Origin of the sequence: Arthrobacter sp. NPDC080031 (assembly GCF_040702485.1) — a bacterium.
In the GTDB taxonomy this organism is placed as follows: Bacteria; Actinomycetota; Actinomycetes; order Actinomycetales; family Micrococcaceae; genus Arthrobacter.
In genome coordinates this window covers 56630-114300 of record NZ_JBFBLA010000014.1, presented here as the reverse complement: position 1 = coordinate 114300, position 57671 = coordinate 56630, and the positions used below count along the sequence as shown (strand labels likewise).

Below are 57671 nucleotides of genomic sequence, written 5' to 3'. Positions count from 1 at the left end.
AGAACTGGCGCTTCGAACTCCGCACAGGCGTGAAATTCCATGACGGGACGCCTCTGACGGCCGAGCAAGTGGCAGCATCGTTGACGGCGGCGGCCAACGCAAAGCCCAGGCCCCGGATCCTCGACGGCGTCCAGCTGAGCGTCCGCACGGACGGCGTGAACGCCGTCGTCGTGACCACCCAAACGGACGACCCCCTGGTTCCGCAGCGGCTTTCCAGCCCGCAGCTTTCCATCCTTGCCGCGTCCGCCTACAAGCCCGGCGGGGTCGTGAGCCCCATCAACGCCGGAACGGGCCCCTATGTCCTTGCGTCCGCGGACGGCACCAGCTCGGCAACACTCAACCGCTTCGCTGACTATTGGGGCGAGAAGGCGGCGAGCGGCGGCGTCGACGTCCAATACGTTCCCGACGGTACGGCGCGCGCGGCCGCGCTGAGGACCGGAACTGCCGACGTCGTGGAGGCCATTCCCGTCGGGCAGGTCTCCCAGATCAAGACGGAGCTGATTCATGAAGTCCCCATGCCCCGCACCAATACCCTCTATTTGAACACCAAGGCGGGTCCCTTCGCGGATCCGGCTGTCCGGGCAGCGGCACGCAGCTCGGTGGAACGGGACACCATTGTCGACCGGGTCTACGAGGGACGTGCGGACATCGCCGAAGGCCTTCTGGGTCCGGCTCTCCCCTGGGCCGCCAAGGAGCGGCAAAACACCACATACGTCGAAACCCTGAAGAGGCGCGCGGAAGCAGCCCCCGCCAATGGCCGCCGCATCAAACTCGGCACGTTCACGGACCGGGCAGAATTGCCTGAAGTTGCCGTGCAGCTTGAGCAGCAGCTCGAAGCCGCCGGCTTCATCGTCGAGCAGGAAGTCCGCGAGTACCAGCACATCGAGGCAGACGCCCTTGCCGGCAGGTTCGACGCGTTCATCCTGTCCCGGGCCACGGTCCTCGACTCCGGCGACCCCGTCGCCTACATGTTCAGCGACTTCTCCTGCAAAGGCTCCTTCAATATCTCCCAATTCTGCGATGCAGAGGTGGACGCAGCACTGGGCAAGGCCGCAGCCATTCCGGCAGGCCCGGAGCGCCGGGCGGCCATTGCCGCCGCCGAGGCGCTGATCCTCTCCAAGGATGCGGCCGTGCCGCTGCTGCACGAACGCGTCATCCAAGGCGAATCAGCCAGGATCCGCAATGTGGAACGTGATCCCCGCGAGCGCGCACTGATCACCAGCAAGACAGGAATCGCCGGCTGATGCGGGCCCCGGCGTTCATCAAGACCGCGGCTTCCCGGGCCGTGGCACTCTTCGCCATCGTTGTGCTGATCGGGCTCTTGCCATGGCTTTCGGGGCAAAGGCCGGAATACACCATCCTGCGGGCGCGGTACGCCGACCGGGAAGCGACTGATGAAACGCTGGGCATGATCCGCGCGGAGCTCGGACTCGATCGAGGACCACTGCACATCTTCCTCGACTGGGCCGGAGGCCTTTTGCGTGGGGATATGGGAAATTCCTGGATCACCAATACGCCTGTTGGCCCCGGCACCGTGGAAACCCTCGGAGTCTCCGTCACCCTGATGGCGTGCGCGGTGGCCGTTGCAACGGTGGTGTCCACCGCACTGTGCGTTCCTTCCGTGATGCGCGGGCTGGCCGGGAACCCCGGGCGAGGCTCCGGCATCGTGGCGGCGGCCATGACTGCCCTCCCCGAGTTCCTTTTGGCAGCGATGCTCCTTATCATCGGTGCGGTTTGGCTGGGCTGCTTCCCGCCCTATGGCTGGCAGGGCCTGGACCACGCGGTATTGCCGGCCCTCTCCCTTGGCCTGCCCGCCGGCGGCCTCATCGGGCGGCTGCTTGCCGACGCCATCAGCCTGGCGTTCGCCGAAAAATGGGTGGCCACGTGGGCCATGGCAGGAGCCAGCCGCTCCAGGCTCACCGCGGCGGTGCTCCGCCGGGCCCTGCCATCGGTGACGAGCCAGATCGGGCTTGTCCTCATTGGCCTCACCGGCGGGGCCGTCGCAGTGGAGAAGGTCTTCGCGATTCCAGGTTTGGGCCGTGCGGTCCTGGGCGCGGCAAGCGCCCAGGACATACCGGCGCTGCAGGCGGGAGTACTGGCCCTCCTGATGCTGGCCATCGGGGCAGGTTCCCTGAGCGCCGGGGCCCGATACCTTCTGTTGGGAGCGGCACTGCGCTCGGGGACACTTCCGGTTCCGGACCCGCCGGGAAGTTCACGACGGCGGGATGCCACCGTTCCGCTCGTTGCGGCGGGAGCGTTGCTGCTCATCGTCGTCGCAGGCTTGCTTCGCGATCCATTCACCTCAAAACATGCGCGGCTTGCAGTCCCGGGCTTCGAACTGCCCTTCGGGGCCGATGCCAGCGGACGGGACCTCCTTGCGCGGGTAGGACACGGGGCCGTGTCCACGTTGGGAACGGCTTTGCTCGTGGTGCTGGCGTGCCTTGTGATCGGGATTGTCGTCGGGCTCTTCCCGCTCGCCGCGACCGGTCCCCTTGAAGTAGCCAACGCCGCTCCGCCCATCCTGGCCGGCCTGATCGTTGCCGTGATGACCGGGCCTTCGGCCGAAGGTGCGGCGCTAGCGGTCACCTTGGTCAGTTGGGCACCCCTGGCCGCCCACACGGCGGCCTTGGCGCAGGAAGCCAGGGCGCAGCCCCACGTGAAGATCCTTCCGGTCCTGGGCGTGGGAAGGGTCCGCATCCTCTGGCGCTATATGCTCCCTGCCGTCGTCGGCCCGGTGTTCAGGCATTCCATGCTCCGGATACCGGGGATCGCACTCGCCTTGGCTGCCTTGGGGTTCCTCGGACTCGGCCCCCATCAGCCCTCGCCGGAGTGGGGCCTTATCCTTGCCGAGGGAATCAACTACGTGGAGCGTGCCCCTTGGGCCGTTGCCGCTCCGGCGTCGGCGTTGATCCTCGCCTCGATCCTGGCGGTTTCACTGTCGAGCGTGGCGTGGTCGCGCTCGCAGGGGTCAAGCAGTGAAGGCCGCCCTCAACAACCGACCAGTTTCGCCCCTGAAACTGGCGCGCCCGCCCGGAACCACGCGGCGGGAACCGGGAACCTGCGTCAAAAACAGTAGATCGTTGAGGAGGCCAACCCTCGAGGCGGGATCCCCGGCAATTGACTCATTCGAATATATGTTCGAAAATTGAAGCATGTCACCTCGCCTGTCTTCCGCCTCGCCGGCTTCGCTGCGCGATGACTTACAGGCGCAGATCCACCTCATGCAGGGTAAGCGCGGAAGCGAACGTTCGCTGCCCGTACTCCCCTCGCTCAGCAGGCTCCTCCCGGGAGGACTGCGCCCGGGAGCGGCGTACTCCATACAGGGATCCATGTCGCTGGCCATGGCATTGATGGCAGGTCCGTCACGCAATGGCTCATGGTGCGGGGTAGCAGGGCTGCCTGACTTCGGGGTCGAGGCGGCAGCAGGTTTCGGCATTGCGCTCGACCGGTTGGTGCTGGTGCCTGACCCCGGGAGCAGCTGGACGCCGGTGATCGCCGCCATGGCGGATGTTCTCTCGGTGGTGCTCGCCCGTGCTCCGGAAAGAATCGCACCCGCCGAGGCTGCCCGCTTGGGAGCCAGGCTCCGGGAGCGGAGTTCCGTCCTCCTTGTCCTGGGACCATGGGCGCAAAGTGAAGCCGTCTTGCAAGTGAATGGATACGAGTGGGCAGGGCTCGGACAGGGGCACGGACATCTCGCCAAGCAGGAGCTCGAGCTCGAAGTCGCCCTGCGGGGCAGTTCCCGCCGGGCCTCCGTGGACCTTGCGGACAGCGGTCCGGTAGATCTGTCCCGGCATCGGATGGGAGCATGATGCTGTTTCAACTTGAAACCCCGGTGCGCGCGTTGGTGACCTGGTTCCCGGATTGGCCCCTTGTCGCCGCCCGCTTGGCAGACGCCCTCCCGCCTGATGTACCCGCGGCAGTCATAGGCCAAGGCGTCATAGCTGCTTGCTCCGCGGAAGCCCGGGCAGAGGGAGTGGTCCGGGGCCTGCGGCTGAGGGAGGCGCAGACCCGTTGTCCTGAACTGGTGGTATGTGCCGTTGATCCTGTGCGCGATGCGAGGGAATTCGAGCCTGTGGTCTCCTCCCTCGAGGAACGGACTCCTGGCGTGGAAGTGCTCCGCCCCGGCCTGTGCGCTATCCGGGCCAAGGGTGCCGCCCGATACTACGGCGGAGAAGAAGCGGCCGCAGGTGCCGTGCTGGAATCGGCGGACAGCCTCGGCGTGGAAGCCCGGGTGGGGATCGCCGATTCCGTGTTCGCCGCCGAGCAAGCCGCCCGGAGCACCAGCGAACTCTCTGCCGTTCTTGTCCTCCCGCCGGGTTCTTCCCGGGATTTCCTGGCTCCATTTCCGGTGGGAGTACTAGGCCAGCCAAAGCTGGCTTCCTTGCTCAAACGCCTTGGCATCCTCACCTTGGGGAATTTCGCCAATCTCCCTGCCGCAGATGTCCGGGCCCGTTTCGGGGCTGCCGGAATCACTGCGCACGCCTTGGCAAGCGGACAGGATCCTCGCAAAGTGGTCCCCCGGACTCCACCGCGGAAACTGGATCAACGGGTGGAATTCGAACCCGGCCTGGACCGGGTTGACCAACTCGCCTTCCAGCTCCGGGCCACGGCAGACGCCTTCGTGGCCGGGGTGCAGACGGAAGGCCTGGTCTGCACGGAGCTGAGGGTCCTGATCACCGACGAGGCAGGAAGCCGCTCCGAGCGGACGTGGGGCCACCCCCGCCACTTCACGGCCAGCGACGTCGTGGACAGGGTGCGTTGGCAGCTTCAGTCACAGCCTGTTGCCCAGAGCAGAATGCCCGACGGCGGGACGCACGACGGCGGCATGGCTCGCGGCGGGCTGTCGTCACCTGTCACTCGGGTCGAGTTCGTCCCCGTCCGGGTGGACTCCATCGCCCATCATGGGCGGGCGCTCTTTGGAGACGGAGCCGAGGAACAGATTCATCATGGACTCAGCCGGATCCAAAGCATGCTGGGACATGAAGCCGTAGTAGTGCCTGCGATCTCCGGAGGGCGCTTGCTGGCCGAGCGGCGCCGCCTGGTTCCTTGGGGAGATGCCTTGCCCGCGGGAACGGCCGCCCTGGCCTCCAGGCCGTGGCCCGGCAGGATTCCAGACCCGCAGCCCGCCACGGTGTTCGCTTCCCTCATCCCTGTCCTGCTTCTTGATGCGGACAAGGAAAAAGTCCGCACAGACCATCGAGGCGGATTGATGGCCCCGCCAAAGTGGTTCTGTCCCGGCGGAGACCCTGCACGACGCCGACTCGTAGCTCAGTGGGCAGGACCCTGGCCGCTGAAACAGCGGTGGTGGGACGCCGACCATCGCCTTGAAGCTGACCGGTTTCAGCTTGTGGACGGGAACGGAGAGGCCTGGCTCCTTCTCCTGGACGAGCAGAACTGGTGGGCCGAGGCCCGCTACGACTGAACGCCCGGGTCGAACACCGAACTTTTAGTCAGGAAGACAAAAATGGCTTGGAACAACCCGTCAATCCCATGGTCGGAGTTCGAACGCACGCTGTCGGACCGGCGAGTGCCGGAGATCGGCAAGGCCACAGGAGACGGCGGTGACAGCCCCGCCTGGTCAAGGAAGCGCGGGCCATACCGCCCGGTCCCCCTCGATCCGGCAAGGGTCGCGTCCAGGGCGGGTGCCGCCGTCGTGCCTTATGCCGAACTGCACGCGCATTCGCACTACAGCTTCCTGGACGGCGCCTCCTCACCCGAGAAACTGGTTGAGGAGGCGGTCCGGCTGGGCATCCATGCCCTCGCGCTGACCGATCACGACGGCTTTTACGGGATCGTGCGGATGGCGGAGGCCGCCGAAGCCTACGAGTTGAAGACAGTGTTCGGCGCTGAGCTGTCCCTCGGACTCAGCAAACCCCAGCAAGGGGAAGCCGACCCCGAAGGTGACCATTTGCTCGTCCTCGCCCGCAAGGAAGAGGGCTACCACCGCTTGGCAGGGGCGATGACGTCCGCGCATCTGGCGGCCGATGCCGAGAAAGGCCATCCCATCTACGACCTCGATGCGCTGGCGCATTCCCTGAGGGGCCACTGCCTGGTGCTGACCGGATGCCGCAAAGGCTCGGTCCGGAGGGCCCTCCTTAGCGACGGCGAGCAAGCCGCCGCCCTTGAGGTGGAGGAGTTGATCGAGAGATTCGGGCGGGAAAACGTGGTGGTGGAGCTCTTCGATCACGGGAATCCCCTCGACAGCAGCCACAACGACGCCCTCGTCCGTATTGCCGACCGTGCGGGCATACCTTTCATCGCCAGCAACGCCGTCCACTATGCGTCCCCGGAGGGATACCCGCTGGCCACGGCCATGGCGGCTGTCCGGGCACGCCGCAGCTTGGAGGAACTTGACGGGTGGCTGCCCGCAAGCAGCGGCGCCCATCTGCGGAGCGGTTCCGAGATGGCGGCGCGGTTCGCCCGCTACCCGGGCGCGGTGGAACGGACTGTCGAGATCGCTGACGAGCTGGCGTTCCAGTTACGGGCCGCCCGCCCGAAGCTCCCCAAGCTTGATGTTCCTGCAGGGCACAGCCTTATCACCTGGCTACGGCAGCTTGTTGAAGAAGGCGTCAGGGACAAATACCCGGACGCCGACGAACGGGTCCATCGCCGGATTGAACAGGAACTCGCGGTGATCGAGGCGAAGAACTTCCCCGGTTATTTCCTGATTGTGCACGACATTGTGAAGTTCGCCCGTTCCCGCGGCATCCTCTGCCAAGGCCGGGGTTCCGCGGCGAACTCGGCCGTCTGTTACGCGTTGGGGATCACCGCCGTCGACAGTATCTTCTACAACCTTCCGTTTGAGCGTTTCCTCTCCAGCCTGCGCGAGGAAGAACCGGACATCGACGTCGATTTCGACTCTGACCGGCGGGAAGAAGTCATCCAATACGTCTACCGCAAGTACGGACGGTTTAACGCGGCCCAGGTGGCGAATGTCATCAGTTACAGACCGAAGAACGCCGTCAGGGACATAGCCAAGGCGCTCGGCTACAGCCAGGGCCAGCAGGACGCCTGGTCCAAGCGGCTCGACCACTGGGGAGACCTCAGCGAAGGCAAGACCAATAACATCCCGGGCCCGGTGCTGGACCTTGCTGATCAGATACTCGGCTTCCCCCGGCACCTGGGCATCCACTCGGGTGGCATGGTCCTCACCGAACGGCCTGTTGGCGAGGTGGTACCCATCGAGCGTGCCCGGATGGAAAACCGCACGGTCCTCCAATGGGACAAGGACGATTGCGAATGGATGGGCCTGGTGAAGTTCGACCTTCTCGGCCTCGGCATGCTCGCCGCCCTGCAGTACTCCTTTGATTTGATCGACAAGCACTTCGGTGAGCGCTGGACCATCGAGACCATCCCGCGGGAAGAACCGGCCGTCTACGACATGCTCTGCCGGGCCGACTCGATCGGGGTGTTCCAAGTGGAATCACGGGCCCAGATCAGCACGCTGCCGAGGCTGAAGCCGAGGGAATTCTACGATCTGGTGGTCGAAATCGCGCTGATCCGCCCAGGTCCTGTCCAAGGCGGTGCCGTCCACCCGTACATCCGACGCCGTGCAGGCACGGAAAAGGTCACGTACCTGCATCCATTGCTGGAGCCCGTGCTTAAGCGGACCTTGGGCGTGCCCTTGTTCCAGGAGCAGCTGATGCAGATGGCGGTTGCCGTGGGTGGCTGCACCGCCGAGGATGCGGACCTCCTCCGCCGCGCGATGGGCTCCAAACGGGGCCGGGAGAAGATCGAGTCGCTGGAGGCCAAGCTCTATGCGGGGATGGCGGCCAACGGGATCAGCAAGGACGACGCCGACGCCATCTACGCCAAGATCCAGGCCTTTGCGAACTTCGGTTTCGCGGAGTCCCATTCCTTGAGCTTCGCAGTGTTGGTCTACGCGAGCTCGTGGCTGAAGCTGCACTATCCGGGCGCTTTCCTCGCGTCCCTGCTTCGGGCACAACCCATGGGTTTTTACTCCCCGCAAACCCTCGTGGCGGATGCCCGCAGGCACGGGGTCCACGTACTGCGCCCGGATGTACTGCATTCCCTTGCCGAGGCGACCCTCGAAGTGCTCGGCGAGGCCACAACGGCCGAGGCGGGCCAGGTGGGCGGCATGGATTCCTGCCTGGATTTCCACCAGCCGGAGATCGGCCTCTTCCAGCAGGATCAACCACGCGAGGACCACCTGCACCGGCGGGACGGCTCACATGCGGTGCGGTTGGGGCTCGACGGCGTCACGTCCATCGGGACCGAGGTGGCGAAGCGGATCGTCGCCGAGCGTGAGGAGCATGGTGCCTACCGGGACATGGCGGATCTGTCCCGCCGGGCGAATCTCAGCGCGGACCAGCTCGAGGCACTCGCGTCGGCCGGCGCGCTCGATTCGCTGGGGATGAACCGCCGCGAAGCACTGTGGCAGGCCGGCGATGCCGCGCTTGAGCGGGAAGGACAATTGCCAGGGACCCACGTCGCCGTCCAGCCGCCGTTGCTGCCCGAGCTCTCTCCCCTGGAAAATGTTGCCTACGACATGTGGGCCACAGGAATCAGTACCGATGACCACCCGATGCGCCATGCCCGCGGGGACCTGGATTCCAGAGGGGTGCTGCGGGTGGACCGGCTTTCCCGGGTCGAGTCCGGTACTCGTGTTGAAGTGGCCGGGGTCGTGACCCACCGTCAACGTCCCCAGACCGCGCAAGGGATCACCTTCGTCAATCTGGAGGACGAGAGCGGCATCCTCAACGTCATCTGCAGCGTTGGCCTCTGGAAGAGGCATCGCCGCGTGGCCCGGGAATCATCCGCACTGATCGTCCGGGGTTTCCTTGAACGATCGCCGGAAGGAGTCACCAATCTCGTGGCGGACAAGCTGGAACCCTTGGTCCTGACAGTGAAGTCCAACTCCCGCGATTTCAGGTAGCCGGAAACCAGGCCCGGGCCGGGTTGGTCACTGTCGGGGCGTCCCGGAACTGTTCGGGCTGTGCCACCCAGCCTACGCCGTTGGCGATGACCCTCTGGATCTGCGGTTGGTGGTAGACGGGGTACTCCTGGTCGCCCGGGCTGAAGTAGAAGATCCGCCCCTTGCCACGGGAGAACGTCACGCCGGAGCGGAACACCTCGCCGCCTTCGAAGGAGCTGATGAAGATCAAGTCGTCCGGCTCCGGGATGTCGAAGAGCTCGCCGTACATCTCCTGTTTGGGGATCAGAATGGGGCTTTCGACGCCGGCGGCGATCGGGTGCGATGGCTTGACCGTCCACACGAGCTCGCGTTCGCCGTCGTTGCGCCATTTGAGCGAACACGTTGTACCCAGCAGCCGGGTGAAGATCTTCGCGAAATGCCCCGAGTGCAGCACCACGAGGCCTGCCCATCCCGCCCAAAACATGCCGTTGGACGCGTTCCACCACTTCATCGCCCACCTCGTGGTGCGCGATGTGTCCCCACCAGAGCAGGACGTCGGTGGCAGCCAGGGTTTCCTCGTCCAGCCCGTGTTCGGGGTCGGTGAGGGTCGCCGTCGATATCCCGGCATCCGGGAAGAAGCCCCGCAGGCCGGCGGCAATGGCACCGTGGATGCCGTCCGGGTACATCTCCGCCATGGTGTCCGGTTCGTTGCGCGACTCGTGGACGGCTTCGTTCCATACGACGATCTTCAGTTTCTTGTCAGTCATCAGAGCACCACTTCGCGCTGTTCGAGGGCGGACTTGTAGCAGGCATCAAGGATAAGGGCCCGGCTCAGGGCGAGCGATCCGTCGTGTTGTCCCCAGACCGTCTCCCCGCCGCGGATCGCGGCAATGAAGTCGTCGACGACGGCCTGGTGGGCAAGGCCGGGGAGGGCTTCGGGCTCGTAGTCGGCGTTTTCGCCGTCTTTCTCCGTGAAGATCTTCAAGCTGCCGACCGGCTGCAGCGGCGCCCCGACGGCGCGCAGTTCGGCACCGCCGTCCGTCCCGTAGACCGTGAAGTCGAGGAGGTCGTCCATCTCACGGTAGCTCGCCCAACCCGCTTCGAGGATCAGGGTGCCGCCGCCTTCGAGCCGGATGAAGGCAGAGGCGAAATCCTCTACTTCGAATTTGTGGCTCGCGGGCCCAGCGGTGTACCGGGCGTTGCCGCCACGGCCCTGCGGACCCAGCTCCGAGTGTGTCTGCGCCGAGACGGACAGGACCTTGGGCTCGCCCAACAGGTGGAGCGAGTAGTCCAGCACGTGGACTCCGATGTCGGCCAGCGGACCGCCGCCGGACAGCTCAGGATTGGTGAACCAGCTGCCGAGGGTAGGGATTCCGGCGCGGCGCAGCCAGGAGGCCTTGGCGTAGTACGGACGTCCGAGTCCGCCGACGTCGATGATGCTCTTGAGTTTTTGAATGTCGCCGCGGCGGCGGTGGTTGAACGCAACGTCCAGGACGCGGCCGGCCTTCCGGGCCGCCTCGACCATGGCTCGTCCCTCGTCGCCGTTGCGCGCCAATGGCTTTTCGCTCAGCACATGCAGCCCACGCTCCAGCGCCGCTATGGAAATCGGCGCGTGCAGGAAGGTCGGAACGGCGACGCTGATTGCATCCAGGCCTTCCAGCCCGATCATGTCTTCCCAACGGGCGAAAGCATGCGGAATGCCGTATTCCTGCTTCATCTGGGCGAGGAGGCCTTCTTCCATCCCGGCGACGGAGACGATATCCACGCCTTCGATGCTGCTGTAAGCCTTAAGGTGCTGTTGGCCAGCCCATCCGATGCCCACAACGCCCACTTTGAGGCGAGTTGGCGCTGCTTGCTGCTGAATGCCCACGGAATTCCTGTCTTTTCACGTAACTCGGTTAGGGCCAATAAATACGCTTTCATGGGCCTCAGACAGCGTCAACCGGTTAGGCGCTTCGACTTTTGGAACGCACCCCCGCTGCTTGAGCTGCAGCGGGGGTGCGCACCATCATGCGTTGGCGATGAGCCCCAGTTCGGCCTTCGAGGCGAGGGAGGGGTGCTTCGGGAAGACCCGGACGGTGTAGCCGAAGGATCCGGAGCGGTTGATCAGGATGGAACCGGTGAACAGGTGCCTCCCGTTGCCGAGGTCCTCTGTTTCGGTCAGCTCGACCAGGGCGACATCCTCCAGTTCGTCTCCGTCCTGGGCCCGGCCATATGCCACTTCAACCGACACGTCCTCGGGCGTGAGTTCGTGGAGGGCGATGTAGGCGTTGACCTGGAGGGTGTCCCCGATCTGCGGCTCTTCGGAGACACCGATGGAATCGACGTGTTCCACGCTCAGCTGCGGCCAGGCGCTGCGGACCTTCGTGGTCCAGGCCGCGAGTTCCTTGGCTTCCTTGAAGGATGCCGTTCCCGCCTGCCTGCCGGCGACGGCTGCGGGGCGGTAGAGGGTGTTGACGTAGTCCTGGAGCATGCGGTCGGCCGAGACTGCCGGGCCGAGGTGGGCCAGGGTGTGCTTGATCATCGAGACCCAGTGCGTCGGGATGGTTTCCGGGCCGGACTGCGAGGGCCCGGCGGCACCGGCGTCCGCGGAGACCGTGGAACCGTAGAAGCGCGGGGCCACCTGGGTCTCCAGGAGCTCATACAGGGCGGCGGCTTCGATGTCATCGCGTTCGGTCGGTGACGCGTCGTTGTTCGCGGTCGGGATCGCCCAGCCGTTCTCGCCGTCGTACATCTCATCCCACCAGCCGTCCAGGACCGAGAGGTTCAGGGAACCGTTGATCGCGGCCTTCATCCCGGAGGTCCCGCAGGCCTCAAGGGGCCGGAGCGGGTTGTTCAGCCACACATCGCAGCCCGGGAACAGGGTGCGGGCCATGGCGATGTCGTAGTTGGGCAGGAACACGATCCGGTGCCGGACAGCGGGGTCGTCGGTGAACTTCACCAGGTCCTGGATCATTTTCTTGCCGGCGTCATCCGCGGGGTGGGACTTGCCGGCGATGACCAGCTGGATGGGGTGCTTCGGGTGCAGCAGCAGCGCCTTGAGCCGGGCCGGGTCCCGGAGCATGAGGGTCAGGCGCTTGTAGGTGGGCACACGCCGGGCGAAACCGATCGTCAGGACGTCCGGGTCCAGCACGGTGTCCGTCCAGCCCAGCTCGGCATCGGCCGCCCCGCGCTTCTTCCACGAAGATCGCAGGCGTCTGCGCACGTCATCGACCAAAGCAGAACGCAACTCGCCCCGCAGGCCCCACAGCTCGGCATCATCCACGTCGTAGATCTTGTCCCAACCGGTGGCATCGACGTCGGTGCTGCCAAAGTGCTTTGCAGCGAGCCGGCTCATCTTGGGATCGATCCAGGTGGGTACGTGGACGCCGTTGGTGACGGAGGTGATGGGGATTTCGGAGTGGTCAAAGCCTGGCCAGAGCCCGGAGAACATCTCGCGGGAGACCACGCCGTGGAGTTTGGCCACGCCATTGGCCCGCTGTGCCAGGCGCAGGCCCATGACGGCCATGTTGAAGACCGCGGGGTTGCCGCCCTCGTAGTTTTCCCGGCCGAGTTCCAGGACCTTCTCCACCGGCACGTCCGGGGCCAGGCCGGCGTCGAAGAAGTGCCTGATCTGCACGGCCTCGAAGCGGTCGATGCCGGCAGGCACGGGGGTGTGGGTGGTGAACACCGTGGACGCCCGGCCCGCGGCCAGGGCCTCGGACCAGCTCAGCGGGGCCTCGGAGGACATGAGTTCCTGGATGCGTTCGATGCCCAGGAACCCGGCGTGGCCTTCGTTGGTGTGGAACACTTCCGGGGCCGGGCTGCCGGTGAGGCGCTGGTAGACGCGCAGCGCCTTCACCCCGCCCATGCCCAGCAGCAGTTCCTGCTGCAGGCGGTGGTCACCGCCGCCGCCGTAGAGGCGGTCCGTGATCCCGCGCGCGGCGTCGTCGTTGGCCGGAACATTCGAGTCGAGCAGCAGCAGCGGCACGCGCCCGACGTCGGCCCGCCAGATGTGCGCCCGCAGCGTCCGGTCACCAGGCAGGGGAAGTGTGACCAGAGCCGGCGAACCGTCTTCCTCACGCAGCATTGTCAGGGGCAGGCCGTCCGGGTCAAGGACCGGGTAGGTTTCCTGCTGCCAGGCGTCCCGGGATAGGGACTGCTTGAAGTAACCCGCCTGGTACAGCAGCCCGACGCCGATCAGCGGCACCCCCAGGTCCGAAGCGGCCTTCAAATGGTCCCCGGCCAGGATCCCCAGGCCGCCGGAATACTGCGGAAGCACCTCGGTGATCCCGAACTCCGGGGAAAAGTACGCGATGCACGCCGGAGCGTCGGGACCCAGGCCCTGGTACCACCGCGGCTCGCTCAGGTACCGGTCCAGGTCCGCAGCCGCGTGCTGGACACGCTCAATGACTGCGCCATCCTCAGCGAGTTCATGCAGTTCCTCGCGGCTGACCAGGCCCAGGAAGGTCATGGGGTCGTGATTGCTTTGCTCCCAGGCCTCGGGATTCAGCGCGGAAAACAGTTCACGTGTCGGCAAATGCCACGACCAACGCAAGTTCTTCGCCAATCGTGCCAGCGGGGCGATTGCTTCCGGCAGAACCGTTCGGACCGTGAACCGTCGAATCGCTTTCACTTCCGGCCGCCTTCGAACGCGGACAGGGCCGGTTGGGTCAACGTTTCCATGCGGTGTACCTCCATGAGGTTGTTGTGATGATTGGGGAGATGTTGGCTAGGGGCGGGACCACCGGGGCACCGGGTGAGGAGGCTTCGCCGGGCGCCACCATTGCTGGGCAAGCGCTTACATTCTTTCTTTGAGCGGCATCATTGGCTTCACAGGCGCACGGGTTCCTGAAACTCTGATCGGCGACTATCCGCCCTGTTGTATAGGAAGAATCTCATCGCCGTTCGTCGACGCGCCTTGTCGACGCGGGTCGATGGCTCGACAGTAGTTGGCGGCGCAACGGTGTGTCAAATGTCACAATCACGTGGGCTCGGACCGCGTAATGATTGGGTCGAATTGGCGGATTACACCCGAACGGCGCGGTTATTTAGGGCTCGACGGCGCGCGCCACGGTGGTGCTTCCGCGCAACGTCAGCACCGGTTCAGCGAGCCATTGCAGGGCATCTGCGCTCTCGCTCCTGAGGCGCCGGGAAAGGAATTGCGCAGCTTCGCGCCCCATCACCCTGGGTTCGGCGGACGCTGTAGTCAGGGCGGGCATGAAGCGCTCCGCGGAGCCGGCACTGGTGTTGATCGCGACAATGGACAGGGACTCCGGGACCCGCCAACCATGGCTCGCCGCAGCACCCAGAAGGCCTGCAGTAGCCGCTTCGTTGATCACCACGAGCCCGGTGGTTTCCGGGGATTCTTCCAGGATCTGTCCGAACACCGCGCGACCGCCGGCAAGTGAGCTCGCGGTCGGGAACAGCCGGGCACTGACCCCGTGCCGTGACGCGGCGGCTGCCACGGCATCCCAGGATCGGACCATCGGGCCGTAGCCGGTGTCCAGGGACTCACGCGAATGCGTCACGAGGCCGATTTCCTTGTGCCCCAGGCTAACGAGGTGCGACACAGCCAGCTCGCCCATCGCTTCAAAATCCGCGTCCACGAATGCCAGGCCAGCGGCATCCCTTGGCCGTCCAATGGTGACGAATGGAACCCCCGTTTCAAGGAGGACGGGAATCCTTTCGTCGAATGACCTGACTTCCATAAGGAGGATTCCATCCACCAGGCCCTGGGCAACGATCCGCTGCATCTCGCCCAGGTCGTCTGGGTCCATCGGCCACAGGAGAAGATGGTACCCGTCGACACGCGCTTGTTCGGCAGCGCCTTGAACGTATTCGAATTCCGTGGTGTTCATGCCTTGCTCCCCGACCGGGAAGATCAGGGAGAGGATGCCGGTCCGCTTGCCGGCCAAACCCTGGGCGAGCAGGTTCGGCGTATAGCCAAGGTCGGCCATGGCCTTCAGGATGCGCTCGCGCGTTTCGGGTGCAATCGGCCGGACACCGCTGAGGGCATAGGACACAGTGCTCCTGGAAACGCGGGCTACCCGCGCAACATCGGCCATGGTTACCAAGGACTATCCCCTCGTATTGTCGGTGGCTGGCCGGCGATGGACCCGCAAATGACTGCGGTCCGCCGGACGCTAGTCCCTCATAGTAAACCGTAATCGGTTGGCAAAGTGTTGCAGGCGTGCTGAGCCCACTGTTGCATACACTCGACGGCTAAGCGAGGGGGCAACCGGAGCTTCCGCGTCTACGGCACGAAAAAGGGAACCACCCGCTAAGGTGATTCCCTTGCCACACAGCCGAGGCCTTGCCCTGGAACATGAACCACATTCATGTTCCAGGCAAGGCCTCCATGGTGGAGCTGAGGGGACTCGAACCCCTGACCCCCTGCATGCCATGCAGGTGCGCTACCAGCTGCGCCACAGCCCCATATTTTCGCTGCTCCGCGAACCGTGAACTGGCTTGAAAACCTCGTCCGCTTTTCGGATTCCTCCGGAGCAACTCAAATATCTTAGAACAGCAATTCCGAAAATTCCAAATCGGGCATATTCAGTTGGTTTGCGCCTTTAAGCCTAGGATTCCTCGACGGCAGGAGCCTTCGCCGAGGTGTCGTCACCGAGATCCAGATCCACCACCGGGCAGTCTTTCCAAAGGCGTTCCAAGGCGTAGAAGACCCTGTCCTCGGAGTGCTGGACGTGGACCACGATGTCGGCGTAGTCCAACAGGACCCAGCGGCCCTCCGAACGTCCTTCGCGGCGGACCGGGCGCAGATCCTGCTTGAGCAGCTCTTCCTCGATGCCGTCGACGATGGCGTTGACCTGGCGTTCGGTCGGGGCCGAAGCGATGAGGAAAACGTCAGTCAGGGCCAAGCGTTCGCTGACATCCAGGGCGATGATGTCCTCGGCCAGCTTGTCCGCTGCCGCGCGGGCGGCGTGGCGGGCCAAGAGGACGGATTGTTCATGTGCAGTCACGGGACTCCTTGTATGCGACTTCGAGAATAGACGAAGCCTGTTTGGTGGCAAAAGCCTTTATGGTCAGCGGGAAAGTCCGCTGGTGATCATGATGATGCCCGCAATCAGGGCGATGGCTCCGAGGCCAACGAGTCCCAGGACCAGAAGCCGGGTACGCTGGGCCCGCCCAAGTCCCGCCGTCGCGGCGTCGAGCGGTTCAAGTCCGTACGCCGAACTTGCCGAAATGGGCGGATGTTCGGCCGCTTCCGCGAACGCCTCGCCATCCGGTTCGGAGGCCGGCGCCGGGCGTCGACCTGCCGCTTTCGCAGCGGCTTCCGCGCGCGCCAGCACTCCTGCCCGGCCGCGCTGGCTGCGTGGCTTGCCCGGCGCCGACTGCCCCGGTTTCAGTTTCGGCGCAGGGGACGTCACGAGAGGAACAAAGGTGGTGCCGGGCGGCTTCATGACGGGACGATCCAGCCCCGGAACCTTCACGAATTCAAGGGGCGTCACCATGGCGAGGTTGCTGGCCACGGAAGGTTCGGCACGGACCGGACCTGAAGGCCGGCTGTTCTGCTCGGCAAGCTTCTGCTTGGCCATGGCCCTCTTGTTGAGGATCGCTTCGCGTTCAGCCTGGGCGATTTGTTCAGCCAAGGCCTCTGGATCCGCCGGCTCAACATCGTTGCCGGGAACCCCGGATTCAACGGCCGGGACTTTCTGCACCGCCGATTCCATCGCCGCGATGTGCTCAAGCTTGTTGGACTGATTGTTCGCTTGGGCGGCCAAAAGCTCACGGGCCATCAAGGCCTGCTCCACCGTCATTTCCGGTGCACCGGGAGGAGGGCCCGCGGTGACACGGACACGGCCACCAGGCGATACGCCAGGGCGATCCGAACCAGGCTGCTGCTTGCCGGAAGTCTGGACCGGGATGCCGGTTGTCCTCGGGCCCGATCCCGGTGCCCCCACAACGGGGATGGCCGAGGTGCCCGGGGCAACTTCTTCCTGCAATTGCTGCAGGCGCAATTGACGGCGCGTAGGCGGGCCGCCGCGGGAAAGTTGCTGTTCCTTATCCGCGAGTTCCTTGATGGCGCGGAGGGCGGCGCGGTCTCGCGCACGCGCCTGGGAAGAGCGTTCCGAGGCTGGTTTGGCGTCCAGCGGAGCATCGGCCACCCGGCGCACCCGATTGACCGAAGCGCCACCGGACGCGTGGTTGGCGTCGTCGGAGGCAGCGGCCTCGGCTGCCGCGGGCCGTGCGCCGGTTTCTTCCAGGCGCGCGTCCCGGGCTCGTCGAAGCTCGCGCCGGCTAGGGATGGGGGGCTGTTCCTGGCTCATTCAAAACTCACTCGGTACGGGCTTGGTGTTCTGGTCCGGTCATAGCATGCAGGGGCTCCCCCATGCCGGGTTTGCCCGAGTACAGCTTGTATTTGGCGATGTACTGCACTACTCCATCAGGTACGAGGTACCAGACCGGATTGCCTGCACCCACGCGGGCGCGGCAATCCGTCGAAGAAATCGCCATGGCGGGCACTTCCAACAGACTGACGTCCTCCCTGCCCATGCCATCAAGAACATGACCTGGCCGGGTGACACCGACAAAATGCGCCAAGGACCAAAGCTCGTCGACATCTTTCCACGACAGGATCTGCGCCAGGGCGTCAGCGCCCGTGATGAAGAACAGGTCCGCGTCCGGCCGCTGGGTCCGGAGGTCCCGCAGGGTGTCGATCGTGAACGTGGGACCGGGGCGGTCGACGTCCACGCGGCTCACCGTGAAGTTGGGGTTGGAAGCCGTGGCAATGACCGTCATCAAGTACCGGTGCTCGGCTTCGCTGACCTGCTTGTGCGTTTTCTGCCAGGGTTGGCCGGTGGGCACGAACACCACCTCGTCCAAGCGGAACTTGGCGGCAACCTCACTGGCAGCAACCAAGTGGCCGTGGTGAATGGGATCGAAGGTCCCACCCATCACGCCCAAGCGAAGTCGACGCCCCGTTTCCTCGAAGGGTTTTGCGGCGGAAATGTTAGTGACCCAGCCCTGGGTGCTTGGCCGGGTGCTGGCGGTGCGGATCCGAGTGCTCTTCGACGGCGTCGTGACGGTTGCCGAGGTTCGTGTAGGAAACGGCGATGAACAGCAGGACCAGCAGGACGGAGAACATCGTGATGCCGATGACGAAAGGAGGCGCAAACAACGGTGCCGGCGCCTCGGTTTCGCCCCCTTGCGTGAGAATTGAGATGGCGATCTGCTGAAACTGCATTTTCTCCCCTAGCGGTTCAAAGGATTTCGACGGCGGATCCTCCCACCGTTCAGGACTTCTGTTCTATGTTACAGCGTCGCTAGCTGCGGACCTGGCCTTCACCCTGGACGATCCACTTCGTGGTGGTCAACTCCGTGAGGCCCATCGGACCGCGGGCGTGGAGCTTCTGGGTCGAGATTCCTACCTCGGCACCGAGGCCGAACTCGCCTCCGTCGGTGAAACGCGTGGAAGCGTTCACGATGACAGCCGCAGAGTCGATGTCCGTGATGAACTTCTCCGCGTTCGCCAGGTTGTTCGTAAGGATGGCTTCCGTGTGGCCCGTCGACCATTTGCGGATGTGCGCGACCGCCTCGTCGAGGTTGTCCACCATGGCAACGGCGAGGTCAAGGTCCATGTATTCCGTGGCCCAATCGACGTCGTCGGCAGGGACTGTATCCACGGAGCCGGACAGCGCCGCTTCAATCCGGGAATCCACATGCAGGGTGACACCGGCCGAGCGCAAGGCCGCTGCGACGGCGGGCAGCACAGTGGATTTCGAGTGCACCAGAAGAGTCTCCACGGTGTTGCAGACGCTGGGACGCTGGGTCTTGGCGTTAAGCAGGATATCGACGGCCATCTCTTCGCTGGCAGACTCGTCGAGGAAGATGTGCACATTTCCTTCGCCGGTCTCGATGACGGGCACGGAAGAGTTGTTGACCACCGTCTGGATCAGCTCCCGTCCACCACGGGGAATCAGCACGTCCACCCGGCCGCGGGCACGCATCAGGACGTTTCCGCCCTCGCGGCCGAACTGGTCCACGCTCTGTACGGCGTCGGCGGGAAGGCCAACGGATTCCAGCGCATCGCGGAGGATGCCCACAAGGGCTGCGTTGGTGTGGGCAGCAGCCGATCCGCCGCGCAGGATCACCGCATTGCCGCTCTTCAAGGCGAGCCCGGCGATGTCGACCGTGACGTTGGGGCGGGCCTCGTAGATCGCCGCGACTACTCCCATGGGCACGTTGACCTGGCGCAAGCGCAGTCCGTTGGGGAGGGTCTGGCCCCGGACGACGTTGCCTACGGGATCCGGCAGGGCCGCCAGGTTTTCAAGGGCCGCCACAAGGCCGTCGATGCGGGCAGGAGTCAGGGTCAGTCGGTCCAGCATGGCAGCGGAGGTTCCGTTGTTTCGGCCAGACTCAACATCCTTGGCGTTGGCGGCAAGGATGGACCCCTGCTGTTCCCGGAGAGCCGCGCCGATAGCGTGCAGGGCGCGGTCCTTCCAGGCACGGTTCGCCTGGGCCATGTGCCGCGCGGCCTGCCGTGAGCGGTCCGCGATCGAATGCACGGCCGCCTCCACTTGCTCAGGGGTGAGCGGCGCGGTTCCCAGCTCCGGAGTTTCCGGCACCTGGGCGGCATTGCCGGCAGCCGGGGCGTCAGTCATCACAGGAGAATCGGGGGTAAGGGCCTCAGTCATTCTCCAAGTTTAGTGGAGCGGGACCCCTGAACCAGTACGAGGTCGTCAACATGAACAATTACGCGGTCATACCCGCGGCCAAGGTCCTTGGCGAGCTCCTTGGTTGAACGGCCAAGCATGCGGGGAAGCTCTTCCGCCGAGTAGTTCACCAGTCCCCTGGCAATCACGGCGCCCTCGGCAGAAACCATCTCCACGGGATCGCCAGGCTCGAAGTCTCCCTGCACCGACGATATCCCGGCGGGCAACAGCGAGGTGTGTCGGTCGCGCACGGCCTTGACTGCGCCGTCGTCGAGCACCAAACGGCCCCGAACCGAAGCAAGGTGGGCCAGCCACAGCAGGCGGACGGGTTTGCGGTTGCCGTTGATGGCGAACCACGTTCCCACGTCCTCGCCCGCCAGTGCGGCGGCGGCATTGGCCGTGGAGGTGACGAGGGCGTGGATGCCGGAGCCTGCGGCGATCGACGCCGCCTCCACCTTGGTGGTCATGCCCCCGGTTCCGACCCCGGCCTTGCCGGCCTTGCCGATAGTCACCCCAACGAGGTCAGCGGGACCGGTGACCAGCGGAATACGCTTTGCACCCAACGACGGCGGACCGTCGTACAGCGCGTCGACGTCGGAAAGCAGGACCAGCGCATCCGCCCGCACAAGGTGCGCCACCAAAGCGGCCAGGCGATCGTTGTCACCGAAGCGGATTTCGTGGGTTGCCACGGTGTCGTTTTCGTTCACGACGGGTACGACGCCGAGGTTCAGCAAACGGTCCAGCGCCCGGTATGCGTTGCTGTGCTGCGTGCGCCGCATCAAGTCATCCGCAGTCAACAGGACCTGGCTGACCGTGACCCCGTGCGCAGCGAAAGCCTGCGAATAGCGCGCCATCAAAAGCCCTTGGCCCACGCTGGCCGCGGCCTGCTGCGTGGCGAGGTCCTTGGGACGCTTGGCGAGGCCGAGCGGTGCGAGACCCGCCGCAATGGCACCGGAGGAGACCAGGATGATCTCTGTCCCGGAGTTGCGCTTTTCGGCCAGGGCGTGGACGAGCGCCGTCAACGCCTTTTCCGAGATGCCGCCTTTGATGCTCGTCAGCGAGGACGAACCCACCTTGACCACGATCCGCTTGGCGCCGGCGAGTGCCTGGCGTTCGGCGGCGTCGTCGCCCTCAGCGACTTCAGCGATGCGGGCCGTGCTAGTCGTCATTTTCGGCTTCCAGGCCGCTTTCCTTCAGGGGCTTGGGGAGACGACGGCCGCTGACGGACTCGGTCCAGATGCCCGCCTTGCGCTCGGCTTCGAGCTCGGCGCGTGCTGCAGCCTTTGCTTCGCGGCGTTCGATCTGCTCATCGCGCTTCTGCGAACGGGTGGGGCGGTCACCGATGTCGGCAACACGGATGTCCGTGCCTCGGGGCGTCGCCAGGAGTTCGGCACCCGCCATCATGGTGGGCTCCCAGTCGAACACGACGCCGTCCTCTTCGCCGATCACCACGGTGTCGCCCGGGACGGCACCCATCTTGAACAACTCGTTTTCGATGCCAAGCTTGGCCAGCCGATCGGCGAGGTAGCCGATGGCTTCTTCGTTGGTGAAGTCGGTCTGCTTGACCCAGCGGACCGGCTTCTCCCCCAGCACGCGGAAGAGCGGCTCGAGGTTCTTTTCCTCGCGGCGGATCGTGAAGCCGGACTCGTTGACGGCACGCGGACGCAGGACGGGCGCTGCGACCTTGGGAGGCGCAGCGGCAACGGCTTTGCGGGCGGCCATGACAATCTCGCCCATGGCGAAGCTCAGTTGGCGCAGGCCTTCGTGGCTCGTGGCCGAGACTTCGAAGACGCGGTAGCCGCGCTGTTCCAGTTCGGGACGGACGAACTCGGCCATGTCCCTGCCGTCAGGGAGGTCCACCTTGTTCAGGACAACAAGCTTGGGGCGTTCGTTCAGGGGGACGACTTCGCCGTCAACGCCGGCGTAGCTCATGTCCACGGCGTACTTGTCCAGCTCTTGCTCGATGATCGCAAGATCCGAGAGCGGGTCCCTGTCCGCTTCCAGGGTTCCGCAGTCCAGCACGTGCACCAGCGCCGCGCAACGCTCCACGTGGCGCAGGAAGTTGTGGCCCAGGCCCTTGCCTTCGCTCGCGCCCTCGATCAGCCCGGGAACGTCTGCGATGGTGAAACGGACGTCACCGGCCTGGACCACGCCAAGGTTGGGAATCAGGGTGGTGAACGGGTAGTCGGCGATCTTGGGCCGCGCCGCCGACATTGCCGCGACGAGGCTGGACTTGCCCGCGGAGGGGAAGCCAACCAGCGCGATGTCTGCGATGGACTTCAGCTCCAGGACGATGTCACTGGAGTCGCCTTCAATTCCGAGGAGGGCGAAACCGGGGGCACGGCGCTTCTGCGAAGACAGCGAGGCGTTGCCAAGGCCGCCTTGGCCGCCGGCGGCAGCAATGAACTCGGTGCCCTCACCCACGAGGTCAGCCAGGACGACGCCGTCCTTGGTCTTGACCACAGTGCCGTCCGGCACGGGAAGCACGAGGGTTTCACCGTTCTTGCCGCCGCGCCAGTCGCCCATGCCGGGGCCACCGTTGGTTGCGTGCCGGTGCGGTGCGTGGTGGTAGTCAAGCAAGGTAGTGGTCTGGGCATCGACGCGCAGGATGACGTCGCCGCCGTTGCCGCCGTTGCCGCCGTCGGGTCCGCCGAGGGGCTTGAACTTCTCGCGCTTAACAGAGACACAGCCGTGGCCGCCTGTCCCGCCGGATACGTGAAGTACTACCCGGTCTACGAAGGTCGCCACGTGTTTCTCCTCTATGTGGAAATTACTGCTTGAAATGCGCGTTGCGGGCTGATGCGCCGCCGCCCGCCCTACTAAATTCTAGTGCGGTTAAAAAGACAGATGGAGCGGGCCATACGGCCCGCTCCACCCCTTTCAGAACGTGTTATTACTCTGCAGCTGCAGCAGCAACGATGTTCACTACGCGACGGCCGCGGCGAGTACCGAACTCAACCGCACCTGCCTGCAGGGCGAACAGGGTGTCGTCGCCTCCGCGGCCGACACCAGCGCCCGGGTGGAAGTGGGTGCCGCGCTGGCGGACGATGATCTCGCCTGCGGAAACGACCTGGCCACCGAAGCGCTTTACGCCGAGGTACTGGGCGTTGGAGTCACGACCGTTGCGAGTGGAGCTCGCGCCTTTTTTATGTGCCATTTGAAATGCCTGCCTTTAAATTCTGGGGAATCTGTTGAAAACCTGAACAGCAACCAGTGGTTACTTGATACCGGTGATCTTGATCTTGGTCAGTTCTTGACGGTGACCCTGGCGCTTCTTGTAGCCGGTCTTGTTCTTGAACTTCTGGATGACGATCTTCGGACCACGGAGGTCTTCGAGGATCTCAGCCGTAACCTTGACCTTGGCCAGATCCGCAGCAGCGGAGGTGACCTTGTCACCGTCCACCAGGAGCAGTGCGGGCAGCTCAAGGGTGCTGCCGGCTCCACCGGGGACGCGGTTCAGGGTTACGTAGTCTCCAACGGAAACCTTTTCTTGGCGGCCGCCTGCGCGGACAATCGCGTACACCACTTGGGCACTCACTTCTCTCGACGTTTATTACTAAATTTGCGTGCGGAACCCCGATCCGAAAACGGGCCTGGTTCACGCTGTGCCTCAACGCCGTGGACTCCGGTACGGAATCCATGAGTCATCCCTCGAATAGTTCCAAATGAAAGGTCAGTTCCAAATGAACGGTTTCTGGGGGCATAACCCAAGTGTTGGCGTAAGCACCGAAGATCTAGATTACGCTAGTTTCGCCTTCGGCTGCAAATGAGGCCAGGTCCGGAGGCTGCCACGTGATGGCTGCCACAGACTGGCTATGCCGCCATCCGGTACCGTGCCCGTCCACCTTACCCTGCCGGGCGGGAAAAGCCCGGATCCCCACTCCGACACGCTGCAGCGCCCTCCGGCACAGGCCTTGCTCCCATCCTTCCGCGACAGGAATCCGGGTTCAGCCGTGCAACCTTGGAGCATCGAAGAACGCCGTTTCATAGCGGCAGGACTGGGTGAATGCCTCCAGCATTTCGGTGCGCTCCGCAGGCGTTGCGGCCTGCGCGGCGGCATCCGTGATGTCGATCGCCTTGCGGGTGGCCTCGGCGAACGCCTCGTCTGCGTAGGTGCGCAGCCAGTCCGCGTAAGGGTGCTCGTCCGACGCTCCCGCCTGCATGTAGCCATGGTGGAGCTGCTGTCCTACTTCGGCGTACAACCAGTAGCAGGGAAGTATGGCAGCCAGCAGGACGGCATAGCTGCCCGACGCCGATGCCGCCAGCAAGTGGTCGACGTAGGCTTTGGTGACCGGGCCCAGCCCTCCGCTTACCTGGCGTCCGCTGAGCCAATTCCGATGCAGCTCGGACTCGACTTCAAGGCACATCTGCGAGCCGCGGGCCCAGAACAGCTGTTCGGCTTCGTTTGGAGCGAGGGCGCTTGCCCGCGCCAGGACACGGGAATAGCCGTTGAGATAGATGGCATCCTGCGACAGGTAATAGCTGAACTGCGCTTCGCTGAGGCCGCCGGATTGCAAGTGCCGGATGAAGTCGAGGCCGTAAATGGCCGCGAGTTCCGTTTGGGCGGCTTCCCACATCCGGACGGCAAAATCCCCCGGTTGAAGGGAATGCCGGAGCCCGTGGAAGTGATGGATCGGCCCGTTGCCCTTCCCCACTTCCAGTACCCCGGACTGGGTCAGCGCCTCCTGGAGCCACGGCTTGACCACACGCAGGGCGGACTCCCAATCGCCGGTCCGCGCCTTGGCCGTCGCCATCGCCGACGACAGGGAACATCCCGTGCCGTGGCTATTGCGGGTCTCCACCCGTTGGCCGGCGAATTCCACCACGTCCTGGCTCAGGACTCCCCCGGTGTTGACGAGGGCGTCGGGGCAGCCCGCTCCCTGCAGATGGCCGCCCTTCACCAGGACGGTGTTCCCACAGGCGGCAGCCAGGCGTTTGCCTTGCTCCAATGCCGATGCCCAGTCAGTGGCCTCAGGTTCGCCTAGCAGCATGGCCAGTTCAGGAAGGTTGGGGGTCACCAAGTCAGCCAGGGGCAGAAGTTCCCGCAGTGCGGCTTCAGCGGACTCCGCCAGGAGCCGGTCGCCGCTGGTGGCGATCATCACCGGGTCCAGCACGACGACGGCGGGGCGGGCGTCCCCGAGCCAGCGGCGGACTTCGTGGATGACCGCCGCATCCCCGAGCATGCCGATCTTGACGGCATCAACGGTGATGTCGTCGCTAATGGCGTCCAGCTGCTGGCGCAGGAACTCCACGGGTGGCACGTGGACGGCAGTGACTCCCTGGGTGTTTTGTACGGTGAGCGCCGTGATGACGGCCATGCCGTAGCCGCCGTTGGCCGCGATGCTCTTGAGGTCTGCCTGGATCCCGGCGCCACCTGAAGGATCCGAGCCCGCAATGCTCAGGACCCTGGGAATAGGGCGCTGGACGGCCTTGAGCGGGTAGACGGCTGATTGCGCCGTAACAGTCATGCGAGACATCCCTTCGCCGGTGCTAACCGGACAGGTTCAACGGGTCTGGTCTCAGCCGGCTTGGTGCGCGGCACCCCGTGTCAGTCCCCTAGCTTAACCCGGATCACGCCCCGCCCGCTGAAACCGCCCTTTGCAACTCCTGCAGCCGCTGCAGGGAGGTCCGGTCGATTGACCTGCAACGCAGAAGCCCCGGCGGTTTCCACTCGAGCGGGAACAGCCGGGGCTTCGGAGAGGGTATTGCGTTTAGAGTTCGGACTTGGGCACGCCGACTCCGAGGATGATCGGTTCCGCTGCCGCCGTCGGCTTGGCCGGAGCAGCGTCCGCCGCCTTTGCCTCGTGCGCGGCCCCACCGGAGGCGGCCGCGGCAACCTCGTGGTGCTCGACGTTGGTGGCGTTGGCGGCACCCTGGGCGCGGCTGGCACTACGGTTGCGGCGGCCTCGGCGTCCACGCGGACCCGCCTCCGGGGATTCTACGCTTGCAGCGGCTGCCGGGGCCGCTGCGGGCGCTTCCTTGGTTTCTGTCGCGGTCGCCGTGGTGTCCGGGGCTTCTCCGAGGCCAGCGAATGCCTGTGCCAACAGGTCCAGGCTCATGGCAGGCGCACCACTCGCTGGCTCCTCTTCGTGGTGGACGAAGGGCAACGCCACTTCCTCGCCGCCGAACCGCAGCACAGGCGTCGAACGTTCTTCGCCACCCGATGCAGCGGCAGGAGCCTGGACCGGGGCCGCAGGGGCCTGGACCGGGGTCGCTTCCGCTACGTGCCCGTCGGCGAGCAATTCCGCCGCATGGTGGAGCTCGTCGTCGTGCAAGTGGGCAGCGTGGGCGGCAGCCGCAATGGTGGCAAGGGCGGCGCGGGTGGCTGCCTGGCGATTCGGGTCAGTGGATTCCACGGAGTGGACCTGCACAGGAGGGGTCATCGGGAGCTCGGTGGTCCCCTGCCCCGTGCCCCTGCCGCGGCGGCGCTTGCGCTGTTCCGGCCGGACGGCCGGCTGTGACTCCGTACGCGGGTGGTGGTGTTCGGCGGCCACCACGTTGGCCCGACGGTGCTCCACCGGCTCGTCGTGCGTGACGATTCCGCGCCCTCCGCACGTTTCGCACTGCTCGCCGAAGACCTCAAGCAGGCCGGTGCCCATACGCTTGCGGGTCATCTGGACCAAACCGAGCGACGTCACTTCGGCGACCTGGTGCTTGGTGCGGTCCCGGCCGAGGCACTCGACCAACCGGCGCAACACGAGATCGCGGTTGGATTCCAGGACCATGTCGATGAAGTCGATCACGATGATTCCGCCGATGTCGCGCAAGCGCAGCTGGCGGACCACTTCCTCGGCAGCCTCAAGGTTGTTCTTGGTGACGGTTTCCTCGAGGTTGCCACCGCTGCCGGTGAACTTCCCGGTGTTGACGTCAACAACCGTCATGGCCTCGGTACGGTCGATCACGAGCGAACCACCGGAGGGCAGGAAGACCTTGCGCTCCAAGGCTTTGTGGATCTGTTCGTCCACGCGCCAGGCCGAGAAGATGTCCTGATCCGAGGTCCACTTTTCGAGGCGGCCCACCAGGTCCGGCGCCACGTAGGTGACGTAGGCCTCGATGGTGTCCCAGGCCTCATCGCCGGAGACGATGAGCTTGGAGAAGTCCTCGTTGAAGACGTCGCGGACAACCTTGATGGTGAGGTCCGGTTCGCCGTACAGCAGTTCCGGGGCCAGGATCTTGGTGGATGTGGACTGGCTTTCGATGCCTTCCCACTGGGCCCGCAAACGGTTGATATCGTGCGTCAGCTCTTCCTCGGAAGCACCCTCGGCGGCGGTGCGCACAATGACGCCCGCATTCTCCGGGAGGCGATCCTTGAGGATCTTCTTCAGGCGGTTGCGCTCGACGTCGGGCAGCTTGCGGGAAATACCGGTCATTGAACCGCCGGGCACGTACACAAGGTAGCGGCCGGGAAGCGAAATCTGGCTCGTCAGGCGTGCGCCCTTGTGGCCCACGGGGTCCTTAGTGACCTGAACCAGCACGGAATCGCCGGATTTCAGGGCGTTTTCGATGCGGCGCGGCTTGCCTTCCAGAGTGACGGCATCCCAATTGACTTCACCGGCGTACAGCACGGCGTTGCGGCCGCGTCCGATGTCGACGAACGCGGCTTCCATCGACGGCAGCACGTTCTGGACCTTGCCCAGGTACACGTTGCCGATCAGGGAATCCTGCTGTGTCTTGGACACGAAGTGCTCCGCGAGGACGCCGTCTTCCAGGACGCCGATCTGGATCCTGTCGTCGCGCTGGCGGACGATCATCTGGCGGTCCACGGACTCGCGGCGGGCCAGGAATTCGGCCTCGGTGATGACCTGGCGGCGGCGGCCGGTCTCGCGGGACTCGCGGCGGCGCTGCTTCTTGGCTTCAAGGCGGGTGGAGCCCTTGACGCTCGTGACGCGGTCGGAGCCGCTAGTGGACTCAACGTGTGCGCGGGGAGCACGGACACGGGTGACCGTGTTGGGGGGATCGTCGTCTCCGCCGCCGGTCAGCTCCAGGTCCTGGTCGCCACGACGACGACGCCGACGACGGCGGGAAGTCACGCCTTCTTCGAGGGCTTCCTCGGTACCGGCTTCTGCCTCGTCATCGGACTCCGCGGACGTTTCTTCTCCCGCGGCTTCATCACGCTCGTTGCCCCGGCGTCCACGACGCCCACGGCTGCGACGGCGTCGGCGGCTGCCGGCTTCGTCCAGTTCGTTGTCCTCGGAAAGTTCCTCAGCGCCAGCCTGCGGTTTTTCTTCGACGACGGCCGGCCTGGCAACCGCGCTCAAGTCCGGTGCCTGGAAGATCATGGACGTGACGGACGAAGGTTCCAGGAACAGCGATGCGATCGGGCTTGCAGCTTCCGCCTCGACGGCCGGCTCCTCGGTGGTTTCCTCGGGCGCAATCTCCGCAGCCGGCGGTTCCACACTGTTTTCCTCGGGGGCAACCCCGAGAGCGGGCGGTTCAACCGGGGCTTCTTCGGCGACGGGCTCGGCGCTCTTTGCCCTCGTTGTACGACGGCGGCGGACCGGCTTCTCGGGGGCGGCTTCGGCCTCTGCAGCCATTTCAGTTTCGACGACGGCTGGAACCTCCGGCGCCTCGCCACCTTCCGTGGAAGCTTCTTCGGCGAAACCTGGCAGCGGCTCGGAAGTTTCGACCTTCTTTCGAGCCCTGGTGCGCCGGACAGGAGCCTTGGGCGCTTCGATGTCCGTCGACCCGGCGGGGGGCTCAGCGTCGGCTGCGGCAGCTCCGGCGTCGGGGGCTTCATCCGCGGCGACCGTCTTCGGTGCCGCCTTGCGGCGGGTGCGGGTGACCTTTTTGGGTGCTTCAGTGGTCTCGGTGGACGCCGCATCTTCGGCGGCGGCTACAACTTGCTCATTATCCATATGTGGCAACACTCCTGCCCTTGCGCAACCGCCACATCCGGTGCCCAGAGGGGCAATATTGTCAAAACCCGCAGGCGTTGACAGAAGTCAGTAGTAGTCTTTCCGGTTCGCACCAGCATGGGGGTGCGGCATCCACGGAAAGCCGGCTTCGCTCCAAACCCGTTGTTCTAATGCCACAACCAGGTGCCGTCCATTGCCACTGCGGCCCTACCGGGGATCATTGGATCCTGGGCATGCCCTGCATATGGCTGGCGGTCTTGGGAACAAGATACCGGACCGGATTCCGCATGTGGATCGGCTTCCGGCCAAGTTCATTCTCTCACACGCCCGCACCCCCGGCAGGAAACACGCCCTGAAGGCTTCCGCGCCGCCGCCGTCGCTGGACGCGTCATCCAGCCGTCGCGGCTAGAATCCTCCCAAGAGCAGTCCCCGGTCCTGCGCCGGGCCATCCAGAAAAGGACAGCCAACCATGCCGAGCCCTGCCAGCCCGAACCTGGCCAACAACGATGCCCTTCCGGAGGGGAAAACCCCCTACCGGGAAAACGCCGTCGACGCAGCTATGCCACGCATGGTCCGCGACCGCCCCTTTGCGTGGCTGCTCCTCGCCACCGGCGCCATAGCGTGGCTCGCATCAGGGGCGCTCGTGCTGGAAAAGCTGCAGGTTCTCATCGACCCCAACCACGTAACGGCCTGCGACCTCAATCCCTGGGTGTCCTGCGGCAGCGTCATGAAGACACCGCAGAGTTCGGTTTTCGGTTTCCCCAACATGTTCATCGGCATTGTGGCCTTCGCCGTGATCATCACCACCGCGATGGCGATCTTTGCCGGAGCCAAGTTCGCACGCTGGTACTGGATCGGACTGCAGACCGGCGTCACCCTGGGCTTCATCTTCATCGTCTGGCTCTGGTCCCAGGCACTGTATGTCATTCACATCCTGTGCCCGTTCTGCATGGTGGTCTGGGCATGCATGATCCCGCTCTTCGTCTTCGTGACCATCCGGAACGTCGCGCACGGGGTCATTCCAGCGCCCGCCCGCCTTGCCGGGATCCTCAGCGAATCCGGTTGGATCATTTCCGCGTTGCTCTACGTTGCCGTGATCGCAAGCATTTTCTTCGCCTTCATCAATGTCTTCATCGGAACGTCCGGTTACTGAGCACTTGCCCCTTAACTAACGCGGGGTCACTTACGGCCCATTCCGGACCTCCGGATGGACCGTAAGTGACCCCGCGTTGTTCGTTTTTGGCGTGCCTGGAAACTACGCGCCGAACCAGATCTTGATCTCGCGCTCGGCGGAATCCACCGAATCGGAACCGTGGACCAGGTTCTGCTGCACTGCCAGGCCCCAGTCGCGGCCGAAGTCGCCGCGGATGGTGCCCGGCGCCGCCGTCGTGGGGTCCGTGGTTCCTGCGAGGGAGCGGAAGCCTTCGATCACGCGGTGACCCTCGAAGATGGCGGCGACGACGGGGCCGCTGAGCATGAACTCGACCAGCGGCTCGTAGAACGGCTTGCCGAGGTGCTCTTCATAGTGCTGCTCCAGCAGCTCCCGGGTGGCGTTGACCTTCTTCAATTCGATCAGGGAGTATCCCTTGGACTCGATGCGGGCGAGGATGCTGCCGCTCAAGTTGCGGGCGACGCCGTCGGGCTTGATCAGTACAAGGGTGCGCTCAATGCTCACGGTTGCTCCAATGTTGAGTGTGTGGGTTTCCCAGCCAGTTTACGGGGTTTCGCTCAGGCGGACTGCCCGGCAGAGTCTTCCCCATGCGAAGCGTTCCACTCGGCTTGCTCACGATCGCGCTGGGCGTTCTCGCGGTCGATCCTCATGCCGGCACGGATGCCGTACCACCAGCAGGCCGCGAACAGGACTCCCACCACGAACATCGTGGGCTCGACGATGCCGCAAAGAATCAAGACCAGCTGCAATACCCAGCCGACACCGATGCCCCAGGGCTTGCTAAGCACGGCACAAGCCAGGATCAGCACCAGGCTCAGGGTGATCCCGGATGTCAGGATCAGCGCCGGCTGCACCTCGCCACGTTTCAGTCCGAAGACTGCCAAGGTGGCGAAGAACGCGACGAAGGCCTCCAGGAGCAACACGGTCGAAGCGAACATCACCTTGGTTGAGCGGCGCTTCTTGGGCATCCCGGGCCGCCATTCGCGCTGGGCTTTGGTGAGTTTGGCCATGCTCAGGAACCTGCCTTCCCGAGGAGCATGCGGGCTTCGGCCACCACGGTGATGGAACCCGTGACGAGTACCCCGCCGGCCAGGTCATCGTTGGCTTCGGCACGCTCCACGGCCCACTCGATCGCGTCATCCAGCTTCTCGGCAATGTGGACGTTGTCCGCACCAAAGCCAAGGTCGACGGCGAGATCGGCCAGTTGCGCGGCCGGGATGGCCCGCGGCGAGCTGGACTGCGTGAAGCAGAACTCCTCTGCCAGTCCGCCCAGGGATTCCTTGAGCTGCCGCAGGATTTCTTCCGCGTCCTTTTCCTTCAGGACCCCGAGGACCACCACCAGCTTGCTGAAGCTGAAGGCCTCCTCGATTGCCTCGGCTGAGACGCGGATGCCTTCAGGGTTGTGGGCGGCATCCACGATGATCGTGGGAGCGGTGCGCACCACCTCAAGGCGGCCGGGCGAGGTGACATTGCCGAAAGCCTCGCGCACGAGGTCGCCGTCGAGCTCTTTTTCGCCTCCACCGAAGAAGGCCTCCAGGGCAGCGACGGCGACTGCCGCGTTCTCGGCCTGGTGCGCGCCGTGCAAGGGCAGCAGCAGGTCCTCATAGCGGCCCGCGAGCCCCTGGATGGTCAGCACTTGGCCGCCGACGGCCACGCTGCGGGACTCGACCCCGAATTCGACGCCTTCGAAGCGGAACGGCACGCCCACTTCGCGCGCCTTCTCCAGGAGCACCTGGGCGGCGTCCACGGGCTGGGCCGCGCTGATCAGGAAGCCGCCGGGCTTGATGATTCCGGCCTTCTCGTAGGCGATATCCTCGGTGGTGTCGCCGAGGAGGTCCGTATGGTCAAGCGAGATCGGCGTCACCACGGACACCTGCCCGTCGCCCACATTCGTGGCATCGGTAATGCCGCCCAGCCCTACTTCAATCACGGCGACATTGACGGGTTGGTCAGCGAAGATCGCGAAGCCGAGGATGGTCAGGCACTCGAAGTACGTGAGCTTGGGCTGGCCGTCGGCCTCGAGTTCCTTGTCCACGATCTCAAGGTACGGACGGATCTCGTCCCAGATCCGGACAAAGGTCTCATCCGAAACCGGCTCGCCGTCGATGCTGATGCGCTCGGTCACCTTTGACAGGTGCGGACTCGTGTAGCGGCCCGTGCTCAGGCCGTGCGCGCGAAGCCCCGCCTCGATCATGCGGGCGGTGGAGGTCTTGCCGTTGGTGCCGGTGATGTGGATGATCGGGAACGCCTTGTTGGGCTCCCCCAGCACATCCATCGCCCGGTACAGGGGCGCCAGCCGCGGCTCCATTTTGTTTTCCGGGGCGCGGCCCAGGAGTTCGGCGTAGACACTTTCTACGGAGAATTCGTCGCTCATGTACTAGGCCTCGATCTTGGTAACGGTGATCTGCGGCTCGGCGGCGTCGCCGGAGACGACGGGGTCGAGCTTGAGGGACAGGGTTTCGGTCTTGACCAGGTCTTCATTGGCGCGCAAGGCGTCAACAACGTCGGGGACGGCCAGGACCGTGGTGTGGATGCGGTCGCTCACGTTGAGTCCTGCGTCCTTGCGGGCCTGCTGGATGGCACGGACCATGTCGCGCGCCAGGCCTTCGGCAGCCAGCTCCGGAGTGACTTCCGTGTTCAGGACCACGAATCCGCCGCCCGGAAGGACAGCGACAGCCGCGGAGGCTCCGCCTGCAGATTCCGCGACGACGGTCTCGAGCGTGTACTCCTGCGGCTCCAGCTCAAGGCCCCCTGCCGTGACCACTCCACCATCGGAAACGGACCAGTCGCCGGACTTGGAACCCTTGATGGCCTGCTGGACATTCTTGCCCAGTCGGGGACCTGCGGCGCGTGCGTTGACCACGAGTTTCTGCTCGATCCCGAATTCCTCCGGCGACGCCGTAGCGGCATCCAGGAGCCGGACGGAACGCAGGTTCAGTTCATCCGCGACGACGGCGGCGAAGCCTTCCAGCGCGTCCGCGCCGGGTGCGACCACCGTGAGTTCCTGCAGCGGCAGGCGAACGCGAAGGTTGGCGGCCTTGCGCAAGCTGGAACCGGTGGAGCAGATCTGCTGGACCCGGTCCATGGCTTCGACAAGTCCCGGGGTTGCCGGGAACAGGCTTGCCTCTGGCCAATCGGCCAGGTGCACGGAGCGCCCGCCGGTCAGGCCGCGCCAGATCTCCTCGGAAACCAAGGGAAGCAGCGATGCCGAGACACGGCAGACGGCTTCGAGGGCCGTATGGAGTGCGTCGAAGGCGTCGGTGTTCTCGTCGAAGAAGCGCTGACGGCTACGGCGGACGTACCAGTTGGTGAGCATGTCCAGGTAGCTGCGCAGTTCATCGCAGGCTCCGGAAATGTCGTATTCGTCCAGGCTGGAAGTGACGTTGCGGACGAGGTCGCCTGTGTTTGCCAGCAAGTACTGGTCCAGGGTGTCCGTGTAGCCGTCGTAGCGCAGCTTGGCGTCATAGCCGGCGCCGCCATTGGAGGCGTTCGTGTACAGGGTGAAGAAGCTGTAGACGTTCCACAGCGGCAAGATCACCTGGCGGACGCCGTCGCGGATTCCCTGTTCGGTGACCACGAGGTTGCCGCCGCGCAGGATGGGGCTGGACATCAAGAACCACCGCATGGCGTCGGAGCCGTCGCGGTCCAGGACCTCGGAGACGTCCGGGTAGTTGCGCAGGCTCTTGGACATCTTCTGCCCGTCGGAGCCCAGGACGATGCCATGGCTGATCACATTGCGGAACGCCGGCCGGTCGAAGAGTGCCGTGGACAGGATGTGCAGCATGTAGAACCAGCCGCGGGTCTGCCCGATGTACTCGACGATGAAGTCTGCGGGGTTGTGGGTGTCGAACCATTCCTCGTTCTGGAACGGATAGTGCACCTGCCCGTACGGCATGGAGCCCGAGTCGAACCAGACGTCCAGGACGTCCTCGACCCGGCGCATGGTGGACTGGCCCTCTTCAGGGGAGCGCGGGTCGTCCGGGTTGGGCCGGGTGAGTTCGTCGATGAACGGGCGGTGCAGGTCGACCTGGCCGTCGTTGTTCATCGGAAGGCGGCCGAAATCGGCCTCCATTTCGGCGAGCGAGCCATAAACGTCCGTGCGCGGGTACTCGGGGTCATCGGACTGCCATACCGGGATGGGCGAGCCCCAGTAACGGTTGCGGCTGATGGACCAGTCGCGGGCGTTGGCCAGCCACTTGCCGAACTGTCCGTCCTTGACGTTGCCCGGGATCCAGTTGATCTCCTGGTTCAGTTCGGACATCCGGTCCTTGAACTTGGTGACCTCCACATACCAGGAAGACACGGCACGGTAGATCAAAGGGTTGCGGCAGCGCCAGCAGTGCGGGTAGCTGTGCTCGTAGCTGGCTTGGCGGACCAAACGACCGCCGGAACGTAGTGCCTGCGTGATCGGCTTGTTGGCATCGAACACCTGCAGCCCGGAGATTTCGGCGAGGGGTCCGTGCGCGAACAGGTGGAGGAACTTGGCGCCTTCATCGACGGAAAGGACCACGGGGATACCCGCGTCCTCACAGACTTTCTGGTCGTCTTCACCGTACGCCGGCGCCTGGTGGACAATGCCCGTGCCGTCGGTGGTGGTGACGTAGTCCGCCACGAGGAAACGCCAGCCGTTCTGCGTGCCGTACTTCTCGGTGTCGGAAAAATAGTCCCAAAGCGGCTCGTACTCCAGGCCGGCCAACTCGGTGCCGGCGTAGCTGGCTGTGACGGCAGCGGTGGCGGCAGCGCCGTCGTCGTACCCCAGGTCCTTGGCGTAGGTGCCGAGGAGATCGGCAGCCAGCAGGAAGCTGCCCGTCACCGGGGCCTCCGGCGAGGCGGCCTTGATGCCGTTGGGACCGGCGGGAACCACCGCGTAAGCGATATCAGGCCCGACTGCGAGCGCCAGGTTGGTGGGCAGTGTCCAGGGGGTCGTGGTCCATGCGAGCGCCTGCACACCCTCAAGGGACTTGGAGAGTTCCGACTCCCCCGCCTTGATGGGGAAGGTCACGGTGACGGTCTGGTCCTGGCGGTTCTTGTAGACATCGTCGTCCATGCGCAGCTCATGGTTGGACAGCGGCGTCTCGTCCTTCCAGCAGTACGGCAGGACGCGGTACCCGTTGTAGGTGAGGCCCTTCTCGTGAAGCTGCTTGAAGGCCCACAGGACAGACTCCATGTATTCGACGTTGAGGGTCTTGTAGTCGTTGTCGAAGTCCACCCAGCGTGCCTGGCGCGTGACGTAGCTCTTCCATTCGTCTGCGTACTTCATGACCGAGGCACGGCACGCGTCGTTGAACTTGTCGATGCCCATCGCTTCGATCTGGGTCTTGTCCGTCATGCCCAGTTGCTTCATGGCCTCGAGTTCAGCGGGCAGGCCGTGGGTGTCCCAGCCGAAGCGCCGTTCGACGCGCTTGCCGCGCTGGGTCTGGTAACGGCCTACCAGGTCCTTGGCGTACCCCGTGAGCAGGTGGCCGTAGTGGGGCAGGCCATTGGCGAAGGGAGGACCGTCGTAGAAGACGAACTCGTTGCTGCCAGGGTGGCCGCCGGGAAGGTCGGCGCTGCGCTGGTCGATGCTGGCTTGGAAGGTGCCGTCTTCATCCCAGTATTTGAGGATGCGCTCTTCGATCTCCGGGAACTTCACGGAGGCGGACACCCCCGTGGAGGTGCCGGACGGAGCTGTGCCTGACACTGCGGTGGAGGCCTTGGGGTAATACGTCATCTCTTCATCCTGGGTTGAGCCGGTGAACACAAAGTTTCATTCAGGATGCGAGGACGGCGCCAGGCGTTGTTTCCAACAGCTCCGGTACCGCGGTACCACCTCACTTACCGTCGCTGGGGCTGCTCCCCGTGAAGAGGAACTGCTCCGGCGTCGGCCGCTCATTGCTGCTGTGACGGGCTTACCCGTCCGGTTCTACTGACCCCCATGGTGGCGCGGGCGTTCTTCCGGAAGCTCACCGGTGATGTCCGGGTCAAAGCTTGTGCCACAAGTCTAGCGGCAGCGGCGCCGCGAGCTCCACTTGAGGGCATGGGGCGCGCGACACCGCGACCTTAGCCCTTGCGGATCAACTTGTGGGTGGCTGCCTGTGCCACAGGACGGACGATGATCTCGTCGAGGTTGATGTGGTGCGGAACTGAAACCGCGTACTTGACAACGTCGGCGACGTCCTCCGGCGTCAGCGGCTTCTCGACCCCGGCATACACTTTGGCTGCAGCAGTGGCATCGCCGAGGCGGTTGAGCGCGAATTCCTCCGTGCGGACCAGGCCTGGCGCCACCTCGATGACACGGATGTTGTTCTCGGCTTCCTCCAGCCGGAGGGCACCGGTCATGGCGTGCTGGGCGAACTTGGCCGCGTTGTACCCGCCGCCGCCCTCGTAGGCCGTGAGCCCCGCGGTCGATGTCAGGTTCAGCACGGTGCCCTCGCCGTTGGCCCGCAGCATCGGGAGGAAGGCCCGGGTCAGCTTCAGGGTGCCAAGCACGTTGACCTGGTACATCCAGTCCCAGTCTTCGGTCTGCGCATTTGCCAAGGTGTCCGCGCCCCGTGCGCCGCCGGCAATGTTGATGAGCGTGTCCGCTCCCCCTGCCTCGGTGACGGCGGAGAGCAAGGCCGCCACGTCGTCGTCGTTGGTGATATCCGCGGCGAAAGGCACTGCGCCGCTCTCGGCACCGAGTGCCTCGAGCCGTTCCGCACGGCGGGCGACGGCGAATACCTTCCATCCATCGGCGGCGAGGGCGCGCACGGTGGCTTCGCCGATTCCCGTGCTGGCGCCGGTCACTACTGCGGAACGTTGGGACACCGAAGTTTCAGGAGCACTCATGTCACCAGCCTATCGCCGCGTCCCCCTCCCAGTTGTCCCATTCGCTGTTTCCCCTGTGCTGGATGTCAACCCGTCCGGCACCAGCTATCCCTTTCCTCACCAAGACTGGGACGGATGACGCGGACTTCATCGCCGAGAGCGCCCCGGACACAATGGGAAGCACAGAATTCGGATCTCGGAGAACCCAACGCGCCGGAATACGCACCACCGGGATGCCCTGCATGACCAGGGAATTCCAACGGCTGCGGTCGTTCTCGAATTCCTTTGGCCCCGAATGGAACTTCCGACCATCAATTTCGTACACGAGGCCACCATTGACGACGCCATCGACTCTTCCCACTCCGGCAATCTGTACCTGCGTGTCCACATGGAATCCTGCGTCTTCCAGGGCCAGTCGCGCCAACGTCTCCGGCATGGACTGTGAATCGGTGCGGATCCTGCCGATCAGAAGGCGGATCCGCCAGTCGTGGGACCCGGCGAAGTGCGACAAGAGGTCCCGCAGCATGACTCGTCCGCCTGCAACGGCCCCTTCCGCCACCACAAGGGCCTGCCACCCCGGGACGCACCTGAAGGCCTGGCACACGGCGTCGAAATCTGAGACCACAAGCTGCCTGGCTGAACGTTTGCCCCGATGGACCACGCAGCCGGGAACCTCCTTGGCGCTGTCTTTGACTACGTGAGGCTTTGCGGGCGACTTCCAGACCCATAAGCCCCGTGCCGAGGCTGCAGACACGCATGCCAAGGACACGTTTTGCCCGGCTGCTTTGACAATGTCGGGCCTGGCCGACGGAAGGGCATAGGTACCCCGCGCAGTCTTCAGCAGGAGCCCGTGGTCGACGAGGTCCCGGATCTGGAACCGGTCAAGGCCCAGCCGCCGTAAATGGCTGAAGCGGCATACCCCCCAATTGCGCTGCATCATGCGCTGAATCTCGTCCATGGCTCAACCGTGCTTCACGCAGACCAAGCAATTCCAGCTTCAACTGCCGTATGTGGACATCCCCCGGGCTACCTTGTCCCCAGCTGTCCCATCGCCTGTGACGCGTGTGGGCCCTGTCAACACCATGTACTTCATACGCCGCCTGGGACGCAGGGAGTGGGACAACTGGGAACAGAGAGGGGCGGCGGGGCGGGGCGGTGCAAGACCATGAAACAATTGGCGCATGGCTGAATCAACGCAGGGTACAGACACGCCCGCCACCGCCCCCATCAACGTTCCCGACAAGCCGGCCCTTGAAGGCCTTGAGGCTGCCCTGACGCAGCGCTGGCTGGACGAAGGAACCTACAAGTTCAACCCGGACACCACCCGGGAGCAGGTCTACTCGATCGACACTCCCCCGCCTACCGCATCCGGTTCGCTCCACGTGGGCCACATGTTCTCGTTCACGCAGACGGATGTCCAGGCCCGCTACATGCGCATGACCGGCAAGAACGTCTTCTACCCGATGGGCTGGGACGACAACGGGCTTCCCACCGAGCGCCGCGTGCAGAACTATTACGGCGTCCGCTGCGATCCCGCCATTCCCTACAACGCCGACTACCGCCCGCCGGCACAGCCTGCGAAGAACCAGCGCGACTTCGACGTCGTCTCGCGCCAGAACTTCATCGAACTCTGCGAGGAACTCGCCGTCGAGGACGAGAAGGTCTTCGAGAACCTGTTCCAGACCCTCGGCCTGTCCGTTGACTGGGACCTGACGTACCGCACCATCGACGACACGTCCCGGGCAGTGTCCCAGCGTGCCTTCCTCGAGAACCTGAACGCCGGGGACGCCTACATGGCCGAGGCCCCCACCCTGTGGGACGTGACGTTCCGAACCGCGGTCGCGCAAGCCGAGCTGGAGGACCGCGAGGTTGCCGGTGCGTACTACCGCTACCCCTTCTTCACCGCTGACGGCGAGAAGATCTACATCGAGACCACGCGTCCGGAACTGCTCGCCGCGTGCGCTGCGTTGGTGGCAAACCCCGACGACGAGCGCTACCAGCCGCTGTTCGGCAAGACCGTCACCTCTCCCCTGTTCGACGTTGAGCTCGAGGTCAAAGCCCACCCGCTCGCCAAGGCGGACAAGGGCTCGGGCATTGCCATGGTCTGTACCTTCGGCGACCTGACCGACGTCACCTGGTGGCGCGAGCTGCAGTTGCCCACACGGGCCATCATGGGGCGCGACGGCCGCATCATCGCCGAGACTCCTGAGTGGATCACCACCGACGCCGGCAAGGAAGCCTACGCGGCAATCGCCGGCAAGACGGCGTTCTCTGCCAAGGAGGCAGTGGTTGAGCTTCTCCTTGCCGCCGATCTGCTCGATGGCGAGCCCAAGAAGATCACGCACCCCGTGAACTTCTTCGAGAAGGGCGACAAGCCCCTTGAAGTTGTCACGTCGCGCCAGTGGTACATCCGCAATGGTGGGCGGGACGAGGACCGCCGCGAACGGTTGATCGCGCGTGGACACGAGATCGAGTTCCACCCGTCCTTCATGCGCTCGCGCTACGAGAACTGGATCTCCGGGCTGAACGGTGACTGGCTCGTTTCGCGCCAGCGCTTCTTCGGCGTGCCGATCCCCGTCTGGTACCCGCTGGATGCCCAGGGCAACCCGGACTACGCAAACCCGATCCTGCCGTCCGACGAGTCCCTTCCCGTGGACCCTGCGGCAGACGCGGCCCCCGGCTTCGACGAGTCCCAGCGCGAGCAGCCCAACGGCTTCATCGGAGACGCCGACGTCCTGGACACTTGGGCCACGTCGTCGCTGACTCCGCAGATCGTGGGTGGCTGGAGCCGTGACGAGGAACTGTTCGGCAAGGTCTACCCCTTCGACCTCCGCCCGCAGGGACATGACATCATCCGCACCTGGCTCTTCTCCTCGGCTGTCCGGGCGGATGCCCTGCAGTACAGCGCGCCATGGAAGCACGCCGCCATCTCGGGCTGGATCCTGGACCCGGACCGCAAGAAGATGTCCAAGTCCAAGGGCAACGTGGTTGTTCCCACCGACGTCCTGAACGAGTTCGGCTCCGACGCCGTCCGTTACTGGGCCGCGTCGGCCAAGCTCGGCGCGGACACCGCCTACGAGATCGCCCAGATGAAGATCGGCCGCCGCCTGGCCATCAAGCTTCTCAACGCCTCCAAGTTCGTGTTGAACCTGGGCGCTACGGAGAACTCGGTTGTCGGCGCCGACCTGTCCGTCCTGACCAACCCCTTGGACCGCGCGTTGTTGGCCCAGCTCGCCGACGTCGTCGCGCAGTCCACCAAGGCATTCGACAACTACGACTACGCCCGCGCGCTGCAGATCACGGAATCGTTCTTCTGGCAGTTCACGGACGACTACGTGGAACTCATCAAGGACCGCGCCTACGGTGCGGCCGGCGAGACCGAACAGGCCTCCGTGCTTGCAGCCCTCGCCACCACGCTGGACTCGCTGTTGCGGCTGTTCGCGCCGTTCCTGCCCTTCGCCACCGAAGAGGTCTGGAGCTGGTGGCGCGCGGGTTCGGTTCACCGCGCTGCGTGGCCGGCAGCGGTGGAAATCGTCGACGGCGACACCACCATGCTGGGCACCGTCGGCATCGCGCTGAGCGGCATCCGCAAGGCCAAGTCCGAGGCGAAGGTCAAGCAGCGCACCGAGGTCCTCTCCGCCACCATCACCGCTACCGAGTCGTTCGTTGCTCAGCTGGAAGCCGGACTGGGAGACCTCAAGGCCGCAGCCAACGCACAGGAGATCTCACTAGTAGCAGGCGACGGCGAACTCACGGTGAGCGACGTTGTCCTGGCACCTGCCGAGGAGCCCGCCCAGGCGTAGTTTGGACGAGCCCCGGAGTTTCCGGCGTACGCCGGGAGTTTCCGGGCAAAGGGGAAGCCCCATCAGCGTTTAGCCGTTGGTGGGGCTTCGACTCTTCGGCTGCCTGGTGACGTCTTGGCAGTCTGGCGGAATCCTCGGACTTTCAGGTCTTCCTACCTCGTCACTGGTAGCTTGCATCCAACTTTGCCGAAGGCTGCGTCAGCTGCATATCACTGAATCTCTGGTTTCCGTGTCCCTCTTCTTTCGAAGTGGGTAAGTTCTATTCTTGACCCGCTCCCCGGCCAGCACAAGCCCTCTAGAGGAACTACTCAAATGTAATTCAGGGGCCTCGTGGGAGGCGCCCGGGGTTCTGGGGGTGGGCGCTTTGTGGCACAGTGTTGCTATGCCAGAACTTCCCGAAGTGGCCGGGCTGACTGCCTTCCTGGGCAGGAATCTTCTCGGTGCCGAACTGACGAAGATCCAGATCACTTCTTTTGCCGTACTGAAGACAGCCGATCCGCCTTACTCAAGCCTAGAGGGTCGCAAAATCGTCGGCGTTGAACGCTTCGGAAAGTTCGTCAGTCTCGACGCCGAGGGCATCCATTTCATCTTCCACCTCGCCAAGGCCGGGTGGCTCCGCTACACGGAGCAGCCGTCCCACACCCAGCTGCGCATGGGCGGCAGCAATATTGCCGCGAGGCTCGGCTTCACCAAGAGCGACGGCTCAACCCACGTCGGAGTGGACCTGACGGAGGCCGGGACTAAGAAGAGCCTGGCCGTATACGTGGTGCACAATCCCTTGGATGTTCCCGGGATCGCAACACTCGGCCCGGACCCGCTGAGCCCTGAATTCACGGTGGAAACCCTCGCCGGAATCCTTTCCACGAGCGCGCACCAGGTCAAGGGACTCCTTCGGAGCCAAAGTGTCATCGCGGGCATCGGCAACGCCTACAGTGACGAGATCCTTCACGCCGCCAGGATTTCACCGTTCGCGATCGCCAAATCGCTCGACGAAGACACCACCCGTGTCCTCTACGAGTCCATCGAAAGTGTCCTGGGAGCGGCCGTCGCTGCCGCCGTCGGCAAAGCCTCAAGCGAACTCAAGGACACGAAGCGGAACACCATGCGGGTCCACGGCAGGGCGGGCCAGCCTTGCCCGGTGTGCGGGACCACCATCCGCGAGGTGTCCTTTGCCGACACTTCGTTGCAGTATTGCCCCGGCTGCCAGACAAACGGAAAGATCCTTGCGGACCGTAGAACGTCGCGATTCCTGAAATAGCCGTGCCTGCGGTCCAGAGAACCGCCACCGCTCAGGCTAGTGGATTCAGGCTAGTTGAATTCCGGGCTTTCCGTGCGGCTGCGCTTGAGCTCGAAGAAGTGCGGGTAGCCGGCCAACGTGACGGTGGCGTCCCAGATCCGGCCGGCTTCCTCGCCACGGGGAATACGGGTGAGGACAGGGCCGAAGAAGGCTGTGCCGTTGACGGCGACCACCGGGGTGCCGACGTCCTGGCCCACCAGGGAGATCCCCGATTCGTGGCTCGCACGCAACTGGACGTCGTATTCCTCGGAATCGGCGTATTGGGCCAACTCGGCGGGGAGGCCGGTTTCTGCCAGCGCCTTGGAGATGACCTCGGAGAAATCCTTGATGCCTTCGTGGTGGATGAGGGAACCCATCGAGTCGTACAGCGGTTTGACGTACTCGTTTCCGTGCAGCTCGCGGGCGGCAATGATGACACGGACAGGTCCCCAGCCCAGCTTCATCTTCTCGGTGTATTCGGCAGGCAGCTCGCGGCCTTCGTTGAGGACGGAGAGACTCATGACGTTCCAGTTGGTCTCGATGCCGCGAACGTCTTCCACTTCACCGATCCAGCGGGATGTCACCCAGGCAAAAGGGCACATGGGATCGAACCAGAAATCGACCTTGTTGGCGGTCTGCTCGGGCACAGGGAACTCCTTCGATAGGCGTAAGGGGGCGCGTTGGCCGGACGAAACGGTGTCCGGCACCAATCATGCCAACCTCAGGCTACGCGGACTTATTCCGACGCTTCGCAATGACCTCGTGCGCGATCATGGTGGGCTGGCCCTTCTTGTTCACGGCGTCGGCAGTGATGACGACGCTCGCGATGTCTTCCCTGCTCGGCAGGTCGAACATGACCGGCAGCAGCACTTCCTCCATGATGGCCCGCAGGCCGCGGGCTCCGGTGCCGCGTTCAAGGGCTTGGTCCGCAATCGAGTCAAGGGCGTCGTCGTCGAACAAAAGCTCGACGCCGTCCAGCTGGAACATCTTCTGGTACTGCTTGATCAGGGCGTTCTTGGGCTTGGAGAGAATCTGGATGAGCGCGGAACGGTCAAGGTTGGACACGGTGGTGATCACCGGCAGGCGCCCGATGAATTCAGGAATAAGCCCGAATTTGAGCAGATCCTCCGGCATTACCTCGCCGTAGCTGTCTGCGTTGTCCTTGACCTCGTTGAGCGGGGCCCCGAAACCAATGCCTTTGCGTCCGGACCGCGATCCGATGATGTCCTCGAGCCCGGCGAACGCACCGGCCACGATGAACAGCACGTTGGTGGTGTCGATCTGGATGAATTCCTGGTGCGGGTGCTTACGTCCGCCCTGCGGCGGAACCGAGGCCACAGTGCCTTCGAGGATCTTCAGGAGGGCCTGCTGCACGCCTTCGCCGGACACATCGCGCGTGATGGACGGGTTCTCGCTCTTGCGCGAAATCTTATCGATCTCGTCGATGTAGATGATGCCTTGTTCGGCCTTCTTGACGTCATAGTCGGCGGCCTGGATGAGCTTCAGCAGGATGTTTTCGACGTCTTCGCCGACGTATCCGGCCTCAGTCAGGGCCGTGGCGTCGGCGACGGCGAAGGGTACGTTCAGACGGCGGGCCAGGGTTTGCGCCAGGTAAGTCTTGCCACAGCCGGTGGGGCCGATCAGCAGGATGTTGGACTTGGCGATCTCCACGTCTTCGTGGTGTCCGCCTTCGCCGAGGCCCGTCTTCGGTGCGTGGCCCGCCTGGATGCGCTTGTAGTGGTTGTAGACCGCGACGGCGAGGGAGCGTTTCGCAGGCTCCTGGCCAATGACGTATTCCTGGAGGAAGTCGAAGATCTCCCGCGGCTTGGGCAACTCGAAGCTACCAAGATCCGATACTTCGGCGAGTTCCTCTTCGATGATCTCGTTGCAGAGTTCGATGCACTCGTCGCAGATGTACACGCCGGGCCCGGCAATCAGCTTCCGCACCTGCTTTTGGCTCTTTCCGCAGAAAGAACACTTCAGCAGATCCGTGCTCTCGCCAATCCGAGCCATGTGGGAATCCCTTCGTTTCATGCGGGTGGTGCAGCCCCGTACCTATCCGCAATTTCGCTAGATCGCAGCGGGGGCGCCACCATGACAACTTCCACTGTAGGACACAATGGGCTGCTTGGGTTGAAACAGAACGCCGATGCGGTCCATATTTCCTGAACCGCACCGGCGTCGAGTTTTGGCCAGTTACCTGGCGATCGCCTGGGGCTTGATCTTACGGGAATCGAGCACCTGGTCGATCAATCCGTAGTTCATTGCCTCGGCAGCGGTGAGAATCTTGTCGCGCTCGATATCGTTGTTGACCTGTTCCGGCGTCCGCCCGGAGTGCTTGGCCAGCGTGTCCTCAAGCCATGAGCGCATGCGCATGACTTCTGCGGCCTGGATCTCGAGGTCCGAGGCCTGGCCTCCTTGGCCGCCGGACAGCGACGGCTGGTGGATCAGGACCCGGGCGTTTGGCAGGGCGAGGCGCTTGCCCGCCGTACCTGCCGCGAGCAGCACGGCCGCGGCGCTGGCCGCCTGGCCCAGGCAAACGGTCTGGATCTCCGGACGAATGTACGTCATCGTGTCATAGATCGCCGTCATGGCCGTGAACGAGCCGCCCGGGGAGTTGATGTACAACGTGATGTCGCGGTCCGGGTCCGTGGACTCGAGCACCAGCAGCTGGGCCATGATGTCGTCGGCGGAAGCGTCATCAACCTGCACGCCGAGGAAGATGATGCGGTCCTCGAAGAGCTTCGTGTACGGGTCCTGGCGCTTGAAGCCGTAGGGCGTGCGCTCCTCGAATTGCGGGAGGACATAGCGGCTGGACGGGAGATTACCGGCAGACCATCCAAAGTTGTAGTTCATTTTTATTGCTCCTGATCTGAATGTTTCTTGCTGCCGGTTACTTCTCGGAATTCGACGAGTTGGCTGTTCCGCCACCGCCGGCCACAGAGCCTGCGTGGGCGGAGATCTTGTCGAAGAAGCCGTACTCGAGCGCTTCGGTAGCCGTGAACCACTTGTCGCGATCGTTGTCCTTGAGGATGGTCTCCACGGTCTGTCCGGTCTGCTCGGCCGTCAGCTCGGCCATGACCTTCTTCATGTGAAGGATCAGCTCCGCCTGGATCTTGATATCCGACGCCGTGCCGCCGATGCCGCCGGAAGGCTGGTGCATCAGGATACGGGCGTTGGGCGTGGCGTAGCGCTTGCCCTTGGTGCCCGAGGAAAGGAGGAACTGGCCCATGGAGGCCGCGAGCCCGGTGGCAACCGTCACGACGTCGTTCGGGATGAACTGCATCGTGTCGTAGATGGCCATGCCGGCGGTCACGGAGCCGCCGGGAGAGTTGATGTACAAGTAGATGTCCTTCTCCGGGTCTTCAGCGGAGAGGAGGAGGAGCTGGGAGCAGATCGCGTTGGCGTTCTCGTCACGGACTTCGGATCCGAGCCAGATGATGCGCTCTTTCAGCAGGCGGTTGTAGATGTAGTTGTCCTGGGCCGCTGGATCGACGGTTGCCATCCTGGGGGCCTCTGCGTGCTGTGACATAAGTACTTACCTCTCGCTGGTGACAGGGCCATTGCTGAACTTGCCATCCCTGATCTTCACTACTTGGACACTAACCGTTTTCCACGGCGATTTGTTCTCTCAAATCGCGCTGTTCGCTGACGGCGCACGATTGCGGAAGGGTGCCGCTTTTGGCGCTGGCCGGGCTTAAACCAAGCCGCCCCCGGATCACGGATCCGGGGGCGGCTTGAGTTGAAACTAGAACTTCACTGCAGCAGGGTCATCGCTCGGAACAACAGCCGCTTCTTCGGCTTCAGCTGCTTCTTCCGTTGCCGGGAGTTCTTCGCCGGCGGGGCGCACGAAGTCGCTGAGGTCGACCTTGTTGCCTTCGGAATCGACAACCTCGGCCTGGCCGAGGACGACCGCGAGAGCCTTACGGCGGCGTACCTCGGAAACCATCATGGGAACCTGGCCGCTCTGATCGATGATCTGGGCGAACTGGTTAGGGTCCATGCCGTACTGGCTTGCGGTGCTGACGATGTAGTCGATCAGCTCGTTCTGGCTGACGCTCACTTCTTCCTTGTCGGCAATGGCGTCAAGGATGATCTCGTTCTGGAAGGCGCGCGCAGTGTTGGCCTTGACCTCGGCGCGGTGTTCCTCGGTGTCGTGCTCGCCTTCACCGTGGGCGTTCTCCGCGTTGAAGTGCGCTTCGAGCTGCTCTTCGACCACGGAATCCGGAACCGGAACCTCGATGAGCTCGACGAGCTTGTCCAGGACCTTGTCGCGGGCTTCGACGCCCTGGCCGACGACCTTGGACTCAGCGGCCTGCTTGGCAAGGTCTTCACGCAGTTCGGCAAGGGTGTCGAACTCGGATGCCAACTGGGCAAAGTCGTCGTTGGCCTCGGGAAGCTCGCGCTCCTTGACGGTCTTGACAACAACCTTCACCTGGGCTGCCTCGCCGGCGTGCTCGCCGCCAACCAGCGTGGTGTCGAAAATTGCTTCTTCTTCGGCAGAAAGGCCGGTGACAGCCTCGTCGAGGCCCTCAAGCATGGTGCCTGCGCCGACCTGGTAGGACAGGCCGGTGGCGGAGTCAATCTCGGCGCCGTCGATCGTGGCGGTGATGTCGATGGTCAGGAAGTCGCCATCGGCGGCCGGGCGGTCAACGGACTTCAGCGCGCCGAAGCGGCCGCGGAGCTCGTCGAGGGCCTTGTCAACGTCGGCGTCGGAGGATTCGGCTGCAGCAACCTCGACCTTGATTCCGGCGTAGTCGGGCAGTTCAACCTCGGGACGGACGTCGATCTCGACCTGGAACTTCAGCTCACCGTCGGTCGAGGACGGGTCCGGAACCTCGGTGATCTCAACCTCGGGGCGGCTCAGCGGACGGAGGCCGGCTTCCTGGACGGCAGCCTGGTACCAGCCGTTGAGGCCGTCGTTGATGGCGGTCTCCAGGACGTATCCGCGGCCAACGCGCTGGTCAACCAGCTTGGAGGGAACCTTGCCCTTGCGGAACCCGGGAACCTGGATCTGCGAAGCAACGGTCTTGTAAGCGGCATCGATGCTCGGCTTCAGTTCCTCAAAGGGAACCTCAACGTTGAGCTTGACCCGCGTGGCGGTGAGGTTCTCGACAGCGCTCTTCACAGTCTAAGTACTCCTGGTTTTGTGGGATGGGGTTCTGCCGCGTCCCGGATCGGGACAGGCACACAGAGTCGGGGTGACAGGATTTGAACCTGCGACTTCCTGCTCCCAAAGCAGGCGCTCTAGCCAAGCTGAGCTACACCCCGTGAATGCACAGGACAGTCTACGGCCATCTCGGCGGAGAATGCACATTTGACACTTGGCCCCTGAATTAGGTTTAGTTATATCCGGCTTCAACAGCCGCCGGAAAGATGTGCGGAACACTCTGTCAGTTTGATAGAAATCCGTGCAGTCTTGCCCGGGGACGTAGCTTAATGGTAAAGCCTCAGTCTTCCAAACTGATTACGCGGGTTCGATTCCCGTCGTCCCCTCCAAGAACGAAGGGCCCCTCATCGAGGGGCCCTTCGCGTTTCCCCAGGTTTGCAACCGCCAAGGGCGGACTTCAGTTCTGGCAGCCGGGGCACCAATAGAGTTTGCGGGCACCGATCTCGGCCATCCCCACGGCTTCGCCGCATCGGCGGCACGGGCGTCCCTGCCGCTTGTAGACAAAGTGAGCCTCGCCGTCGAACGCTCCGGAGTTCCCGCCGCTCCACAAAGCCGGCGGGGTCGTAACAATCCGGCCGTCACGGACGCCGTCGGACATTGCCGACACGGTGTCATCCCAGAGTCGTCCGGCGGTTTCGGCGTCGAGGGAGCTGCCCGGAGTCCACGGATCAACGCGCTGGCGGAACAGCACTTCCGCGCGATAAATGTTGCCGATCCCGGCGACGACAGACTGGTCCATGAGGAGGAGCCCGACGGCGGTCTTGCGGCGCAGCAAGCGGCGGATGAACTCCGCACGGTCCCCAGGGCGGTTGTGGAGAGGATCGGGACCTAAGCGGGCCAGGACAGCCGCAGCCTCGGCGTCGGTGATCGCTGCGCACGTGGTGGCGCCCCTCAGGTCTGCCCAGCCGTTCTCCTAAACGAGGCGCACGCGCACGGCACCCACGGGCTCGGGCGGACCCGCGTAGCCGCTTCCGGGGCTCCCTGCGCGGGAATCCGCACCCAGCCCGGGATCCTGCCCTGCGTCTTGCGGGAAGGTCTCACGTTCTCCGATCCGCCGTGGCGCACCGATGCTCGAGGCCCCGCGGAAAGATTCATCGCCACCGAAACTCCACGCACCGTAGAGGCCCAGATGGACATGCAGAAGAACCCCATGGTCAAAACGGAGGAAGAGCTGCTTGCCGTGCGCCGTCGCTTCGAGCAGTTCGTGGCGGTCCAAAAGCGCCGCGCCTGCTGCGAACCGGCCTTGGGGGCTGGAGACCTCGAGCACCTTCCCGGCAAAAACATCCTGGAACTGGCGTGCCAGGCGATGGATGGAATGCCCTTCAGGCACTACGCAACGATTTCGCCGGTGTTCTCATAGACGGCGATTTTTCCGATGCGGCGCACGTGGCGTTCGTCGTTGCTGAACGGTTCTTCCAGGAAGGCCTCGATCAGTTCGGTGGCTTCCTCAACGGTGTGCTGGCGGCCTCCAACGGCAACCACGTTGGCGTCGTTGTGCTCGCGGGCCAGTTTCGCGGTGGAGAGGTTCCAGGCGAGTGCGGCCCGGACGCCCTTGACCTTGTTCGCGGCAATTTGCTCACCGTTGCCGGATCCGCCCAGGACAATGCCCAAAGCGTGAATGCCTGCCTTCTGGTCGGCGACTACGGCGGTGGCCGCGTTGATGCAGAACGAAGGGTAGTCATCAAGGGCGTCGTACACCTTGGGGCCATGGTCAACGACGTCGTAGCCTTTGGCAGTCAAATGGCTTACGAGGTGGGCGCTGAGCTCCATGCCGGCGTGGTCCGTGGCGATGTGGACGCGGGGTGTGGTCACAGGAAGTCCATTCAGTCTGGCGCTGCGAACGCGGCAATGCCGGGCGCGGCGGTGAGGGATGCGGTTCCTAGGTTACTAGGATCGGACCCCGGCTCACCTCTTAAGACGAAGCCAGACCATACGGGCTCAGGTGACCGGAGGCTGCTCGCCGTGCTGGGCACGCGCCGCGACGCGGTTCAGGATTCCGGCAAGCCGGTCAGCTGTGGCCGAGGTCCCGGCGCTGAACGCCACCCTCCGGCCGCTGACCTGGCGGACGACGACGGCGGGACCGCTGCTGACGAGCATGGCCGTGGCTCCTCCGTGGTGCCGGAGTCCCCAGCCGCCGAAGTCGGCAGCCCTGACTTCCTGCGCGGCAGCGCCTGCGATATCCGCGGCAGGCACCGTAAGGACCCGCAGAACGCCCGCAACGAAGACCTGCACGCCTCCCCTGTCCGCCCTGACCCGGACGAAGAGGAAACAGGCTCCTATGACGGCGACCACTGCGAGCAATGCGCCCAACCACGGGAGCGCAATCGCGATCAACGTGGCGGGGAACAAGGTGGCCACGCAGATCATCACGAATACCGAACTCCGCGCGTGGACCCACAGCAACATGGAATCCTCCGCCAGGCCGGGGTCTTCCGTCCGGATCCTTTCGGCCTCGAGGGCTGCGTCGTCTTCCAGTGTCCAGTGCGGGTCGGGCTTGAAAGCCATCATCATGACCACGCCCAGGGGCAGCGCCGCGCCCGCGCCCAGCGCGAGGACCGTGGCATCAACGTGGGAGCTGCGGGCGTCGGCCAGTCCCGTCTGCCCCACGAGGCCGGCGGCGAGCACGGCGGTGATGAAGAGGGTCACCATGAGGCCCATGCCCATCATGACCCGGCGCATGATCACGGGCCGGGCCAGGGGAACCGCCTGGATGAACACCAGCCAGCCCGCGAGGATTAGGAACCCTCCGCCGCCTAAAACGTAGGCGAGGAACGGCGCAAAGCTGATTCCGCCGTCGGCGTTCCACGCGATCGCGACAGGATCGGGAAGGTTGTTGCGCAACATGAGGGCGCACACGGCAAACGCGCCGGCCAGCAGCAGTGGAAATGCCACCGCAAAGCGGAGTGCCCGGAGGTCCAACGAGTCGCGCATCTTTCCCATATTCCAACGCTACCCCGCGCCGGCGACACTGTGATCGAGCTGCCTTGCCAAGGCAGGATCAAGTGAAAGAATGACTTCACAGCGCCGGCGCTGGCTGAAACCAACCGGCTTCTCGACACCATTCTTGGAGGCAACCTTGCCAGGCCTGAACCTGACGCGCGCCGAAGCCGGACAGCGCGCGGAATTGCTCAACGTGACCTCGTACGACGTCACCCTCGACTTGACGAAGGGCGCCACGGTCTTCGGCTCCACCACGGTGGTGACGTTCTCCGCCGTCGAGGGCTCCTCGAGCTTCATCGATGCGATCACGGAGACGGTGCACAGCGTGACGCTGAACGGCGTCGAACTCGATCCGGCAGCAGTGTCCGACGGCGTGCGCATCGAGTTGCCCGGACTCGCCGCCGAGAACGAACTCAGGGTAGTTGCCGATGCCCCCTACATGAACACCGGTGAGGGCCTGCACCGCTTCGTGGACCCGGTGGACAACGAGGTCTACTTGTACACCCAGTTCGAGGTGCCAGATTCCCGCCGCATGTTCGCTGTCTTCGAGCAGCCGGACCTGAAGGCCGCATTCACGTTCACGGTCACTGCGCCCTCGCACTGGGACCTCATCTCCAACTCGCCCACTCCGGTACCGGTGGAAACCACTCCCGGGGACGACGGCGGTGCGCGCTCGATCTGGCATTTCGGCCCCACTCCCCGCATCTCTTCCTACGTCACTGCCTTGATCGCGGGACCGTACCAATCGGTCCGAAGCAAGGTCACCAGCTCCGATGGCCGCGTCATCCCGCTCGGTGTGTTCGCCCGCAAATCCCTCATGCAATACCTGGACGCCGACAACATCTTCGAACTGACGCGCCAGGGTTTTGAGTTCTTCGAGGCGCAGTTCGGATTCCCGTATCCCTTCGAGAAGTACGACCAACTGTTCGTTCCCGAGTTCAATGCCGGCGCCATGGAAAACGCCGGCGCGGTGACCATCCTCGAAGGCTACGTGTTCCGGGGCAAGGTCACCGGCGCCCAGATCGAGCGCCGCGCCATTACCGTGCTGCACGAGCTGGCGCACATGTGGTTCGGGGACCTTGTCACGATGCGATGGTGGAACGACCTCTGGCTCAACGAGTCCTTCGCCGAGTACATGTCCCACTTGGCGGCGGTCGAGAACACGGAATTCGACCGGGCGTGGACCACTTTTGCCTCGGTGGAGAAATCCTGGGCGTACCGGCAGGACCAACTGCCCACGACACACCCGATTTTCGCCGAGATCAACGATCTCCAGGACGTCGAGGTCAACTTCGACGGCATCACGTATGCCAAGGGAGCTTCCGTGCTGCGCCAGTTGGTCGCCTGGGTGGGACCGGAACAGTTCATGGCCGGCGTCCGCGAATACTTCCAGAAGCATGCCTGGCGGAACACCGAGCTCGTGGACCTCATGAAGGAACTCGAAGCTGCCAGCGGCCGCGACTTGGACCAGTGGGGCAAGCTCTGGCTCGAGACTGCCGGCGTCAATACGCTCTCCCCCGAGCTTGAGGTCGACGCCAACGGCATCATCACGTCCTTTGCGATCCTGCAGACGGCTATCGACGAGCAGCCCACGCTGCGGCCGCACCGCCTCGCCGTCGGATTCTACAACCTCTCAGCCGAAGGTAAGCTTGAGAGGACCCACCGGGAGGAGCTCGACGTCGACGGCCCCCGGACCGACGTCGCCGCCCTTGCCGGAAAGCCACGTCCGGACCTGGTCCTGCTCAACGACGACGACCTCGCGTACGCCAAGGTGCGCCTCGACCCCCCGTCCCTGGCCACTGCGAAGGCCCACCTGAAGGACTTCGCCGACAGCCTGCCGCGCACCCTCGTGTGGGGCTCGGCCTGGGATGCGGCCCGCGACGGCGAAACCCCGGCCCGTGGCTACGCCGAGCTGATCCTTGCGAACATCGCGTCCGAGACCGATTCTTCCGTGATCCAGACCCAGCTCCGGCAGCTGGCCACCACCCTGACCTACTACGTCGCAGCCGAGCACAAGGCTGCCGCCACGGTGGCGGCCGCTGACGCGCTGTGGGACCTCTCGACCACCGCGGCTGCCGGATCGGACGCCCAGCTCCAATTCGTGAAGTCCTTCGCGCTGCTCGCCGCGAGCAGCTCCCAATTGGACACCATCCAGGCGGTCCTGGACGGCAGCACCGTCCTGGATGGCCTGACCGTCGACCAGGACTTGCGGTGGGAACTCCTCACCGCACTGGTGGTGGGCGGGCGCCAGGGCCAGGAGCGGATCGACGCCGAACTCGAGCGCGACCACACGGCCAATGGCCAGAACGCGGCCGCTTTGGCGACGGCAGCCCTTCCCACCCCCGAGGCCAAGGCCGCCGCGTGGAAGAAGATCGTGGTCACAGGCGAGCTTTCCAACGCCATTCAAAGCTCCGCCGTCACGGGCTTCACCCGGGTGCTGGACACCTCCCTGTTGGAGCCGTACGCCGAAGAGTACTTTGAGGCCGTGCCGGAGATTGTTGCTACCCGCACCCATGCGCTGGCCCAGCAAATCGTCGTCGGGCTCTACCCGGCTCAGCTGACCACGCAGGCCACGGTTGACCGCACGGACAAGTTCCTCGCCGAGCTGCCGGCGGATAGCAGCGCCCTGCGGCGCATGATGCTCGAAAACCGCGACGGCGTTGCCCGCGCCTTGAAAGCCCGCGCGACAGACGTCTAGGAACCGTCGGGTGAATCACCGTCAGGCCCCGGTTCCGCTTCACTGGGACCGGGGCTTTCCCGTGTGCCGCGCGCCAAATCACCGACGCTAGACTTTCCGCATGAGCCTGGACGAACACCGCTACTCCCTGACCGTGCGCTGGACCGGAAACCTGGGCACCGGGACTTCCACCTACCGGGGCTACACGAGGGACCACGACGTCGAAATCCCCGGCCTGCCTGTCCTGAAAGGCTCCTCGGATCCCACCTTCCATGGAGACCGTAGCCGGTACAACCCCGAGCAACTTCTCCTCACCGCCCTTTCCCAGTGCCACATGCTGTCTTTCCTGCATGTCGCGGTCAAACACGGGGTGGTCGTCACCGATTATGTAGACCATGCCGAGGGCATGATGAGGCTCAATCGCGACGGCAGCGGCCAGTTCGAGAACGTCACCTTGAAGCCGCAGGTCACGGTTGCCGACCCTGCGCATGTTTCCCTGGTTGACGAACTGCACCATGAGGCCAACCAGGTGTGCTTTATCGCCAGGAGCGTTAATTTTCCCGTTCTGCATGAGCCAAGCACGGCGGTGGCCGCCAACTAGCCACATGACGGGAAGGCGGTTACGCCAGGAATCACGATGCGCATCCGGCCGCGCTACGGCGATAGGGTTGACCGTGGACAAAGTGTTCAGCGCCCGGCAACAAGGGCCCGGCGAACAAATGGATCCCGTGAGGAGCATTCCCGCACATGAACGTCGCCTCGTCGACCGACAACATCGTGGCCGATGCAGCCAAAATCGATTACGCGTCAATCTTCGTGACGCTGGGCATTGGGTTGGTGGTCTGGGTTGTGGCCCGGTTCATCATCCTGCGTATTACCCGCCGAGTGGCCGAGGGCACGAGCTTCTTCAAGAAACCGCATTTCAGGTGGGTCCAGCCGGCCTTCCGGGCGCTCGACCATGAAAGGCGCGCCCAACGCGCCCACACGATCGGCTCGCTGCTGACAAGCGTGTTGAGCGTAGTGGTGGTGGTCATCGTCATCATCTACGTGCTCAAATACCTGAATGTGGATATTGCACCGCTGCTCACCAGCGTCGGGATTCTGGGTGTGGCCATCGGCTTCGGCGCCCAACAGCTCATCCGCGATTTCCTGTCCGGCATTTTCATCACCATCGAGGACCAGTTCGGGATCGGCGATGTGATCGTGACCACCGAAGTGATCGGCACCGTTGAATCCGTGGGCCTGCGCATCACCCGGCTCCGGGCCGAAGACGGTGCCATCTGGTACCTGCGCAACGGAGAGATCCTGAGGGTGGGCAACCGCTCGCAAGGCGACTACGTGCCGGCGGAACCAGCAGCCCCGGACGACGTTCCGCCTGCGCCCCCGGGTACTGCGCCTGCCGAAACCGCCGCGTCCGGCGCGCCTCAATCTTCAAAGGAATCCCTCAAGATTCAAGAGCAGAAAGCAGGTGAGTGACATGGGCGGCCAGCCGGTATCCTCAACACCGCAGCCGGCCGAACGGCGGCAGTTGATGCAAAACGATCCGTTCAGCCAGCCTGCCTACACCGACAGCTTCTATGAGGCCATCGGTGGCCACGAGACTTTCGTGAAGCTCATCGATGTCTTCTACGACGGCGTCGCAGGAGATCCGTTGCTCCGGCCCATGTACCCGGAACAAGACCTCGCCCCGGCAAAGCGCCGGTTCCTCATGTTCCTTGAGCAGTATTGGGGCGGTCCAGGTACCTACAGCGAGGAACGCGGGCACCCCCGGTTGAGGATGCGGCACATGCCGTTCCAGGTGACGCCCGAAGCCAAGGACCGCTGGCTCTTCCACATGCGCGCGGCAGTGGATTCGCTCGGCTTGTCGCCGCTCCACGAAGGAACGCTGTGGGACTACATGGAGCGGGCTGCGCTCACGATGGTCAACAGCCCGTCCGTCCAGCAGCCCTGAGCTTGTAGCCCCGGCCTGGCTCTAGAGTGGGGCAGCAGGGTCCCTACGTGGCGCGGAACGCGACACGAAAGGGCCTGCCCCAATCTCAACGGGCTTGGAAACCCAGGCCTGATCCGGATCGTGCCAGGATGTGGCCCCGGCTCCCGCTGAGCCGGAACCAGCGGCCGTTGCGGAAGAGCCGGTGTTCGCCGTCGCCAAGGAAACCGAGCGCCAAGGCCGCGAATGCCGCGCCTGCGGGCACGCCGTCGAGTCCCGGAATCTCCCGGCCCCACACCGCGGCCCTGGCATTGTTGACGATCAGCGCACCAGGCTGGTCCGGAACAATCCCTGCCACCTCGGCAATGCCGGCATTCGCCACGGACTTGAGTTCGGCGTCGGGCACTGAACCCAGCGGCTCCCAGCCGCTGCGGGGCGCTCCGACTCCTGCCCACGGTTCGGAAACGGTCGACGGCGGGATCGGAAGCTCGACGTCGTCGGCACCGGAACGCGCCAAGCGGTCCAGGACCGAGGACAGGCTCACGGTGACGTCCGCTTGCGCGTCAGCGGCGAGGGCGATGGTCCGAAGCCCGAGAATGGTCGGCGTCGCTTCGCCCAGGAGGCGGGGCCTCAGGACGCACACATATGCAGCCAGGACCCTTCCGGAGGCCTGCAGCCGGATGGCGCCGTCGTCGATGCTCTTGGCACGCGTGACGTAAGTGCGGAGATCCGCCAGATCACGGGGATCGACGAAACGGAAGGACTGGGTCAAAACATCGGACACATCATCGACTCTACCGGCATGTCCGCGGTTGAGAGGGGTCAGGGGGGCGTCTAGAGTCGAACCATGACTGACGCGCGCGCCGGCCTGGAACATCAGGTCGCCCTTGAGGACCCCACATCCACCCTCATCGACCTGTTGTCCTTGGCCGACTTCGACGGCGCGAGGACCGCCGAGGACATCTTCCTCGGCCCCTCCCAGAAACAGCCACGCCACCGCGTGTTCGGCGGGCAGGTGCTCGCCCAGTCCCTCGTTGCCGGCATGCGCACGGTCGAGGAGGACCGGACCGTCCATTCCATGCATGGCTATTTCCTTCGTCCGGGCGACGCCAACCAGCCCATCACTTTCAGCGTTGAACGGCTTCGTGACGGACGCTCGTTCTCAGCCCGGCGGGTGCACGCCTACCAGGAAGGCCAACCGATCCTGTCGATGATCGCTTCCTTCCAGACCGAAGCCGAGGGGGTGGAACACCAGTCCGCCATGCCGGCCGGAATCCCGGACCCCGAATCACTGCCGAGCACGGCGGAACTGCTGCAGAAGTACGACCATCCGCTCGCCCGCCATATGTCCTTCGAGCGGCCCTTCGATGTCCGCCACGTCGATCCCGCAATCTATGTGGAGGCGCCGAAGGACCGGGTAGCCAGCAATGCGGTCTGGATGAAGACCTTCGGCCCGATGCCGGACGATCCCAACCTTCATCTGGCCGCCTTGGCGTACGCAAGCGACTACACCATCCTGGAATCGGTGCTGCGCAAGAACGGATTGAGCTGGATGACGCCAGGCATGAGCGTCGCGAGCCTTGACCACGCCATGTGGTGGCATCGCCCCGTCCGCGTGGACGAGTGGCTGCTCTACGTGCAGGAGTCCCCCAGTGCCCAAGGCGCCCGCGGACTCGCCACCGGCAAAATCTTCAGCCGCGATGGCCGGCACGTCGCCACGGTAGCGCAAGAGGGCATGCTCCGGATCCCGGCGTAGCCGCCGCAACGCCGCCAGGATCATCGAAGCAAAGAAGGCCGGCGCCCCGGGGGAATATCCAGGGCGCCGGCCTTCTGTGGAGTAATCCGCTTAGTCGCGGGTCAGCTTGCGGTGCGTGACACGGTGCGGCTTGGCAGCGTCCGCACCGAGGCGCTCCACTTTGTTCTCCTCGTAGGACTCGAAGTTACCCTCGAACCAGTACCACTTCGACGGGTTCTCCTCGTCGCCTTCGTAGGCCAGGATGTGGGTGGCGACCCGGTCGAGGAACCACCGGTCGTGCGAGACCACTACGGCGCAGCCGGGGAATTCGAGCAACGCGTTCTCAAGACTGCTGAGGGTCTCGACGTCGAGGTCGTTGGTGGGCTCGTCAAGAAGCAGGAGGTTTCCGCCCTGCTTGAGGGTCAGCGCCAGGTTCAGGCGGTTACGCTCACCACCGGAGAGCACCCCGGCTTTCTTTTGCTGGTCCGGCCCCTTGAAGCCGAAGGCCGCGACGTAGGCGCGGGACGGCATTTCAACATGGCCGACCTGGATGAAGTCCAGGCCGTCCGAAACGACCTCCCACAGGGTCTTGTTGGGGTCGATGCCGCCACGGCTCTGATCTGCGTAGGAGATCTTGACCGAGTCACCGATCTTGAGGTCGCCGCCGTCGAGCGGTTCCAGCCCGACGATGGTCTTGAACAAGGTGGTCTTGCCGACGCCGTTAGGACCGATGACGCCTACGATGCCGTTCCGGGGCAGCGTGAACGAAAGCCCGTCGATCAGGGTCCGGTCCTCGAAGCCCTTCTGCAGGTTCTTGGCTTCCAGGACCAGGCCACCCAGGCGCGGTCCTGGCGGAATCTGGATTTCCTCGAAGTCGAGCTTCCTGGTGCGGTCAGCCTCGGCTGCCATTTCCTCGTACCGGGCCAGACGGGCCTTCGACTTGGTCTGGCGACCCTTGGCGTTGGAGCGGACCCATTCAAGTTCCTCGCTGAGGCGCTTGGCCTGCTTGGCGTCCTTTTTGCCCTGGATTTCGAGGCGGGCACGCTTCTTCTCCAAGTAGGTGGAGTAATTGCCTTCATAGGGGTACAGGCGGCCCCGGTCCACTTCACAGATCCACTCGGCGACGTGGTCCAGGAAGTAGCGGTCGTGGGTGATGGCGAGGACGGCACCAGGGTAGGCCGAGAGGTGCTGCTCCAGCCACAGGACACTTTCGGCGTCCAGGTGGTTGGTGGGCTCGTCAAGGAGCAGGAGGTCCGGCTTCTGCAGCAGGAGCTTGCAGAGAGCCACGCGTCGGCGTTCACCACCGGACAGGACAGTCACGTCGGAGTCGCCCGGCGGGCAGCGGAGTGCGTCCATGGCCTGCTCGAGCTGGGAATCGATGTCCCACGCATCTGCTGCGTCGATGGCTTCCTGAAGGTGGCCCATTTCCTCCAGCAGGGTGTCGTAGTCGGCGTCCGGGTTGGCCATTTCCTCGGAGATCTCGTTAAAGCGCTGGATCTTCGAGTAGATCTCGCCCACGCCTTCCTGGACATTGCCCAGGACGGTCTTTTCCTCGTTCAGGGGCGGCTCCTGCAGGAGGATGCCCACGGAGTAGCCGGGGCTGAGGCGGGCTTCGCCGTTCGACGGTGTGTCGATACCAGCCATGATCTTCAGGATCGTGGATTTGCCGGCTCCGTTCGGGCCAACGACGCCGATCTTCGCGCCAGGGAAGAACGACATGCTGACATCGTCCAGGATTAGTTTTTCGCCAACGGCCTTGCGAGCCTTGGTCATCGTATAAATGAATTCCGCCATGCCGTTAAAT

42 protein-coding genes, 3 tRNA genes, 2 pseudogenes and 1 riboswitch (1 of these 48 cut by a window edge) are annotated in these 57671 nt (G+C 64.4%); of the genes and pseudogenes, 14 read left to right on the top strand and 33 right to left on the bottom strand.

All coding sequences use genetic code 11. The features are described 5' to 3' along the window. The 5 genes from AB0323_RS13650 to AB0323_RS13630 all read left to right on the top strand — a co-directional run. Positions 1-1244: the 3' portion of an ABC transporter substrate-binding protein gene (locus AB0323_RS13650; RefSeq protein ID WP_366177785.1), read on the top strand. It extends 283 nt beyond the left edge of the window; 1244 of the gene's 1527 nt are visible here — the last part of the coding sequence; the start codon falls outside the window, past its left edge; its stop codon occupies positions 1242-1244. Further along, a complete protein-coding gene (locus AB0323_RS13645) occupies positions 1244-3076 on the top strand; it encodes an ABC transporter permease subunit (protein ID WP_366177784.1) in 1833 nt (610 codons plus the stop codon). The genes AB0323_RS13650 and AB0323_RS13645 overlap by 1 nt, the downstream gene beginning before the upstream one ends. A 76-nt stretch (positions 3077-3152) precedes the next feature. Continuing rightward, positions 3153-3809 (top strand): hypothetical protein, encoded by a 657-nt coding sequence (locus AB0323_RS13640; protein WP_364533859.1) that lies wholly within the window; start codon positions 3153-3155, stop codon positions 3807-3809. Continuing rightward, entirely contained in the window at positions 3806-5422 is a 1617-nt protein-coding gene (locus AB0323_RS13635) for a DNA polymerase Y family protein (protein WP_366177783.1), read from the top strand. Before AB0323_RS13640 ends, AB0323_RS13635 begins: the two co-directional genes overlap by 4 nt. 42 nt (positions 5423-5464) lie before the next feature. After that, the gene (locus tag AB0323_RS13630) at positions 5465-8896 is read left to right on the top strand and encodes an error-prone DNA polymerase (RefSeq protein WP_366177782.1); all 3432 of its coding nucleotides are present in this window, start codon (positions 5465-5467) and stop codon (positions 8894-8896) included. Here AB0323_RS13630 and AB0323_RS13625 read toward each other — a convergent pair. From AB0323_RS13625 to AB0323_RS13550, 16 genes and pseudogenes are all read right to left on the bottom strand, one after another. Then, positions 8889-9642: pseudogene (locus tag AB0323_RS13625) on the bottom strand (ThuA domain-containing protein). The gene AB0323_RS13630 and the pseudogene AB0323_RS13625 sit on opposite strands and share 8 nt — an antisense overlap. Next, positions 9642-10745, bottom strand: coding sequence for a Gfo/Idh/MocA family oxidoreductase (locus tag AB0323_RS13620; RefSeq protein WP_366177781.1), 1104 nt, complete (start codon positions 10743-10745; stop codon positions 9642-9644). Before AB0323_RS13620 ends, AB0323_RS13625 begins: the two are co-directional and overlap by 1 nt. 138 nt (positions 10746-10883) lie before the next feature. Then, positions 10884-13490: an alpha-glucan family phosphorylase gene (glgP, locus tag AB0323_RS13615; RefSeq protein WP_366177780.1), complete on the bottom strand. Its 2607-nt coding sequence runs from the start codon at positions 13488-13490 to the stop codon at positions 10884-10886. 415 nt (positions 13491-13905) lie between these two features. After that, the gene (locus AB0323_RS13610; RefSeq protein ID WP_366177808.1) at positions 13906-14922 is read right to left on the bottom strand and encodes a LacI family DNA-binding transcriptional regulator; all 1017 of its coding nucleotides are present in this window, start codon (positions 14920-14922) and stop codon (positions 13906-13908) included. 294 nt (positions 14923-15216) lie between these two features. Next, positions 15217-15292 (bottom strand) — tRNA-Ala (locus AB0323_RS13605). Positions 15293-15435: 143 nt separating this feature from the next. Beyond that, on the bottom strand, positions 15436-15834 hold the full coding sequence (gene rsfS, locus AB0323_RS13600; RefSeq protein ID WP_366177779.1) for a ribosome silencing factor: 399 nt from the start codon (positions 15832-15834) through the stop codon (positions 15436-15438). A 63-nt stretch (positions 15835-15897) separates the two neighbouring features. Continuing rightward, positions 15898-17142 carry a hypothetical protein gene (locus AB0323_RS13595; protein ID WP_366177778.1) on the bottom strand — a complete coding sequence of 415 codons (1245 nt, stop codon included), beginning with the start codon at positions 17140-17142 and terminating at the stop codon, positions 15898-15900. Positions 17143-17149: 7 nt separating this feature from the next. Further along, positions 17150-17779: a nicotinate-nucleotide adenylyltransferase gene (nadD, locus tag AB0323_RS13590; RefSeq protein WP_364537817.1), complete on the bottom strand. Its 630-nt coding sequence runs from the start codon at positions 17777-17779 to the stop codon at positions 17150-17152. A gap of 46 nt (positions 17780-17825) precedes the next feature. Continuing rightward, positions 17826-18059 (bottom strand): hypothetical protein, encoded by a 234-nt coding sequence (locus AB0323_RS13585; RefSeq protein WP_364537819.1) that lies wholly within the window; start codon positions 18057-18059, stop codon positions 17826-17828. A gap of 79 nt (positions 18060-18138) precedes the next feature. Then, positions 18139-19509 (bottom strand): glutamate-5-semialdehyde dehydrogenase, encoded by a 1371-nt coding sequence (locus AB0323_RS13580; RefSeq protein WP_366177777.1) that lies wholly within the window; start codon positions 19507-19509, stop codon positions 18139-18141. Then, positions 19506-20696, bottom strand: coding sequence for a glutamate 5-kinase (gene proB, locus AB0323_RS13575; RefSeq protein WP_366177776.1), 1191 nt, complete (start codon positions 20694-20696; stop codon positions 19506-19508). The genes AB0323_RS13580 and proB overlap by 4 nt, the downstream gene beginning before the upstream one ends. Continuing rightward, positions 20686-22275 (bottom strand): GTPase ObgE, encoded by a 1590-nt coding sequence (obgE, locus tag AB0323_RS13570; RefSeq protein ID WP_364537825.1) that lies wholly within the window; start codon positions 22273-22275, stop codon positions 20686-20688. The genes proB and obgE overlap by 11 nt, the downstream gene beginning before the upstream one ends. Before the next feature lie 145 nt (positions 22276-22420). Beyond that, complete coding sequence (gene rpmA, locus AB0323_RS13565; RefSeq protein WP_003803426.1) at positions 22421-22684, bottom strand: 50S ribosomal protein L27; 264 nt, start codon at positions 22682-22684, stop codon at positions 22421-22423. A 60-nt stretch (positions 22685-22744) separates the two neighbouring features. Next, on the bottom strand, positions 22745-23053 hold the full coding sequence (gene rplU, locus AB0323_RS13560; protein ID WP_028267456.1) for a 50S ribosomal protein L21: 309 nt from the start codon (positions 23051-23053) through the stop codon (positions 22745-22747). Between the two features lie 421 nt (positions 23054-23474). Further along, positions 23475-24995, bottom strand: coding sequence for a bifunctional hydroxymethylpyrimidine kinase/phosphomethylpyrimidine kinase (gene thiD, locus AB0323_RS13555; protein WP_366177775.1), 1521 nt, complete (start codon positions 24993-24995; stop codon positions 23475-23477). Next, positions 24987-25083, bottom strand: a riboswitch (TPP riboswitch). Its footprint overlaps the gene before it by 9 nt. A gap of 155 nt (positions 25084-25238) precedes the next feature. After that, positions 25239-28382, bottom strand: a complete 3144-nt coding sequence (locus tag AB0323_RS13550) for an Rne/Rng family ribonuclease (protein ID WP_366177774.1) — start codon at positions 28380-28382, stop codon at positions 25239-25241. 469 nt (positions 28383-28851) lie between these two features. Between AB0323_RS13550 and AB0323_RS13545 the strand changes: the two genes are divergently transcribed. Continuing rightward, positions 28852-29535 carry a vitamin K epoxide reductase family protein gene (locus AB0323_RS13545; RefSeq protein WP_366177773.1) on the top strand — a complete coding sequence of 228 codons (684 nt, stop codon included), beginning with the start codon at positions 28852-28854 and terminating at the stop codon, positions 29533-29535. A gap of 102 nt (positions 29536-29637) precedes the next feature. Here AB0323_RS13545 and ndk read toward each other — a convergent pair whose 3' ends face one another. The 6 genes from ndk to AB0323_RS13515 form a co-directional block, all read right to left on the bottom strand. Beyond that, positions 29638-30057, bottom strand: coding sequence for a nucleoside-diphosphate kinase (ndk, locus tag AB0323_RS13540; protein ID WP_364537833.1), 420 nt, complete (start codon positions 30055-30057; stop codon positions 29638-29640). A 53-nt stretch (positions 30058-30110) separates the two neighbouring features. Beyond that, the gene (locus AB0323_RS13535; RefSeq protein WP_364537835.1) at positions 30111-30563 is read right to left on the bottom strand and encodes a DUF4233 domain-containing protein; all 453 of its coding nucleotides are present in this window, start codon (positions 30561-30563) and stop codon (positions 30111-30113) included. 2 nt (positions 30564-30565) lie between these two features. Continuing rightward, positions 30566-31927, bottom strand: a complete 1362-nt coding sequence (locus AB0323_RS13530) for a folylpolyglutamate synthase/dihydrofolate synthase family protein (protein ID WP_366177772.1) — start codon at positions 31925-31927, stop codon at positions 30566-30568. A 3-nt stretch (positions 31928-31930) separates the two neighbouring features. After that, positions 31931-35263: an isoleucine--tRNA ligase gene (gene ileS / locus AB0323_RS13525; protein WP_366177807.1), complete on the bottom strand. Its 3333-nt coding sequence runs from the start codon at positions 35261-35263 to the stop codon at positions 31931-31933. A gap of 329 nt (positions 35264-35592) precedes the next feature. Beyond that, positions 35593-36360, bottom strand: coding sequence for an SDR family oxidoreductase (locus AB0323_RS13520; protein WP_364537839.1), 768 nt, complete (start codon positions 36358-36360; stop codon positions 35593-35595). A 1-nt stretch (position 36361) separates the two neighbouring features. Beyond that, positions 36362-37297, bottom strand: coding sequence for a type IV toxin-antitoxin system AbiEi family antitoxin domain-containing protein (locus tag AB0323_RS13515; RefSeq protein WP_366177771.1), 936 nt, complete (start codon positions 37295-37297; stop codon positions 36362-36364). A 223-nt stretch (positions 37298-37520) separates the two neighbouring features. Between AB0323_RS13515 and valS the strand changes: the two genes are divergently transcribed. After that, positions 37521-40142: a valine--tRNA ligase gene (gene valS / locus AB0323_RS13510; protein WP_366177770.1), complete on the top strand. Its 2622-nt coding sequence runs from the start codon at positions 37521-37523 to the stop codon at positions 40140-40142. A gap of 382 nt (positions 40143-40524) precedes the next feature. Beyond that, positions 40525-41400 (top strand): DNA-formamidopyrimidine glycosylase family protein, encoded by an 876-nt coding sequence (locus tag AB0323_RS13505; protein WP_366177769.1) that lies wholly within the window; start codon positions 40525-40527, stop codon positions 41398-41400. A gap of 50 nt (positions 41401-41450) precedes the next feature. Here the strand turns inward: AB0323_RS13505 and AB0323_RS13500 are convergent, their stop codons facing one another. The 6 genes from AB0323_RS13500 to AB0323_RS13475 form a co-directional block, all read right to left on the bottom strand. After that, a complete protein-coding gene (locus AB0323_RS13500) occupies positions 41451-42020 on the bottom strand; it encodes a disulfide bond formation protein DsbA (RefSeq protein WP_366177806.1) in 570 nt (189 codons plus the stop codon). 124 nt (positions 42021-42144) lie between these two features. Beyond that, positions 42145-43431, bottom strand: a complete 1287-nt coding sequence (gene clpX, locus AB0323_RS13495) for an ATP-dependent Clp protease ATP-binding subunit ClpX (RefSeq protein WP_364537847.1) — start codon at positions 43429-43431, stop codon at positions 42145-42147. Positions 43432-43614: 183 nt separating this feature from the next. Further along, entirely contained in the window at positions 43615-44274 is a 660-nt protein-coding gene (locus AB0323_RS13490; protein WP_234749864.1) for an ATP-dependent Clp protease proteolytic subunit, read from the bottom strand. Between the two features lie 37 nt (positions 44275-44311). Continuing rightward, the gene (locus tag AB0323_RS13485; RefSeq protein ID WP_284991226.1) at positions 44312-44923 is read right to left on the bottom strand and encodes an ATP-dependent Clp protease proteolytic subunit; all 612 of its coding nucleotides are present in this window, start codon (positions 44921-44923) and stop codon (positions 44312-44314) included. A 243-nt stretch (positions 44924-45166) separates the two neighbouring features. Further along, complete coding sequence (tig, locus tag AB0323_RS13480) at positions 45167-46546, bottom strand: trigger factor (protein WP_366177768.1); 1380 nt, start codon at positions 46544-46546, stop codon at positions 45167-45169. Positions 46547-46614: 68 nt separating this feature from the next. Next, positions 46615-46689: transfer RNA gene (locus tag AB0323_RS13475), tRNA-Pro, on the bottom strand. Between the two features lie 154 nt (positions 46690-46843). On the opposite strand from AB0323_RS13475, the gene AB0323_RS13470 reads away from it, so the two are divergent. Next, positions 46844-46917, top strand: a tRNA-Gly gene (locus tag AB0323_RS13470). A gap of 68 nt (positions 46918-46985) precedes the next feature. On the opposite strand, the pseudogene AB0323_RS13465 reads toward AB0323_RS13470, so the two are convergent. The 3 genes and pseudogenes from AB0323_RS13465 to AB0323_RS13455 all read right to left on the bottom strand — a co-directional run bounded on the left by AB0323_RS13465 (position 46986) and on the right by AB0323_RS13455 (position 49528). Next, a pseudogene (locus tag AB0323_RS13465) lies at positions 46986-47918 on the bottom strand (DNA-formamidopyrimidine glycosylase family protein). Continuing rightward, positions 47918-48400 carry a ribose-5-phosphate isomerase gene (locus tag AB0323_RS13460; RefSeq protein WP_364537855.1) on the bottom strand — a complete coding sequence of 161 codons (483 nt, stop codon included), beginning with the start codon at positions 48398-48400 and terminating at the stop codon, positions 47918-47920. Before AB0323_RS13460 ends, AB0323_RS13465 begins: the two are co-directional and overlap by 1 nt. A gap of 126 nt (positions 48401-48526) precedes the next feature. Further along, the gene (locus tag AB0323_RS13455) at positions 48527-49528 is read right to left on the bottom strand and encodes a hypothetical protein (RefSeq protein ID WP_366177767.1); all 1002 of its coding nucleotides are present in this window, start codon (positions 49526-49528) and stop codon (positions 48527-48529) included. Between the two features lie 136 nt (positions 49529-49664). On the opposite strand from AB0323_RS13455, the gene pepN reads away from it, so the two are divergent. The 4 genes from pepN to AB0323_RS13435 all read left to right on the top strand — a co-directional run bounded on the left by pepN (position 49665) and on the right by AB0323_RS13435 (position 54156). Further along, complete coding sequence (gene pepN / locus AB0323_RS13450) at positions 49665-52226, top strand: aminopeptidase N (protein WP_366177805.1); 2562 nt, start codon at positions 49665-49667, stop codon at positions 52224-52226. A 100-nt stretch (positions 52227-52326) separates the two neighbouring features. Then, positions 52327-52806: an OsmC family protein gene (locus tag AB0323_RS13445; protein WP_366177766.1), complete on the top strand. Its 480-nt coding sequence runs from the start codon at positions 52327-52329 to the stop codon at positions 52804-52806. Positions 52807-52952: 146 nt separating this feature from the next. Then, positions 52953-53681 carry a mechanosensitive ion channel domain-containing protein gene (locus tag AB0323_RS13440; RefSeq protein ID WP_366177765.1) on the top strand — a complete coding sequence of 243 codons (729 nt, stop codon included), beginning with the start codon at positions 52953-52955 and terminating at the stop codon, positions 53679-53681. A gap of 1 nt (position 53682) precedes the next feature. Then, positions 53683-54156 carry a globin gene (locus tag AB0323_RS13435; RefSeq protein WP_366177764.1) on the top strand — a complete coding sequence of 158 codons (474 nt, stop codon included), beginning with the start codon at positions 53683-53685 and terminating at the stop codon, positions 54154-54156. 85 nt (positions 54157-54241) lie between these two features. Here the strand turns inward: AB0323_RS13435 and AB0323_RS13430 are convergent, their stop codons facing one another. Then, entirely contained in the window at positions 54242-54916 is a 675-nt protein-coding gene (locus tag AB0323_RS13430; RefSeq protein ID WP_366177763.1) for a hypothetical protein, read from the bottom strand. Positions 54917-54979: 63 nt separating this feature from the next. Between AB0323_RS13430 and tesB the strand changes: the two genes are divergently transcribed. Next, positions 54980-55888 (top strand): acyl-CoA thioesterase II, encoded by a 909-nt coding sequence (tesB, locus tag AB0323_RS13425; protein WP_366177762.1) that lies wholly within the window; start codon positions 54980-54982, stop codon positions 55886-55888. A gap of 90 nt (positions 55889-55978) precedes the next feature. Here the strand turns inward: tesB and ettA are convergent, their stop codons facing one another. Then, positions 55979-57661 (bottom strand): energy-dependent translational throttle protein EttA, encoded by a 1683-nt coding sequence (ettA, locus tag AB0323_RS13420; protein ID WP_366177761.1) that lies wholly within the window; start codon positions 57659-57661, stop codon positions 55979-55981. Positions 57662-57671 lie beyond the last annotated feature (10 nt).

What these genes read in the sequence shown, in the direction of transcription:
- AB0323_RS13645 (WP_366177784.1), top strand. Translation starts at nt 1,244, where the DNA reads ATGCGGGCCCCGGCGTTCATCAAGACCGCGGCTTCCCGGGCCGTGGCA.
- AB0323_RS13640 (WP_364533859.1), top strand. Translation starts at nt 3,153, where the DNA reads ATGTCACCTCGCCTGTCTTCCGCCTCGCCGGCTTCGCTGCGCGATGAC.
- AB0323_RS13635 (WP_366177783.1), top strand. Translation starts at nt 3,806, where the DNA reads ATGATGCTGTTTCAACTTGAAACCCCGGTGCGCGCGTTGGTGACCTGG.
- AB0323_RS13630 (WP_366177782.1), top strand. Translation starts at nt 5,465, where the DNA reads ATGGCTTGGAACAACCCGTCAATCCCATGGTCGGAGTTCGAACGCACG.
- AB0323_RS13610 (WP_366177808.1), bottom strand. Translation starts at nt 14,922, where the DNA reads ATGGCCGATGTTGCGCGGGTAGCCCGCGTTTCCAGGAGCACTGTGTCC.
- AB0323_RS13595 (WP_366177778.1), bottom strand. Translation starts at nt 17,142, where the DNA reads ATGAGCCAGGAACAGCCCCCCATCCCTAGCCGGCGCGAGCTTCGACGA.
- AB0323_RS13585 (WP_364537819.1), bottom strand. Translation starts at nt 18,059, where the DNA reads ATGCAGTTTCAGCAGATCGCCATCTCAATTCTCACGCAAGGGGGCGAA.
- AB0323_RS13580 (WP_366177777.1), bottom strand. Translation starts at nt 19,509, where the DNA reads ATGACTGAGGCCCTTACCCCCGATTCTCCTGTGATGACTGACGCCCCG.
- proB (WP_366177776.1), bottom strand. Translation starts at nt 20,696, where the DNA reads ATGACGACTAGCACGGCCCGCATCGCTGAAGTCGCTGAGGGCGACGAC.
- rpmA (WP_003803426.1), bottom strand. Translation starts at nt 22,684, where the DNA reads ATGGCACATAAAAAAGGCGCGAGCTCCACTCGCAACGGTCGTGACTCC.
- thiD (WP_366177775.1), bottom strand. Translation starts at nt 24,995, where the DNA reads ATGACTGTTACGGCGCAATCAGCCGTCTACCCGCTCAAGGCCGTCCAG.
- AB0323_RS13550 (WP_366177774.1), bottom strand. Translation starts at nt 28,382, where the DNA reads ATGGATAATGAGCAAGTTGTAGCCGCCGCCGAAGATGCGGCGTCCACC.
- AB0323_RS13545 (WP_366177773.1), top strand. Translation starts at nt 28,852, where the DNA reads ATGCCGAGCCCTGCCAGCCCGAACCTGGCCAACAACGATGCCCTTCCG.
- AB0323_RS13535 (WP_364537835.1), bottom strand. Translation starts at nt 30,563, where the DNA reads ATGGCCAAACTCACCAAAGCCCAGCGCGAATGGCGGCCCGGGATGCCC.
- AB0323_RS13530 (WP_366177772.1), bottom strand. Translation starts at nt 31,927, where the DNA reads ATGAGCGACGAATTCTCCGTAGAAAGTGTCTACGCCGAACTCCTGGGC.
- ileS (WP_366177807.1), bottom strand. Translation starts at nt 35,263, where the DNA reads ATGACGTATTACCCCAAGGCCTCCACCGCAGTGTCAGGCACAGCTCCG.
- AB0323_RS13520 (WP_364537839.1), bottom strand. Translation starts at nt 36,360, where the DNA reads ATGAGTGCTCCTGAAACTTCGGTGTCCCAACGTTCCGCAGTAGTGACC.
- AB0323_RS13515 (WP_366177771.1), bottom strand. Translation starts at nt 37,297, where the DNA reads ATGGACGAGATTCAGCGCATGATGCAGCGCAATTGGGGGGTATGCCGC.
- valS (WP_366177770.1), top strand. Translation starts at nt 37,521, where the DNA reads ATGGCTGAATCAACGCAGGGTACAGACACGCCCGCCACCGCCCCCATC.
- AB0323_RS13505 (WP_366177769.1), top strand. Translation starts at nt 40,525, where the DNA reads ATGCCAGAACTTCCCGAAGTGGCCGGGCTGACTGCCTTCCTGGGCAGG.
- AB0323_RS13500 (WP_366177806.1), bottom strand. Translation starts at nt 42,020, where the DNA reads ATGTGCCCTTTTGCCTGGGTGACATCCCGCTGGATCGGTGAAGTGGAA.
- clpX (WP_364537847.1), bottom strand. Translation starts at nt 43,431, where the DNA reads ATGGCTCGGATTGGCGAGAGCACGGATCTGCTGAAGTGTTCTTTCTGC.
- AB0323_RS13490 (WP_234749864.1), bottom strand. Translation starts at nt 44,274, where the DNA reads ATGAACTACAACTTTGGATGGTCTGCCGGTAATCTCCCGTCCAGCCGC.
- AB0323_RS13485 (WP_284991226.1), bottom strand. Translation starts at nt 44,923, where the DNA reads ATGGCAACCGTCGATCCAGCGGCCCAGGACAACTACATCTACAACCGC.
- AB0323_RS13455 (WP_366177767.1), bottom strand. Translation starts at nt 49,528, where the DNA reads ATGGGAAAGATGCGCGACTCGTTGGACCTCCGGGCACTCCGCTTTGCG.
- AB0323_RS13445 (WP_366177766.1), top strand. Translation starts at nt 52,327, where the DNA reads ATGAGCCTGGACGAACACCGCTACTCCCTGACCGTGCGCTGGACCGGA.
- AB0323_RS13440 (WP_366177765.1), top strand. Translation starts at nt 52,953, where the DNA reads ATGAACGTCGCCTCGTCGACCGACAACATCGTGGCCGATGCAGCCAAA.
- AB0323_RS13435 (WP_366177764.1), top strand. Translation starts at nt 53,683, where the DNA reads ATGGGCGGCCAGCCGGTATCCTCAACACCGCAGCCGGCCGAACGGCGG.
- tesB (WP_366177762.1), top strand. Translation starts at nt 54,980, where the DNA reads ATGACTGACGCGCGCGCCGGCCTGGAACATCAGGTCGCCCTTGAGGAC.
- ettA (WP_366177761.1), bottom strand. Translation starts at nt 57,661, where the DNA reads ATGGCGGAATTCATTTATACGATGACCAAGGCTCGCAAGGCCGTTGGC.